The 57671-nt window shown below is 70.7% G+C and carries 53 protein-coding genes (2 of these 53 running past the window's edge); 31 read left to right on the top strand and 22 right to left on the bottom strand.

From position 1 onward, the window contains the following. The 10 genes from ACGH48_RS10605 to ACGH48_RS10560 form a co-directional block, all read left to right on the top strand. Positions 1–137, top strand: partial view of an SDR family NAD(P)-dependent oxidoreductase gene (locus ACGH48_RS10605; RefSeq protein WP_396288521.1) — the end only. Its footprint begins 781 nt before the window's first position; the window shows 137 of its 918 coding nt (coding positions 782–918); the start codon falls outside the window, past its left edge; its stop codon occupies positions 135–137. Positions 138–186: 49 nt separating this feature from the next. Then, entirely contained in the window at positions 187–3213 is a 3027-nt protein-coding gene (gene uvrA / locus ACGH48_RS10600) for an excinuclease ABC subunit UvrA (RefSeq protein WP_340197657.1), read from the top strand. After that, the gene (uvrC, locus tag ACGH48_RS10595; protein WP_396288519.1) at positions 3214–5238 is read left to right on the top strand and encodes an excinuclease ABC subunit UvrC; all 2025 of its coding nucleotides are present in this window, start codon (positions 3214–3216) and stop codon (positions 5236–5238) included. Between the two features lie 103 nt (positions 5239–5341). Next, positions 5342–6241, top strand: coding sequence for an RNase adapter RapZ (gene rapZ, locus ACGH48_RS10590; protein ID WP_123312530.1), 900 nt, complete (start codon positions 5342–5344; stop codon positions 6239–6241). Between the two features lie 75 nt (positions 6242–6316). Then, positions 6317–7297 (top strand): DNA-binding protein WhiA, encoded by a 981-nt coding sequence (gene whiA, locus ACGH48_RS10585; protein WP_111083957.1) that lies wholly within the window; start codon positions 6317–6319, stop codon positions 7295–7297. Positions 7298–7566: 269 nt separating this feature from the next. Beyond that, the gene (gene gap / locus ACGH48_RS10580) at positions 7567–8571 is read left to right on the top strand and encodes a type I glyceraldehyde-3-phosphate dehydrogenase (RefSeq protein WP_123312532.1); all 1005 of its coding nucleotides are present in this window, start codon (positions 7567–7569) and stop codon (positions 8569–8571) included. Between the two features lie 3 nt (positions 8572–8574). Then, positions 8575–9792, top strand: coding sequence for a phosphoglycerate kinase (locus ACGH48_RS10575; RefSeq protein WP_396288516.1), 1218 nt, complete (start codon positions 8575–8577; stop codon positions 9790–9792). Next, complete coding sequence (gene tpiA, locus ACGH48_RS10570; RefSeq protein ID WP_396288514.1) at positions 9789–10568, top strand: triose-phosphate isomerase; 780 nt, start codon at positions 9789–9791, stop codon at positions 10566–10568. The genes ACGH48_RS10575 and tpiA overlap by 4 nt, the downstream gene beginning before the upstream one ends. A 114-nt stretch (positions 10569–10682) precedes the next feature. Continuing rightward, complete coding sequence (secG, locus tag ACGH48_RS10565) at positions 10683–10934, top strand: preprotein translocase subunit SecG (protein WP_017887256.1); 252 nt, start codon at positions 10683–10685, stop codon at positions 10932–10934. Between the two features lie 3 nt (positions 10935–10937). After that, a complete protein-coding gene (locus ACGH48_RS10560) occupies positions 10938–11306 on the top strand; it encodes an RNA polymerase-binding protein RbpA (protein ID WP_027465686.1) in 369 nt (122 codons plus the stop codon). Positions 11307–11592: 286 nt separating this feature from the next. On the opposite strand, the gene pgl is transcribed toward ACGH48_RS10560, so the two are convergent. The 6 genes from pgl to tkt all read right to left on the bottom strand — a co-directional run bounded on the left by pgl (position 11593) and on the right by tkt (position 19863). After that, positions 11593–12363 carry a 6-phosphogluconolactonase gene (gene pgl / locus ACGH48_RS10555; RefSeq protein WP_396288511.1) on the bottom strand — a complete coding sequence of 257 codons (771 nt, stop codon included), beginning with the start codon at positions 12361–12363 and terminating at the stop codon, positions 11593–11595. A 66-nt stretch (positions 12364–12429) separates the two neighbouring features. Then, positions 12430–13374 carry a glucose-6-phosphate dehydrogenase assembly protein OpcA gene (locus tag ACGH48_RS10550; RefSeq protein WP_123312539.1) on the bottom strand — a complete coding sequence of 315 codons (945 nt, stop codon included), beginning with the start codon at positions 13372–13374 and terminating at the stop codon, positions 12430–12432. Then, positions 13371–14909 carry a glucose-6-phosphate dehydrogenase gene (gene zwf, locus ACGH48_RS10545; RefSeq protein WP_123312542.1) on the bottom strand — a complete coding sequence of 513 codons (1539 nt, stop codon included), beginning with the start codon at positions 14907–14909 and terminating at the stop codon, positions 13371–13373. The genes ACGH48_RS10550 and zwf overlap by 4 nt, the downstream gene beginning before the upstream one ends. A gap of 22 nt (positions 14910–14931) precedes the next feature. Continuing rightward, complete coding sequence (locus tag ACGH48_RS10540) at positions 14932–16530, bottom strand: glucose-6-phosphate isomerase (protein ID WP_396288509.1); 1599 nt, start codon at positions 16528–16530, stop codon at positions 14932–14934. Then, on the bottom strand, positions 16530–17642 hold the full coding sequence (gene tal, locus ACGH48_RS10535; protein ID WP_123312546.1) for a transaldolase: 1113 nt from the start codon (positions 17640–17642) through the stop codon (positions 16530–16532). Before tal ends, ACGH48_RS10540 begins: the two co-directional genes overlap by 1 nt. Before the next feature lie 127 nt (positions 17643–17769). Then, the gene (gene tkt / locus ACGH48_RS10530) at positions 17770–19863 is read right to left on the bottom strand and encodes a transketolase (RefSeq protein WP_396288506.1); all 2094 of its coding nucleotides are present in this window, start codon (positions 19861–19863) and stop codon (positions 17770–17772) included. A gap of 432 nt (positions 19864–20295) precedes the next feature. Between tkt and ACGH48_RS10525 the strand changes: the two genes are divergently transcribed. After that, complete coding sequence (locus ACGH48_RS10525) at positions 20296–21222, top strand: heme o synthase (protein WP_123312549.1); 927 nt, start codon at positions 20296–20298, stop codon at positions 21220–21222. Positions 21223–21526: 304 nt separating this feature from the next. Here ACGH48_RS10525 and ACGH48_RS10520 read toward each other — a convergent pair whose 3' ends face one another. Beyond that, a complete protein-coding gene (locus ACGH48_RS10520; protein WP_123312550.1) occupies positions 21527–22501 on the bottom strand; it encodes a heme A synthase in 975 nt (324 codons plus the stop codon). A 252-nt stretch (positions 22502–22753) separates the two neighbouring features. Here ACGH48_RS10520 and sufB point away from each other — a divergent pair, with 252 nt between their 5' ends. From sufB to ACGH48_RS10495, 5 genes are all read left to right on the top strand, one after another. Then, positions 22754–24172: a Fe-S cluster assembly protein SufB gene (sufB, locus tag ACGH48_RS10515; RefSeq protein WP_111083968.1), complete on the top strand. Its 1419-nt coding sequence runs from the start codon at positions 22754–22756 to the stop codon at positions 24170–24172. Beyond that, positions 24173–25438, top strand: a complete 1266-nt coding sequence (gene sufD / locus ACGH48_RS10510) for a Fe-S cluster assembly protein SufD (protein WP_123312552.1) — start codon at positions 24173–24175, stop codon at positions 25436–25438. Beyond that, positions 25438–25764: a non-heme iron oxygenase ferredoxin subunit gene (locus tag ACGH48_RS10505; protein ID WP_111083970.1), complete on the top strand. Its 327-nt coding sequence runs from the start codon at positions 25438–25440 to the stop codon at positions 25762–25764. Before sufD ends, ACGH48_RS10505 begins: the two co-directional genes overlap by 1 nt. 71 nt (positions 25765–25835) lie before the next feature. Further along, positions 25836–26618, top strand: a complete 783-nt coding sequence (gene sufC, locus ACGH48_RS10500; protein ID WP_111083971.1) for a Fe-S cluster assembly ATPase SufC — start codon at positions 25836–25838, stop codon at positions 26616–26618. Beyond that, positions 26618–26947, top strand: coding sequence for a metal-sulfur cluster assembly factor (locus ACGH48_RS10495; RefSeq protein WP_123312556.1), 330 nt, complete (start codon positions 26618–26620; stop codon positions 26945–26947). Before sufC ends, ACGH48_RS10495 begins: the two co-directional genes overlap by 1 nt. 204 nt (positions 26948–27151) lie before the next feature. Here ACGH48_RS10495 and ACGH48_RS10490 read toward each other — a convergent pair whose 3' ends face one another. Continuing rightward, positions 27152–27751, bottom strand: a complete 600-nt coding sequence (locus ACGH48_RS10490; protein WP_123312557.1) for a biotin transporter BioY — start codon at positions 27749–27751, stop codon at positions 27152–27154. A gap of 115 nt (positions 27752–27866) precedes the next feature. Here ACGH48_RS10490 and ACGH48_RS10485 point away from each other — a divergent pair, with 115 nt between their 5' ends. After that, the gene (locus tag ACGH48_RS10485; protein WP_396288503.1) at positions 27867–29465 is read left to right on the top strand and encodes an ABC-F family ATP-binding cassette domain-containing protein; all 1599 of its coding nucleotides are present in this window, start codon (positions 27867–27869) and stop codon (positions 29463–29465) included. A 469-nt stretch (positions 29466–29934) separates the two neighbouring features. Here the strand turns inward: ACGH48_RS10485 and ACGH48_RS10480 are convergent, their stop codons facing one another. The 3 genes from ACGH48_RS10480 to ACGH48_RS10470 are packed head-to-tail and all read right to left on the bottom strand — an operon-like array spanning position 29935 to position 31642. Beyond that, a complete protein-coding gene (locus ACGH48_RS10480) occupies positions 29935–30915 on the bottom strand; it encodes an SURF1 family protein (protein WP_396288501.1) in 981 nt (326 codons plus the stop codon). Next, on the bottom strand, positions 30912–31220 hold the full coding sequence (locus tag ACGH48_RS10475) for a hypothetical protein (RefSeq protein WP_374114431.1): 309 nt from the start codon (positions 31218–31220) through the stop codon (positions 30912–30914). The genes ACGH48_RS10480 and ACGH48_RS10475 overlap by 4 nt, the downstream gene beginning before the upstream one ends. Continuing rightward, positions 31220–31642 carry a DUF3099 domain-containing protein gene (locus ACGH48_RS10470; RefSeq protein ID WP_123312561.1) on the bottom strand — a complete coding sequence of 141 codons (423 nt, stop codon included), beginning with the start codon at positions 31640–31642 and terminating at the stop codon, positions 31220–31222. Before ACGH48_RS10470 ends, ACGH48_RS10475 begins: the two co-directional genes overlap by 1 nt. A 165-nt stretch (positions 31643–31807) precedes the next feature. Here ACGH48_RS10470 and fabG point away from each other — a divergent pair, with 165 nt between their 5' ends. Then, complete coding sequence (gene fabG, locus ACGH48_RS10465) at positions 31808–32521, top strand: 3-oxoacyl-ACP reductase FabG (protein ID WP_027465673.1); 714 nt, start codon at positions 31808–31810, stop codon at positions 32519–32521. Positions 32522–32534: 13 nt separating this feature from the next. Here fabG and serB read toward each other — a convergent pair whose 3' ends face one another. Then, entirely contained in the window at positions 32535–33173 is a 639-nt protein-coding gene (gene serB, locus ACGH48_RS10460) for a phosphoserine phosphatase SerB (protein WP_340197671.1), read from the bottom strand. A 99-nt stretch (positions 33174–33272) separates the two neighbouring features. Continuing rightward, complete coding sequence (glgC, locus tag ACGH48_RS10455; protein ID WP_222657766.1) at positions 33273–34514, bottom strand: glucose-1-phosphate adenylyltransferase; 1242 nt, start codon at positions 34512–34514, stop codon at positions 33273–33275. A gap of 47 nt (positions 34515–34561) precedes the next feature. Here glgC and glgA point away from each other — a divergent pair, with 47 nt between their 5' ends. The 3 genes from glgA to ACGH48_RS10440 all read left to right on the top strand — a co-directional run bounded on the left by glgA (position 34562) and on the right by ACGH48_RS10440 (position 36910). Next, positions 34562–35761, top strand: a complete 1200-nt coding sequence (gene glgA, locus ACGH48_RS10450) for a glycogen synthase (RefSeq protein WP_123312565.1) — start codon at positions 34562–34564, stop codon at positions 35759–35761. Between the two features lie 9 nt (positions 35762–35770). Further along, positions 35771–36553 (top strand): ABC transporter ATP-binding protein, encoded by a 783-nt coding sequence (locus tag ACGH48_RS10445; protein WP_396288497.1) that lies wholly within the window; start codon positions 35771–35773, stop codon positions 36551–36553. Between the two features lie 108 nt (positions 36554–36661). After that, positions 36662–36910, top strand: a complete 249-nt coding sequence (locus ACGH48_RS10440) for a type B 50S ribosomal protein L31 (protein WP_017887280.1) — start codon at positions 36662–36664, stop codon at positions 36908–36910. A gap of 64 nt (positions 36911–36974) precedes the next feature. Here the strand turns inward: ACGH48_RS10440 and ACGH48_RS10435 are convergent, their stop codons facing one another. Then, on the bottom strand, positions 36975–37718 hold the full coding sequence (locus ACGH48_RS10435) for a 3'-5' exonuclease (protein ID WP_396288494.1): 744 nt from the start codon (positions 37716–37718) through the stop codon (positions 36975–36977). Positions 37719–37755: 37 nt separating this feature from the next. Then, a complete protein-coding gene (gene treS / locus ACGH48_RS10430) occupies positions 37756–39465 on the bottom strand; it encodes a maltose alpha-D-glucosyltransferase (RefSeq protein ID WP_123312572.1) in 1710 nt (569 codons plus the stop codon). 115 nt (positions 39466–39580) lie between these two features. Between treS and ACGH48_RS10425 the strand changes: the two genes are divergently transcribed. Both ACGH48_RS10425 and ACGH48_RS10420 read left to right on the top strand, forming a co-directional pair. Continuing rightward, entirely contained in the window at positions 39581–40582 is a 1002-nt protein-coding gene (locus ACGH48_RS10425; protein ID WP_396288492.1) for an alpha/beta fold hydrolase, read from the top strand. Positions 40583–40587: 5 nt separating this feature from the next. Then, positions 40588–41661, top strand: a complete 1074-nt coding sequence (locus ACGH48_RS10420) for a glycosyltransferase family 4 protein (RefSeq protein WP_396291119.1) — start codon at positions 40588–40590, stop codon at positions 41659–41661. A 134-nt stretch (positions 41662–41795) separates the two neighbouring features. On the opposite strand, the gene ACGH48_RS10415 is transcribed toward ACGH48_RS10420, so the two are convergent. The 3 genes from ACGH48_RS10415 to ACGH48_RS10405 are packed head-to-tail and all read right to left on the bottom strand — an operon-like array spanning position 41796 to position 44167. Continuing rightward, on the bottom strand, positions 41796–42536 hold the full coding sequence (locus ACGH48_RS10415; protein ID WP_396288490.1) for a hypothetical protein: 741 nt from the start codon (positions 42534–42536) through the stop codon (positions 41796–41798). 57 nt (positions 42537–42593) lie between these two features. After that, a complete protein-coding gene (locus tag ACGH48_RS10410) occupies positions 42594–43232 on the bottom strand; it encodes a histidine phosphatase family protein (RefSeq protein WP_396288488.1) in 639 nt (212 codons plus the stop codon). Continuing rightward, positions 43229–44167, bottom strand: coding sequence for a Sir2 family NAD-dependent protein deacetylase (locus ACGH48_RS10405; protein ID WP_396288486.1), 939 nt, complete (start codon positions 44165–44167; stop codon positions 43229–43231). Before ACGH48_RS10405 ends, ACGH48_RS10410 begins: the two co-directional genes overlap by 4 nt. A 154-nt stretch (positions 44168–44321) precedes the next feature. Between ACGH48_RS10405 and ACGH48_RS10400 the strand changes: the two genes are divergently transcribed. Beyond that, positions 44322–45140 carry a TrmH family RNA methyltransferase gene (locus ACGH48_RS10400; protein ID WP_396288484.1) on the top strand — a complete coding sequence of 273 codons (819 nt, stop codon included), beginning with the start codon at positions 44322–44324 and terminating at the stop codon, positions 45138–45140. Positions 45141–45175: 35 nt separating this feature from the next. On the opposite strand, the gene ACGH48_RS10395 is transcribed toward ACGH48_RS10400, so the two are convergent. Genes ACGH48_RS10395 through ACGH48_RS10385 form a run of 3 tightly spaced genes read right to left on the bottom strand, consistent with a single transcriptional unit; the run spans position 45176 to position 48527 of the window. Next, positions 45176–46738 carry an AtzH-like domain-containing protein gene (locus ACGH48_RS10395; protein ID WP_396288482.1) on the bottom strand — a complete coding sequence of 521 codons (1563 nt, stop codon included), beginning with the start codon at positions 46736–46738 and terminating at the stop codon, positions 45176–45178. Beyond that, the gene (locus tag ACGH48_RS10390; protein ID WP_396288480.1) at positions 46735–47838 is read right to left on the bottom strand and encodes an acetamidase/formamidase family protein; all 1104 of its coding nucleotides are present in this window, start codon (positions 47836–47838) and stop codon (positions 46735–46737) included. Before ACGH48_RS10390 ends, ACGH48_RS10395 begins: the two co-directional genes overlap by 4 nt. Next, positions 47835–48527: a FadR/GntR family transcriptional regulator gene (locus ACGH48_RS10385; RefSeq protein WP_396291118.1), complete on the bottom strand. Its 693-nt coding sequence runs from the start codon at positions 48525–48527 to the stop codon at positions 47835–47837. Before ACGH48_RS10385 ends, ACGH48_RS10390 begins: the two co-directional genes overlap by 4 nt. Before the next feature lie 146 nt (positions 48528–48673). Here ACGH48_RS10385 and ACGH48_RS10380 point away from each other — a divergent pair, with 146 nt between their 5' ends. From ACGH48_RS10380 to ACGH48_RS10365, 4 genes are read left to right on the top strand one after another with little or no spacing between them, the layout of a single operon-like run. After that, the gene (locus ACGH48_RS10380) at positions 48674–49963 is read left to right on the top strand and encodes an amidohydrolase family protein (protein ID WP_396288478.1); all 1290 of its coding nucleotides are present in this window, start codon (positions 48674–48676) and stop codon (positions 49961–49963) included. Beyond that, positions 49956–50522 (top strand): DUF1097 domain-containing protein, encoded by a 567-nt coding sequence (locus ACGH48_RS10375; protein ID WP_396288476.1) that lies wholly within the window; start codon positions 49956–49958, stop codon positions 50520–50522. The genes ACGH48_RS10380 and ACGH48_RS10375 overlap by 8 nt, the downstream gene beginning before the upstream one ends. Before the next feature lie 25 nt (positions 50523–50547). Continuing rightward, the gene (locus ACGH48_RS10370; protein WP_123312583.1) at positions 50548–51777 is read left to right on the top strand and encodes a D-alanyl-D-alanine carboxypeptidase family protein; all 1230 of its coding nucleotides are present in this window, start codon (positions 50548–50550) and stop codon (positions 51775–51777) included. A 50-nt stretch (positions 51778–51827) separates the two neighbouring features. Further along, positions 51828–53210 (top strand): serine hydrolase domain-containing protein, encoded by a 1383-nt coding sequence (locus tag ACGH48_RS10365; RefSeq protein WP_396288474.1) that lies wholly within the window; start codon positions 51828–51830, stop codon positions 53208–53210. Positions 53211–53342: 132 nt separating this feature from the next. Here the strand turns inward: ACGH48_RS10365 and ACGH48_RS10360 are convergent, their stop codons facing one another. Beyond that, positions 53343–54137, bottom strand: coding sequence for an SGNH/GDSL hydrolase family protein (locus ACGH48_RS10360; protein ID WP_123312585.1), 795 nt, complete (start codon positions 54135–54137; stop codon positions 53343–53345). Between the two features lie 23 nt (positions 54138–54160). Between ACGH48_RS10360 and ACGH48_RS10355 the strand changes: the two genes are divergently transcribed. The 3 genes from ACGH48_RS10355 to ACGH48_RS10345 all read left to right on the top strand — a co-directional run. Then, entirely contained in the window at positions 54161–55348 is a 1188-nt protein-coding gene (locus ACGH48_RS10355) for an acyl-CoA dehydrogenase family protein (protein WP_396288471.1), read from the top strand. A gap of 214 nt (positions 55349–55562) precedes the next feature. Continuing rightward, positions 55563–56807: a DNA polymerase IV gene (gene dinB / locus ACGH48_RS10350; RefSeq protein WP_396288469.1), complete on the top strand. Its 1245-nt coding sequence runs from the start codon at positions 55563–55565 to the stop codon at positions 56805–56807. Positions 56808–56995: 188 nt separating this feature from the next. Beyond that, positions 56996–57671 carry the beginning of a DEAD/DEAH box helicase gene (locus ACGH48_RS10345; protein ID WP_123313104.1) on the top strand. It continues 1118 nt past the right edge of the window, so only the first 676 of its 1794 coding nucleotides appear in the window; it begins with the start codon at positions 56996–56998; its stop codon lies off the right edge, out of view.

Here is a 57671-nt window from a genome sequence, read left to right as displayed (position 1 = left end):
GGTGGATGCAGCTGCGCGGATCCGCAGCCGTGGTCCGTGCCGAGCCGCGCGCGCACGACCGGACCGCTGCAGCGCGGCTCTGGACGGCCAGCGAGCGTCGTTCCGGGGTCGCGTTCGCTCTCGACGCACTCGTCTGACCACCGACTCGCGGGCGGATGTCGGACCCCTTTCGTAGAATCGACGGCGATGACAATCACCTCTGACCGCGGCACCGCGACCTCGGGCCGGAACGCCTTCGGCGAGCCGACCGACCCCCACCTCCCCGGCGTGACCGTCCCGACCGGCTCCTCGACGCTCAGCGTCCGCGGGGCCAGGGTGCACAACCTCCGGAACGTCGACCTCGAGATCCCCCGTGACTCCCTCGTGGTGTTCACCGGCCTGTCCGGATCCGGCAAGTCGTCGCTGGCCTTCGACACGATCTTCGCCGAGGGGCAACGACGCTACGTCGAGTCCCTGTCCGCGTACGCGCGACAGTTCCTCGGCCAGGTCGACCGCCCCGACGTCGACTTCATCGAGGGGCTGTCGCCCGCGGTGTCGATCGACCAGAAGTCGACCAACCGCAACCCGCGGTCGACGGTGGGCACGATCACCGAGGTCTACGACTACATGCGTCTGCTCTGGGCGCGCATCGGGGTGCCGCACTGCCCGACGTGCGGCGAGGTCATCAGCAAGCAGACCGTGCAGCAGATCGCCGACCAGCTCATGGAGTTCGAGTCCGGCACGCGCTTCCAGGTGCTCGCCCCCGTCATCTCCAAGAAGAAGGGCGAGTTCGTCGACCTCTTCCAGGAACTCGCGGCCTCCGGCTACGCCCGCGCGATCGTCGACGGGGAGCGGATCCAGCTCAGCGACCCGCCGAAGCTCAAGAAGCAGGTCAAGCACGACATCTCGGTGATCGTCGACCGTCTGGTGTCGAACGACGACATCCTCGGTCGACTCACCGACTCGCTCGAGACGGCGCTGCGCCTGACCGGTGGCACCGTCGGCATCGACCTGGTCGACCACGACGGCCCCGGCGCCGTCCGCACCTACTCCGAGAACCTGTCGTGCCCGAACAACCACCCGCTGGCGCTGACCGAGATCGAGCCCCGCACGTTCTCGTTCAACGCACCGTTCGGCGCCTGCCCGGAGTGCTCCGGGCTCGGCACGCGGATGTCGGTCGACCCGGACCTCGTGCTCGGCGACCCCGATGCCTCTCTGCGCGACGGCGTCCTGCTGCCCTGGACCGGAGCGAGCGGGCTGTACTCGTACTTCGAGAAGCTCCTCGCCGGCCTCGGCAAGGACCTCGGGTTCACGCTCGACACCCCGTGGAGCCAGCTCGACGCCTCGGTGCAGGCCGCGATCCTGACGGGCAAGGACTTCCAGGTGTCGGTGTCCTGGCGCAACCGGTTCGGCCGCGAGATGCGCTACACCAGCGGGTTCGAGGGCGTCATGCCGTACATCGAGCGGAAGTTCGCCGAGGCCGAGTCGGACTCGCAGCGCCAGCGGTTCCAGGGCTACCTGCGCGAGGTCCCGTGCCCGGTGTGCGAGGGCACGCGCCTCAAGCCCGAGGTCCTGGCGGTCACCGTCGACGGCCGCAGCATCGCCGACGTCACCGACATGTCGCTCGACAACGCGTACTCGTTCATGGACACCCTGACGCTCACCGACCGCGAAGCGCACATCGCCGCAGCGGTCCTGCGTGAGATCCGGGCGCGCCTCGAGTTCCTGCTCGAGGTCGGCCTGAACTACCTCACGCTCGCGCGCGGTGCCGGCGGGCTCTCCGGCGGCGAGGCACAGCGCATCCGTCTGGCGACCCAGATCGGCTCCGGTCTGACCGGCGTGCTGTACGTGCTGGACGAGCCGAGCATCGGTCTGCACCAGCGCGACAACCGTCGCCTCATCGACACCCTGGTCAAGCTCAAGGACCTCGGCAACACGCTGATCGTCGTGGAGCACGACGAGGACACCATCCGCACCGCGGACTGGGTCGTCGACATCGGTCCCGGAGCCGGCGTGAACGGCGGCAACGTCGTGCACTCGGGTTCGTACGAGGGCATCATCGCGAACCGCGAGTCGGTGACGGGGGACTACCTCGCCGGCCGTCGTGCGATCGAGGTCCCCGCCGAGCGACGCAAGGTCAACCTGAAGCGCGCCATCAGCGTGCAGGGCGCTCGGGCGAACAACCTCAAGACGATCGACGCGGACTTCCCGCTCGGGGTGTTCACCGCGGTCACGGGCGTGAGCGGGTCGGGCAAGTCGACCCTGGTCAACGACATCCTGTACAAGGTGCTCGCCAACCAGCTCAACGGTGCCCGGCACATCGCCGGCAAGCACACCCGCGTCAAGGGCCTCGACCAGCTGGACAAGGTCGTGCACGTCGACCAGGCGCCGATCGGCCGCACGCCGCGGTCCAACCCGGCGACCTACACGGGCGTGTTCGACCGGATCCGTCAGCTGTTCGCCGAGACGCCCGAGGCGAAGACCCGCGGCTACCAGCCCGGTCGGTTCAGCTTCAACGTCAAGGGCGGTCGGTGCGAGAACTGCTCCGGCGACGGCACGATCAAGATCGAGATGAACTTCCTGCCCGACGTCTACGTCGCGTGCGAGGTCTGCGGCGGCGCGCGCTACAACCGCGAGACCCTGCAGGTCCACTACAAGGGCAAGAGCATCTCCGAGGTCCTGGACATGCCGATCAGCGAGGCGGCCGAGTTCTTCGAGCCGATCTCCGCGATCCACCGCTACATGGCGACGCTCGTCGACGTGGGCCTCGGCTACGTCCGTCTCGGCCAGAGCGCGACCACGCTCTCCGGCGGCGAAGCGCAGCGCGTCAAGCTCGCGACCGAGCTGCAGCGACGCTCGAACGGCCGGACCGTGTACGTGCTCGACGAGCCGACGACGGGTCTGCACTTCGAGGACGTCCGCAAGCTGCTCCTGGTGCTGCAGAGCCTGGTCGACAAGGGCAACACCGTCATCACGATCGAGCACAACCTCGACGTGATCAAGTCGGCCGACTGGGTCATCGACATGGGGCCGGAGGGCGGCGCCGGGGGCGGGACGGTCCTCGCCACCGGCACCCCGGAGCACGTCGCCGACGTCCCGGAGAGCCACACCGGTGTCTTCCTGCGCGAGATCTTCGACGCCCAGGACGCCCGCGTCGGCAAGCAGCAGGCTGTGGAGGCCCGCACGGCGAGCCGGCCGAAGAAGTCGACCAAGCAGAAGGCGGGTGCACGGTAGGTGGCGGACACCGTTCCGTGGCGTCCGAAGGCGGGGGAGATCCCGACCGACCCGGGCGTCTACCGATGGCGTGACGAATCCGGGCGGGTGCTCTACGTCGGCAAGGCGAAGAACCTCCGCGCGCGGCTGAGCAACTACTTCGCGCCGCTGCCGACGCTGCACGAACGCACCCGTCGGATGGTGCTGACGGCCCGCAGCGTCGAGTGGACGACGGTCGGCTCCGAGATCGAGGCACTGCAGCTCGAGTACACCTGGATCAAGGAGTTCGACCCGCCGTTCAACGTCAAGTTCCGCGACGACAAGTCGTACCCGTACATGGCGATCACCATGGCCGACGAAGCGCCTCGGGTGATGGTCACGCGGAACCGGAAGATCAAGGGCGCGAAGTACTTCGGGCCGTACCCGAAGATCTGGGCGGTGCACGACACCATCGACCTGATGATCAAGGTGTTCCCGATCCGCACCTGTTCGGACTCGTCGTACAAACGCGCGATGCAGACGGGCAAGCCCTGCTTCCCCGGGCAGATCGGGAAGTGCGGTGGGCCGTGCTCGCAGCGCGTCACCATCGAGGAGCACCGGGCGCTCGTCGAGGAGTTCGTGCGGTTCATGAACAGCTACGACCGCCGGGTGATCACCGAACTGCGCCAGCGCATGGGGGCCTCGGCCGACGCCATGCAGTACGAACAGGCCGCGAAGTTCCGCGACCAGGTCGAGGCGCTCGAGGCCGTGCTCGAGAAGTCCGCCGTGGTGCTCCGCGACTCGGTGGACCTCGACCTGTTCGGCATCGCCGAGGACGAGCTCGCCGCCGCCGTGCAGCTGTTCTCGGTGCGTGGCGGACGCATCCGCGGTGTCCGCGGGTGGGTGGTCGACAAGGAGCTCGACATCTCGACGGGTGACCTGGTCGAGCAGATCGTGCAGGGCGTGTACGCCGACAACGAGCTCACCCCGGCCGCCGTCGCCGAGGAGCCCCCGCGCGAGGTCGTCGTGCCGACCCTGCCCGAGGACGCCGAGGCGCTGCAGCAGTGGCTCAGCGAACGGCGGGGTGGCCGCGGCACGAAGCTCAGCACCGCGCAGCGCGGCGACCGGGCCGGTCTGGCCCGGACGGCGGCGCAGAACGCGGCCCAGGCGCTGATGCTCTACAAGACGAAGCGCTCCGCCGACTACACGACGCGCTCGGCGGCCCTCGCCGACATCCAGGACGCCCTCGGCATGACCGAGGCCCCGCTCCGCATGGAGTGCTACGACATCTCGCACCTGCAGGGCACGAACGTCGTGGCGTCGATGGTGGTGTTCGAGGACGGTCTGCCCCGCAAAGACCAGTACCGCCGCTACACGATCGCCGAGACCACGGACGACACCGACAGCATGTACCAGGTCCTCACCCGGCGTCTGGCGCGCCTCGACGAGGACGCCGACCTGCCGGACGTCCCCGACGTCACGAGCGACGAGGTGGTCGAGGGCTCGAAACCCTCGAAGCGGTTCGCGTACCGCCCGCAGCTGCTCATCGTCGACGGTGGACAGCCGCAGGTGCAGGCGGCGAAGCGCGCGTTGGACGAAGCCGGCGTGCGGGACATCGCGTTGGTCGGCATCGCGAAGCGGCTCGAGGAGCTCTGGCTGCCCGACGACGACTTCCCGGTGATCATGCCGCGCAACTCCGAGGCACTCTTCCTGATCCAGCGGATCCGCGACGAGGCACACCGCTTCGCGATCACGCACCAGCGCACGCGGCGCAAGCGCGACGTGCGGTCCCGGCTGTCCGAGATCCCCGGGCTCGGGCCGAGCCGTGTGAACGCGCTGCTGAAGCACTTCGGTTCCGTCGCCCGTCTGCGTGAGGCCACCGCCGAGGAGATCAGCGAGGTCAACGGCGTCGGGCCGGCGACCGCTGCGGCGGTCGTCACGAAGCTCCAGCAGACCCCGACCAGCGCGCCGGACGCCGAGCCGGACGCTGCGGACGCCGAGCCGGTCCCAGCAGGCGCGGTGCGGGTCCCGGAAGTGACCCACGACGGTCCGCAGCTGCCGTCGTGACGCATCCCGTGCCTCCCGACACGTGTCGGGCGATACCCTGGACCCGCAGCCGAGACCTCCCCGGGCGACGCGCCCGGGCCGCCACGACGGAGCCCACTCCCAGATGACCGACAGCGCCACGGCGACCCCGCACGGGTCGCAGCACGACATCCTCATCGTCACCGGCATGTCCGGGGCCGGGCGCTCGACGGTCGGCAAGGCCCTCGAGGACCTCGGCTGGTACGTCGTCGACAACCTGCCGACGCAGATGCTGGCCCCGCTCACCGAGCTGGCCGACCGCGCCGGCGAGAAGATCCCGAAGATCGCCACGGTCGTCGACGTCCGCGGCGGACGGTTCTTCACCGACCCGGAGCACGCGGTCGAACAGGTGCGGTCGACCACGTCAGCGCGGGTCCGGGTGCTGTTCCTCGAGGCCACCGACGCCGTCCTGGTCCGGCGCTTCGAGCAGGTCCGGCGACCCCACCCGCTGCAGGGTGAGGACACCCTGCTCGACGGCATCGCGCGCGAGCGGACCCGGTTGGCCGGACTGCGCGAGGCGTCCGACATGGTGATCGACACCTCGGACCTCAACATCCACCAGCTCGCCAACACCGTCACCGAACAGTTCGCCGACGATCACTTCGTGGGTGTTCAGGTGACGCTCATGAGCTTCGGGTTCAAGTACGGACTGCCTGCTGACGCCGACATGGTCGCCGACGTCCGGTTCCTCCCGAACCCCTACTGGGTCCCGGAACTCCGGGCCCACACGGGCCTCGACCAGCCCGTCTCGGACTACGTCCTGGCCCAGGCCGGAGCCCGTCCGTTCGTCGACCGGTACGTCTCCGTGCTGGAGCCGGTGCTCGAGGGGTACCAGCGCGAGAACAAAAGACACGCTACGATCGCCATCGGCTGTACCGGCGGGAAGCACCGCTCGGTCGCCATCGTCGCCGAGTTGGCGAACCTCCTCCGCGGGATGCCTGGCGTCGCCGTGCGTGTGAAGAACCGAGATCTCGGCCGGGAGTGACCGTCCCTCCGGCCGCTCCCCACGCACGTGCCGCCGGAATCGCGGGACCACCAGATGAACGTTAGGAATGATGCTGTGCCGTTGACTGCCGAGGTCAAGGACGAACTGGCCAGGGTCGCCGTGAACCGCAACACGGTCCGCGCCGCCGAACTGGCCACGATCCTCCGGTTCGCTGGTGGCCTGCACGTCATCTCGGGCCGCATCGCGGTCGAGGTGGAGCTCGACACCCGGATCATCGTGCACCGGGTCCGCAAGGACCTCGCCGAGCTGTACGGCGTCCGCAGCGAGGCGTCGGTGGGGTCGTCCGCGTCGTCCCGTCGCGGCACCCGCTACCTGGTCCGCGTGCTCGAGGCGGGGGAGACCCTCGCGCGCCAGACCGGTCTGATGGACGCCCGTCGTCGCCCCGTCCGCGGCCTGCCGAACCGGCTCACCACCGGCAACCGCGAGGACCTCGCCGCGATCTGGCGCGGTGCGTTCCTCGCCTCCGGCACCCTGACCGACCCGGGCCGGGCCGCCGCGCTCGAGGTCACCTGCCCCGGCAACGAGGCCGCCATGGCGCTCGTCGGGGCCGCGTCCCGCCTCGGCGTCGCCGCGAAGGGCCGCGAGGTCCGTGGCGTGCACCGCGTCGTCATCCGCGACGGCGAGGCCATCGGCCAGATGCTCACGGTGATGGGTGCCGCCCGCACCACCGCCGACTGGGAGGAGATGCGGCAGCGTCGCGAGGTCCGTGCGACCGCGAACCGCCTCGTCAACTTCGACGACGCCAACCTCCGCCGTTCGGCGCAGGCCGCCGTCGCCGCCTGCGCCCGGGTCGAGCGCGCGCTCGAGATCCTCGGCGACGAGGTCCCCGACCACCTGCAGTACGCCGGCGCGCTGCGCCTGCAGCACCGCGACGCGTCCCTCGACGAGCTCGGCCAGCACGCGGACCCGCCCATGACGAAGGACGCCATCGCCGGTCGCATCCGCCGACTGCTCGCGATGGCCGACAAGCGGGCGTCGGACCTCGGGATCCCCGGGACGGAAGCGAGTGTCCCCGAGGAGCTCGAGGGCGTCTGAGACGGGTCGTCCGACCTGCCTGACGGGAGGCGCGGTGCCAGCTGGCACCGCGCCTCCCGTCCGTTTCCGGACCCGTTCTCGGACCCGTCCCCGGCCTGGTCGGTGACCGTCCGGACGGACCGTCATCCCGCGCGGTCTGGCAGTGTCCGACTGCTAGGGTCGTTACGGCGACGTTACGGGGCGTATCGTCCACCACACGCGGGCCCGCCAGGGTGCGCGACTCCCGAAAGCAGCGCCCCCTGGGCGCTCCACACTCACCAGGAGATCCATTGACCGTCAAGATCGGTATCAACGGCTTCGGCCGTATCGGCCGCAACTTCTTCCGGGCCGCCCTCGCGAAGGGCTCGGACCTCGAGATCGTGGCGGTGAACGACCTCACCGACAACGCCGCACTGGCGAACCTGCTGAAGTTCGACTCCATCACGGGTCGTCTCGGCGTCTCCGTCGAGCTCGACGGTGACAACATCGTCGTCGACGGCAAGGCGATCAAGGTCCTGGCGGAGCGCGACCCCGCCAACCTCCCCTGGGGCGAGCTGGGCGTCGACATCGTCATCGAGTCGACCGGGTTCTTCACCAAGGCCGCCGACGCGCAGAAGCACATCGACGCGGGCGCCAAGAAGGTCATCATCTCCGCCCCGGCCACCGGTGACGACGTCACCATCGTGCTCGGCGTGAACGAGGACCAGTACGACCCGGCGAACCACAACATCATCTCGAACGCGTCGTGCACCACGAACAGCCTCGCGCCGCTCGCCAAGGTCTTCCACGACAAGTTCGGCATCGAGCGTGGCCTCATGACCACGGTCCACGCCTACACCGCCGACCAGAACCTGCAGGACGGCCCGCACAAGGACCCCCGTCGTGCCCGCGCGGCCGCGCTGAACATCGTCCCGACCTCGACCGGTGCAGCCAAGGCCATCGGCCAGGTCATGCCGGAGCTCGCCGGCAAGCTCGACGGCTTCGCGCTCCGCGTCCCGGTGCCGACCGGCTCGATCACCGACCTCACCCTCGAGACCAAGTCCGAGGTCACCGTCGACGAGATCAACGCCGCCTACAAGGAGGCCGCAGAGGGCCCGCTCAAGGGCATCCTGCTCTACAGCGAGGACCCGCTGGTGTCGACCGACATCACGACGGACCCGCACTCCTCGATCTACGACTCCGGCCTGACCAAGGTCATCGGCGGCCTCGTGAAGATCACCTCGTGGTACGACAACGAGTGGGGCTACTCGAACCGTCTGGTCGACCTGACCGAGTACGTCGGCGAGCGTCTGTAGCACATGGCTCTCCGCACCCTCGAGGACCTCGGCGACCTCGCCGGCAAGCGCGTCATCGTCCGTTGTGACCTGAACGTCCCGCTCAAGGACGGCACCATCACGGACGACGGCCGCGTGCGGGCGTCGCTGACGACCCTGAACACCCTCATCACCGCCGGCGCGCGCGTCATCGTGATCTCCCACCTGGGCCGCCCCGACGGGGAACCCAAGCCGGAGTTCTCGCTCGCGCCGGTCGGCCAGCGGCTCTCCGAGCTGCTCGGCAAGGAGGTCACGTTCGTCGGCGAGACCGTCGGCGACGAGGCGACCGCAGCCGCTGAGGCCCTCGAGGACGGCGACGTCCTGCTGCTCGAGAACCTCCGGTTCAACCCGGAGGAGACCTCGAAGGACGCCGCCGCGCGCAGCGCCTTCGCGGACCGCATCGCGGCACTCGGCGACGCCTTCGTCTCCGACGGCTTCGGTGTCGTGCACCGCAAGCAGGCCTCGGTCTACGAACTCGCGTCCGCGCTGCCCAGTGCAGCCGGTTCGCTGATCGAGACCGAGCTGCGTGTGCTCGAGCGTCTGACCACCTCGCCGGAACGGCCGTACACGGTCGTGCTCGGCGGGTCCAAGGTCAGCGACAAGCTCGGTGTCATCGACCACATCCTGCCGAAGGTCGACACCCTCTGCATCGGTGGCGGCATGCTCTTCACGTTCCTCGCGGCCCAGGGCCAAGGGGTCGCGAAGTCCCTGCTCGAAGCCGACCAGCTCGACGTCGTCCGCGAGTACCTCTCGCGGGCGAAGGAGCTCGGCGTGACGATCGACCTGCCGACCGACGTCGTGGTGGCCTCCGGGTTCTCCGCCGACGCTGCACACGAGACGGTCGCGGCCGACGCGATCGAGTCGTCGTCGTTCGGCGCGGACGGCATCGGCCTCGACATCGGCCCGGAGACGGCTGCGCGGTTCGCGTCGGCGGTGTCCGGCTCGAAGACGGTGTTCTGGAACGGTCCGATGGGCGTGTTCGAGTTCCCGGCGTTCGCTGCCGGCACGAAGACCGTCGCGAAGGCCCTGACCGAGGTCGACGGCCTCGGTGTGGTCGGCGGTGGCGACTCCGCCGCTGCGGTCCGGTCGCTCGGGTTCTCGGACGACCAGTTCGGACACATCTCGACCGGCGGTGGTGCGAGCCTCGAGTTCCTCGAGGGCAAGTCGCTCCCCGGTCTCGAAGCACTGGGGTGGTCCGCATGATCCGCACGCCGTTGATCGCCGGCAACTGGAAGATGAATCTCGATCATCTCCAAGCCATCGCCACCGTGCAGAAGCTCGCGTGGACCCTGAAGGACGCCCGCCACGACTTCGACGACGTCGAGGTCGCGGTGTTCCCGCCCTTCACCGACCTGCGGAGCGTGCAGACGCTCATCTCGGCCGACAAGCTGCCGATCCACTTCGGCGCGCAGGACCTGTCGCAGTACGACTCCGGTGCCTACACCGGCGACGTCTCCGGCGCGTTCCTGTCCGCGCTCGACGCGCAGTACGTCATCGTCGGCCACTCCGAGCGGCGCACGCTGCACGGTGAGACCGACGAGGTCGTCGCCGCGAAGACCGCAGCGGCCGTCAAGCACGGTCTCGTTCCCGTGGTCTGCGTCGGCGAGACCGGTGCGCAGCGCGAGGAGCGCGGTGCCGGCGTCGTGCCGGTCGAGCAGCTCCGCGTCGTGCTCGACGCGGTCAAGCCCGCCGACATCGTCGTGGCGTACGAGCCCGTCTGGGCCATCGGCTCCGGCCAGGCAGCCACGGCCGAGCAGGCACAGGACGAGTGCGCGGCCATCCGACGTGGCATCGCCGCAGCCTGGGGCGACCAGGCCGCTGCCGACACGCGCCTCCTGTACGGCGGCTCGGTCAAGTCCGGCAACATCGCTGGGTTCCTCCGCGAGCCCGACATCGACGGCGCCCTCGTGGGTGGCGCATCCCTCGACGTGCAGGAGTTCGCGGCGATCGCCCGGTTCCGCCAGCACGTCGGGCTGTAGCCGTCACACGCTGCCGTCGACGCGGGCTCTCGTCCGCACCACTCCCGTCCAGGTACCGGCCGTGCTCCGCGCGGCCGGTACACTGGTACGGCTGACTGACACGAAAGGTACGTCGTGGCGATACTCTCCGTCGTGCTGCAGGTCCTGCTCGCAATCACGAGCCTCCTGCTCACGCTCCTCATCCTCCTGCACAAGGGCCGCGGTGGCGGCCTCTCCGACATGTTCGGTGGCGGCGTGACGAGCAACCTCGGGGCGTCCGGCGTCGCCGAGCGCAACCTCAACCGCATCACGGTGATCCTCGGTCTGGTCTGGATCGTCTCCATCATCGTGCTCGGTCTCATCAACAAGTTCACGGCGGGGGTCTGATCCATGGCTAGCGGAGGCAGTGCAATCCGAGGGTCTCGCGTCGGCGCGGGACCGATGGGCGAACAGGACCGTGGGGTCCAGGCCGAGCGTGTGGCGATCTCCTACTGGGACGCCCTCGGCAACGAGGTCGTGCGGTACTTCGCCGCGAACCTCCCGGACGAAGAGATCCCCGAGACGGTCGATTCGCCGTCGAGCGGTCTCCCCGCCGGGCGCGACAAGGAGAACCCGCCCGTGGTCTCCAAAACGGAGCCCTACAAGACGCACCTGGCGTACGTGAAGGAACGTCGCACCGAGGAAGAGGCAGCGCAGCTCCTCGAGGACGCGCTCCAGCAGCTTCGCGAGCGTCGCGGAACCGCCGCCAAGAAGGCGTAACGCACGCACGCTGACGAAGGCCCCCGCACCGAGATGGTGTGGGGGCCTTCGTGTGTCGCGGAGGACGTGCGTCCCGCCGAGGTTCCACGACACGCCACGTGCGGTTCGCCGAGGTTCCACGACATGCCGCGTGCGGTTCGCCGAGGTTCCACGGACGGCCGACGCGCGCGCTCAGATGCCGAGATTTCGGAACCTGGAGCGGGGTGGGGCGGGGCGGTGGGCGAGGGGGAAGACAGACGGGAGGCCCGGTGCCAACCGGCACCGGGCCTCCCGTCAGGACGCGCGTCTAGTACGTCGACGCGATGAGGTTCTCGGGGACGTCGCGCGCGGCGTCCTGGTCCACGAAGAACACGGTGCGCTTGCGGCCCTGCACGCCACCGACGGGGACGTCCTCGACGGAGGCGCCGGCCAGGGCGAGCCCGAGGACCGACGCCTTCTCCGCACCGGACAGGATGACCCACACGCGCTGCGAGGCGTTGATCACCGGGTAGGTGACCGTCAGACGCTGCGGCGGCGGCTTGGGGGAGTCGTCGACGGACACGACGGCGCGGTCGGTGACCGTGAGCTGCGGGAACTCCGGGAAGAGCGAGGCGGTGTGCCCGTCGGGGCCGACACCGAGCAGCGTGATGTCGAAGCGGGGAGCGACGGCGCCTTCGTACGCGGCGTCCTGCAGCTCGCGCTCGTACTGCAGCGCGGCTTCCTCGATGTCGATGCCGGCGTCGGACGCGGGCATCGGGTGGATGTTCGACTCCGGGATGTCGACGTGGTCGAAGAAGTCGGTCTGCGTCCCCGTGGTGTTGCGGTCGGCGTCACCGGCCGGCACCCAACGCTCGTCGACCCACCAGACGTGGACCTTCGACCAGTCGACGCTCTCGCGCGCCGGGGACTGGCCGATCGCGGCGAGGACGAGGGACGACACCGAGCCACCGCTGATCGCGATGTCGGCACGCTCCTGCTCGTCGAGCACGTCGATGATCTTCGTGATGAAGCGTGCGGCGACCGAAGCGCCGAGGGCCTGCTTGTCCGGGTGCACGAGCACCCGCCGTTCGTTGGTCACGTGACTCCCGTGTTCGTGGCGGCCGACCGGTCGTACGACCGCCTTCGGCCCGACCGTTGTGGGTGCTCAGCGGGCGATGGTCTCGCGCAGCTGGGGTACCCCGTGCTTGACGACGTCTCCGAAGAGGACGTCCGGGTCGAGTCTACGGAGTTCCTCGGCCAGGCAGTCACGCAGGTTGCGGCGTGGCAGCGACAGGTCGTGCGTGGGCTGACCGGGCATCGAGAGGGTCGCGACGTCCACCAGGGAACGCTCGAGGTCGATGGTGCCCGACTCTCGCACGAGCTTGACGCCGTGGATGCCGCTCGACCCGGTCGCACGCGGCGACGTGGTGACCGTGACCGGCACCTCGAGCTGGAGCTGCAGCCAGGCGGCGAGCAGGATCGTCGACGGGCTGTCCGACGCGCCCGTCACCTCGACGCTGGTGATGGGCTCGTACGGCGGCTGGTCGAGTGCCGCGGCGAGCTGGTTCCGCCACAGGGTCAGGCGCGTCCACGCGAAGTCGGTGTCGCCCGGCACGTACGAGGCACCGAGGGCCTCGATCGCGCCGTTCGGGTCCTTCTGCGCGGCGGCGTCGGTGATCCGGCGCTGGGCGATGCGGCCCAGTGCCGAGGCCGACGGCTGCGACGGCGCGGTCTGCGGCCACCAGGCCACGACGGGGGCGTCCGGCAGGAGCAGGCCCGTGACCAGGCTCTCCTCGTCGGTCGCGGTCTCGCCGTAGGCGCGGAGGACGATGACCTCGCTCGCACCCGCGTCGCTGCCCACGCGGATCTGCGCGTCGAGACGACCCGGCGACTTCGTGTCACCGTCGTTCTTCGACACGATGATCACGCGCATCGGGTGCTCGCGGGACGCCTCGTTCGCCGCCTCGATCGCTTCTTCCTCGTGGCCGAGGGCCGTCGAGATGATCAGCGTCAGGACGCGTCCGAGGGCGACGGCGCCGCCCTCTTCTCGGATGTGGACGAGCTTCTTCTGGATCTTCGAGACCGTGGTGTTCGGCATGTCGATCTTCATGGACGCCTCCAGGTCCGGCCGTCGCGGGCGAGCAGGGCATCGGCGGACGCCGGGCCCCACGTGCCGGGACGGTACTGCTCGGGCTGGCCCTGCGTGGCCCAGAACTCCTCGATCGGGTCGAGGATCTTCCAGGACAGCTCGACCTCCTGGTGCCGCGGGAACAGCGGCGGGTCACCGAGGAGCACGTCGAGGATGAGTCGCTCGTACGCCTCGGGGGACGCCTCGGTGAAGGCGTGGCCGTAGCCGAAGTCCATCGTCACGTCGCGCACCTGGGTGCCGACGCCGGGGACCTTCGAGCCGAACCGGAGCGTGACGCCCTCGTCCGGCTGCACACGGATGACGAGCGCGTTCTGGCCGAGGGGCGACTGCGAGTTGCCGTAGACGTCCTCGGGGACACGCTTGAAGACGATCGCGATCTCGGTGACGCGACGGCCGAGCCGCTTGCCGGCACGCAGGTAGAACGGGACGCCCTGCCAGCGACGGGTCGCGATGTCGAGCTTGATCGCCGCGTACGTCTCGGTGCCGGACTCGGGGTTCATCCCGGCCTCGTCGAGGAACCCGAGCACCTTCTCGCCGCCCTGCCAGCCGCCGGCGTACTGTCCGCGCGCGGTGGCGGTCGACAGGTCCTCGGGCAGGCGCACGGCGGAGAGCACCTTCTCCTTCTCGGCACGCAGGTCTGCGGCCTTGAACGAGACGGGTTCCTCCATCGCGGTGAGCGCGAGGAGCTGCAGCAGGTGGTTCTGGATGACGTCGCGCGCCGCGCCGATGCCGTCGTAGTACGCAGCACGTCCGGCGACGCCGATGTCCTCGGCCATCGTGATCTGCACGTGGTCGACGTAGTTCGAGTTCCAGATGGGTTCGTACATCTGGTTCGCGAACCGGAGCGTCAGCAGGTTCTGGACGGTCTCCTTGCCGAGGTAGTGGTCGATGCGGAACACGTCGTCGGGCGCGAAGACGCTCTCGACGATCGCGTTGAGCTCGCGTGCCGTGCGGAGGTCGGAACCGAACGGCTTCTCGACGACCACGCGGCTCCACGAGCCCTCACGCTTCTCGGTGAGCCCGGACAGCTTCAGCTGCTCGGTCACCACCGGGAACATCTTCGGCGGGATGGACAGGTAGAACGCGTGGTTGCCGAGCGTCCCGCGCTCGGCGTCCAGCTCGTCGACGGTCTGCTTGAGCTGCAGGAACGCCTCGGGGTCGTCGAACGAGCCCTGGACGAAGCGGATGCCCTGTTCGAGCTGACGCCAGACGTCCTCGTCGAACGGGGTGCGGGAGTGTTCCTTGACCGCGTCGTGCACGAGCTGGGAGAAGTCTTGGTCCTCCCAGTCGCGCCGGGCGAAGCCGACGAGCGCGAACCCCGGGGGCAGCAGCCCCCGGTTGGCCAGGTCGTAGACCGCCGGCATCAGCTTCTTGCGTGACAGGTCGCCCGTCACGCCGAAGATGATGAGCGTGCTCGGTCCCGCGATCCGGTTCAGTCGACGATCCGTCGGCAGCCGGAGCGGGTTGTGCTCCGGGGTGATTGCCACCGGTGACATGAGTCGGTGAACTCCTTACGAGTCAGTGGGAGACGGCGGAGGCGATGGCCGCGGTGGCGGCGCGCACGTCCGACGTCGTGAGGGTGAGGACCGGGCGGCCGTGCTGCGCGAGGACACTCGCGTCACCGGCTGCCTGGGCCCGGAGGAGCTGCCCGAACGTGAACGGCCGGCCCGGGATCGCCAGGTCGTCCGGTTCGTCGGCCACGATCTGGAGGAACACTCCGGTGGCGGGGCCGCCCTTGTGGTACTGCCCGGTCGAGTGCAGGAACCGCGGGCCGTACCCGAAGGTGACCGGACGGCGCGTGCGCGCCGCCAGGGCGTCGCGGAGCGTCTCGAGGTCACGGTTCGTGGTGCGGTCGACGTACGCCTGCACCGCCACGTAGCCGGTGGCGCCCAGTTCGGACAGGAGGCCCGTCACGGCTTCTGCGAGCGTCGTCCCGACCGGCAGTCCCGGCGTCGCGGAGACGGCGATGCCGTCCTCGGTGAACGCGGGTACGGCGGCCGTGGGACGGTCGTCGAGCAGCGCACGGGTCGCGACCTTGGCGGCCTCGACGTCGGGCTGGTCGAACGGGTCGATGCCGAGCAGGCGCCCGGCGACCGCGACGGCGTACTCCCAGACGAGGATCTGGCCACCGAGCGTCCCGGTGATCTCGACCTCGCCCTCGGCGACGTGGCGCTCGTCCTCGCGCGAACCGACCAGGCGGATGACCTGGACGTCGGGCAGCGCTGCGGAGACCTCGGGGGAGTCGGCGTGCAGCACGACGGGCAGCAGGCCACGTCCGCTCTTGCCCGTCGACTCCGCGATCAGCTGCTCCACCCAGTCGCCGAACCCGACGATGTGGGTGCCGTCCGGGACGATCGCGATCTTGTCGCGCAGCGGGTCGGTCCCCGCGAGCACCGCGCCGAGCACGAGCCCGGGGTTCTCGTCGAGGTCGACCGACAGCAGCGCGGAGATGGCGTCGGCCTCGTCCAGCAGTTCGGCGATGTCCGCCCCGGCGAGACCGGAGGGGACGAGCCCGAACGCGGTGAGGGCCGAGTAGCGGCCGCCGACGGTCGGGTCGGCGGTGAAGACACGGTAGCCGGCGTCGGTCGCGGCGGCCTCGAGCGCGGAGCCCGGGTCGGTGACGACGACGATGCGGCGGGCGGGGTCGATGCCGGCGTCGCGGAACGCCTGCTCGTAGACCCGACGCTGCGAGTCGGTCTCGAGCGTGGAACCGGACTTCGACGAGACGACGAGCACGGTGCGCTCGAGGTCGGTCGAGACGGCGGCGCGGACCTGCGCGGGGTCGGTCGAGTCGAGGACCGTCAGCGGCACACCGGCGGTGCGCGTGATCACCTCGGGAGCGAGCGACGAGCCGCCCATGCCGGCGAGGACGACGTGGTCGACCCCTTCGGCACGGAGCGACTCGCGCAGCGCGGTGATCTGGGCGACGAGCGGGCGGGAGACCGAGACGGCCTCCACCCAGCCGAGGCGCTTCGACGCCTCGGCCTCGGCGTCCGGTCCCCACAGCTCGGGGTCCTGGGCGGTGATGCCCGAGGCCACCAGGTCAGCGACGAGCCGCGGGACCACCGAGTCGATGGCCCGCGCGGCACCGCCGCTGGCAGCGATGGAAACCGTCACTACTTGGCGCCCTCGAGCGCGGTCTTCACGGTGTCGACGAGCTCGCCCCACGAGACGTTGAACTTGTCCACGCCCTCCTTCTCGAGCAGCGCCACGACGTCGTCGTAGTCGATGCCCTGCGCTGCGAGCTGGTCGAGGACCTGCTGTGCGGCGTCGAAGGTGCCGGCGATGGCGTCGCCGTGGATCTCACCGTGGTCGAACGTGGCGTCGAGCGTCTTGCCCGGCATCGTGTTGACGGTGTTCGGGGCGGCGAGCTCGGTCACGTAGAGCGTGTCCGGCAGCGACGGGTCCTTGACGCCGGTCGAGGCCCAGAGCGGACGCTGCGTGTTCGCGCCGGCCTCGAGCAGGCCGAGGGCGCGCTCGGACGCGAACGCCTCGGTCCAGACCTGGTAGGCGAGCTGCGCGTTGGCGATGCCGGCCTTCGACTTCAGGGCCTTGGCCTCGTCGGTGCCGACGGCGTCCAGGCGCTTGTCGATCTCGGAGTCGACGCGCGACACGAAGAACGAGGCGACCGAGTGGATCTTCGACAGGTCGTGCCCGGCGGCCTTGGCCTTCTCGAGCCCACCGAGGTAGGCGTCGATGACGGCGCGGTAGCGCTCGAGCGAGAAGATCAGGGTGACGTTCACCGAGATGCCGGCGCCGATGACCTCGGTGATGGCCTCGAGGCCCTCGACCGTCGCCGGGATCTTGATGAGGACGTTCTCGCGCCCGACCTTCTCGAACAGGAACTTGGCCTGCTCGATGGTCTTCGCGGTCTCGTGTGCCAGGCCCGGCTCGACCTCGATCGACACGCGGCCGTCGAAGCCCTTCGTCGAGTCGTAGATCGGCTTGAACAGGTCGGACGCGTTGGCGACGTCCTGCGTGGTGATCTCGAAGATCGCGTCGGTGAGCTCGGTGCCGGCGGCGGCCAGCTCCTTGACCTGGGCGTCGTAGCGCTCGCCCTTGGCGAGGGCCGAGGCGAAGATGGTCGGGTTCGTGGTCACGCCGACGACGTTCTTCTGCTCGATGAGCTCGGTGAGCTTGCCGGTCTCGAGGAGCTCGCGGGACAGGTCGTCGAGCCAGATGCTCACGCCGACCGCGGAGAGGGCGGCAGTGGGGGTGTTCTCAGCCATGTGTTTCTCTTCTTTCCTTCATCGGCCTGGTGGCCGGGGTCTGGGGGACCGGGGGCGCGTGGCGGGGCCGAGCCGCGCCTCCCGGCAGAAGGGCCGGATCCGGCGAACCGGACCCGGCCCCTGCGGGTCAGGAAGCCGCGATCGATTCCTTCGCGGCGGCCACGACGTGCTCCGTCGTGAAGCCGAACTCCTTGAAGAGCGTCTGGTAGTCGGCCGAGGCACCGAAGTGCTCGATCGAGACGCTGCGGCCCTTGTCGCCGATGATGTCGCGCCAGCTCATCGCGATGCCGGCCTCGACCGACACGCGAGCGGTGACGTCCTTCGGGAGCACCTGGTCCTGGTAGTTCTCGGACTGGGCGCGGAACCACTCGATGGACGGGGCGCTGACGACGCGGGCGTTGATGCCCTCGCCCTTGAGCTGCTCGCGGGCCTCGACGGCGATCTGGACCTCGGAACCGGTCGCGATGAGGATCACGTCCGGGGTGCCGTTCGGCGCCTCGGCCAGGATGTACGCGCCCTTGGCGACGTTCTTCGCCGAGGCGAAGACCTCACCCGAGGCGTCGCCCTCGCCACGCTCGAAGACCGGCAGGTTCTGACGGCTCAGTGCGATGCCGGCCGGACGGTCGGTGTGCTTGAGCATCTCGAGCCAGGCGTACGCGACCTCGTTGGCGTCGGCGGGGCGGACCACGTCGAGACCCGGGATCGCACGGAGCGACGAGACCTGCTCGATCGGCTGGTGCGTCGGGCCGTCCTCACCGAGGGCGATGGAGTCGTGGGTCCAGACGTAGATCGCCGGTGCGCCCATGAGCGCGGCGAGACGGACCGCCGGACGCATGTAGTCGCTGAAGATCAGGAACGTGCCACCGAAGGGGCGGGTGTTCCCGTGCAGGACGATGCCGTTGAGGATCGAGCCCATCGCGTGCTCGCGGATGCCGAAGTGCAGCACGCGGCCGTACGGGTCGGTGCTCCACGTCGACGTCGAGGCCTCGGCCGGACCGAAGGACTTGGCGCCCTCGATCGTGGTGAGGTTCGACTCGGCGAGGTCGGCCGAGCCACCCCAGAACTCGGGCATCAGCGGCGCGATGGCGTTGATGACCTTGCCGGAGGCGGCACGGGTCGAGACGGCCTTGTCGGTCGGGAAGACCGGCAGTGCTGCCTCGAGGCCCTCGGGGAGCTCCTTGGCGTTGACGCGGTCGAACAGCGCCTTCTTGTCGGCGTTGGCGGCGGCCCACGCGTCGAAGGCCTTCTGCCACTCGGCGTGCTGCGCCTGGCCCTTGGCGACGGCGCCGCGGGTGTACTCGAGGACCTCGGGGGCGACCTCGAAGGTCTTCGCGGTGTCGAAGCCGAGGACCTCCTTGAGGCCCTTGATCTCGTCGGCGCCGAGCGCCGAACCGTGGATCTTGCCGGAGTTCTGCTTGGTCGGCGACGGCCAGCCGATGATCGTCTTGAGGACGATGAGCGACGGCTTGTCGGTGACCTGCTGGGCGGCCTCGATCGCGGCGTGGAGCTCCACGGCGTCCTCGGAGTACTCGCCGGTCTTCTTCCAGTCGACGATCTGGACGTGCCAGCCGAGTGCCTCGTAGCGCTCGGGGACGCTCTCCGAGAAGGCGATGTCGGTGTTGTCCTCGATCGAGATCTGGTTCGAGTCGTAGAACGCGATCAGGTTGCCGAGCTGCTGACGACCGGCGAGCGAGCCCGCCTCGTTCGTCACGCCCTCCTGCATGTCGCCGTCACCGGCGATCACGTAGGTGAAGTGGTCGAAGGGCGACTGGCCGGCCGGGGTCTCCGGGTCGAACAGGCCGCGCTCGAAGCGCTGGGCGTAGGCGAAGCCGACCGAGGACGCGAGGCCCTGGCCGAGCGGACCGGTGGTGATCTCGACACCGTCGGTGTGGCCGTACTCCGGGTGACCCGGGGTCTTCGAGCCCCACTTGCGCAGGTGCTGGAGGTCTTCGAGCTCGAGGCCGTAGCCGTGCAGGTAGAACTGCACGTACTGCAGGATCGAGGCGTGACCGGCGGACAGGATGAAGCGGTCGCGGCCGATCCAGGTGGAGTCGCTCGGGTCGCGACGCATCACCTTCTGGAAGAGCAGGTGTGCGAGCGGCGCGAGGCTCATCGCGGTGCCGGGGTGACCGTTGCCGGCGGCCTCGACCGAGTCGGCGGCGAGAACGCGGGCCGTGTCGACGGCCTTCCGGTCGATGGCGTCCCAGGTGAATTCAGCCACTTGGATGTTGACCCTTCTTGATGCGACATGTGCGAGGGCTCGTGCCATCGCACGGACATGTGGCCATCCCGGGGCCGAGTCGTGTCGCCGTCTAGCGGCGGCCGACCGGCTCATCGCGGCCGACGTCATCGGGGCGCGCACTGCGGGAGGGCAGGTCCAGCATAGTGACCAGCCACTCAGAAGGGGTTCAGGTGACGCCCGATGTTCATGACTCGAGTCGGTCGAGGCCCCGTCTGCCGGGCGTGTCGTGCTCCGTGGCCCGTCGTTCCGCGCGGGATGGGCGAGCGGGGCATCGTCGCGGCGCTTCCATCCCGTAAACTGATCGAGACCCGTGGACATTCCGGGTCAGCGCATGCCCGGACGCCGCCGCAGTCGTCCACCGAGTGTGCGAGCTGATGCGAACAGACTGAGGTTCCCTTGCCGACTGCCACCGTGACCAGGCCCGACACCGATCGACCCCGATCGCCGCTGTCCCGCAAGGTCCGTGCGTACGTCTCGTTGACCAAGCCGCGGGTCATGGAGCTGCTGCTCGTGACCACGGCGCCGACCATGTTCCTGGCCGAGCGCGGTGTGCCGGACCTGTGGCTCGTCTTCTGGACGATGCTGGGCGGCGCGATGTCCGCCGGTTCGGCGTCGGCGTTCAACTGCTACATCGACCGCGACATCGACCGCCTGATGAAGCGGACGAGCACGCGCCCGCTGGTGACCGGCGAGCTCTCCGACCGCGAAGCCCTGGTGTTCTCGTGGATCCTGGGCGTCCTGTCGACGGCGGTCCTCGGGTTCCTGGTGAACTGGCTCGCGGCCGCCCTGAGCGTCATCGCCATCCTCATCTACGTGTTCGTCTACACGCTCTGGCTCAAGCGCCGCACCCCGCAGAACATCGTGTGGGGCGGCTCGGCCGGCTGCATGCCCGTGCTCATCGGCTGGGCGGGCGTCACCGGGTCGCTCACCTGGGCCCCGGTCATCCTGTTCATGGTCATCTTCCTCTGGACGCCGCCGCACTACTGGCCGCTGTCGATGAAGTACCGCGACGACTACGACGCCGCCGACGTCCCGATGCTCGCCGTGGTCCGCGGTCGCACCGTCGTCGGCCTGCAGGTCGTGCTGTACGCGTGGGCCACCCTCGTCTGCTCGCTCCTGCTCATCCCCGTTGCGCACATGGGACCGCTCTACACGGTGGTCGCGCTGGCCGGCGGCATCTGGTTCGTCGTCGAGTCGCACCGGCTGTACTCGCGGGCGATCCAGCACGTCGAGCACGTGCAGCCGATGCGCGTCTTCCACAGCTCGATCACGTACCTGACGCTGCTCTTCATCGCCGTGGGCATCGACCCTTTGCTGCCGCAGGTCTTCACCTTCTAGGCACTGCGCGCCGCCGCTGGGCGACGTCGTACGACGAACTCGATGTCGTGCGACGTCGCCTTCGTCGTTCTGGGTCGCCGTCGGGTGCGCGACCGGGTGGGGCTCTCGACGTGCGCACGGGACGGCCGGGAGGCGCGGGGCGGGGCCGCCACGGGCCTCCCGTCGGCCGTGTGCGTGCGCTGGGCGCAGGGCGCACGCGTGGTGCGATGCGTCTGCGACGAACGACACCCCACGAGTCGATCGACTCGTGGGGTGTCGCAGAACGGGTGTCGGACGGGCGGCGAGGGCGCGACGCGCCCGGGCGTCAGGCGTCGAGTGGTTCGCGCACGGCCGCGCGACCGGCGCTGGCCCGGGTCGCGAGCACGACCGCCGTGGTGGCGCCGACGAGCAGCCCGGCGAGCACCATGTGCGTGCCGACCAGCCCGACCGGCAGCCCCGTGCGCGCCTGCGTCAGGCCGACGGCGATCTGCAGGAACTCGACGACGAGCAGCAGGAGCGCCCATTTGCTCGAGATCCGGAGGCGGACGGCACCGACCACGAGGACGAGCGTCAGCGCGAACAGCGTGTAGGCGGGCCAGGCGTGCAGGTGTTCCATGACCGCGGGGTCGAAGCCCGTTCGGTGCAGCATGCCGCCGTCCACGGCCTCGTCGGCGCCGGCGTGCGGACCGCTGCCGGTGGTGAGGATGCCGACCAGGACGGTGACCACGACCGCGGCGACCGTGCCGCGGACGACACCGGTGTACCAGCCGGGCACCACGCGACGGCTGGTGCGGGGTCCGTGCATCGTCCGGTAGACCAGGGCCGCGGTGACCGAGGTCAGGGCGGCGGACACGACGAAGTGCAGCCCGACGACGAAGGGGTTGAGGTTCGTGAGCACGCTGAGCCCGCCGATGACGGCCTGCACCGGGATCGCGACGCCCTGAGCGAACGCGAGCCAGAACAGTTCGGGGCGCGTGCGGAGCATCCGGACGACCGCCAGGAACATCGCGATCGCCACGATCACGAGCACGAAGGTGAGCAGTCGGTTGCCGAACTCGATGATCCCGTGGACGCCCATCTCGGGCGTCGACACGAGCGAATCCGCCGTGCACTTGGGCCAGGTGGGGCATCCGAGGCCCGACGCGGTCAGCCGGACGAGGCCGCCGGTGCCGATCAACACGACCTCGACCACGAACGAGGCCCACGCCAGCGCGATGACCCGACGGTCGACGACCCGGGGGAGCGACCACCACCGTGCGGTCCGGAGATCCTGGTCGACGGGGGGTCCGACGCGAGTCACGAGGGTGGTGCCTTCCTGTTGTTCCGTGCAGCGAACCTGTAGGATTCGAGGGTTCAGCAGCAGTCAAGTCTAGGCAGGCGCCGGCTCCGAATGGGCCGAGATCGCCGATCACTCCACGGACTGCGTGGAACCATTGTCGTTGCGAGGGAGCAGCACCGTGACCGCTTGTCAGCGGTCTGCGGTGGAATGGCGTCCAGACGCCACGGGTTCACACCTGAAGACGCTGTCCCGCGAGAAGGAAACGAGGAGACCATGTCCGACGTGCTCATCGACCGTCCCGAGCTCGAAGGGCTCGGGCAATACGAGTTCGGCTGGTCCGACTCCGACTCCGCCGGGGCCTCGGCCCGCCGTGGGGTCTCGGACGAGGTCGTCACCGACATCTCGAACCTCAAGCACGAGCCCGAGTGGATGCTCAAGAACCGGCTCAAGGGCCTGCAGCTCTTCGGCCGCAAGCCGATGCCGACGTGGGGTGCCGACCTGACGGGCATCGACTTCGACAACATCAAGTACTTCGTGCGCTCCACCGAGAAGCAGGCGCAGTCGTGGGAGGACCTCCCCGAGGACATCCGCGCGACCTACGAGAAGCTCGGCATCCCCGAGGCAGAGCGCCAGCGCCTCGTCGCCGGCGTCGCCGCGCAGTACGAGTCCGAGGTCGTGTACCACCAGATCCGCGAGGACCTGGAGCAGCAGGGCGTCATCTTCATGGACACCGACACGGCGCTCCGTGAGCACCCCGAGCTCTTCCAGGAGTACTTCGGCACCGTGATCCCGGCCGGCGACAACAAGTTCGCCGCACTGAACACGGCCGTCTGGTCCGGCGGCTCGTTCGTCTACGTCCCCAAGGGCGTCCACGTCGAGATCCCGCTGCAGGCCTACTTCCGGATCAACACCGAGAACATGGGCCAGTTCGAGCGGACGCTGATCATCGCGGACGAGGACTCCTACGTCCACTACATCGAGGGCTGCACCGCCCCGATCTACAAGTCGGACTCGCTGCACTCGGCCGTCGTCGAGATCATCGTGAAGAAGAACGCCCGCGTGCGCTACACGACGATCCAGAACTGGTCGAACAACGTCTACAACCTCGTGACCAAGCGTGCGATCGCGCACGAGGGCGCCACGATGGAGTGGATCGACGGCAACATCGGCTCCAAGGTGACGATGAAGTACCCGTCGATCTACCTCGCCGGTGAGCACGCCAAGGGCGAGACCCTGTCCGTCGCCTTCGCCGGCCCCGGCCAGCACCAGGACGCCGGCGCGAAGATGATCCACATGGCGCCGTACACGACGTCGTCGATCGTCTCGAAGTCGATCGCCCGCGGTGGCGGTCGTGCGGGCTACCGCGGCGAGGTCCGGGTCGACCCGGCCGCGCACCACGCGGCGAACACCGTCCGCTGCGACGCGTTGCTCGTCGACACGATCAGCCGGAGCGACACGTACCCGGCGATCGACATCCGCGTCGACGACGTCCAGCTCGGGCACGAGGCAACGGTCTCGCGCGTGAGCGAGGAGCAGCTCTTCTACCTGATGTCCCGCGGCATGGCCGAGGACGAAGCGATGGCGATGATCGTCCGTGGCTTCATCGAGCCGATCGCCCGCGAGCTCCCGATGGAGTACGCGCTCGAACTCAACAAGCTCATCGAGATGAGCATGGAAGGATCCGTCGGCTAGATGTCCAGCACCACCCCTCCCCACATCGACCAGCCGATCGAGCCCGCGGCAGCCGCCCAGGGTGCCGACCAGCACGGCGCCGGAGCCCACTCCGACGGCGGCTGGGACGCCCCCGACAAGAAGATCCCGGTCCAGACCCGCTCCGAGCGGTTCCAGTCCGGCGACCTCGGGGCGTTCCCGACCGTCACCGGGCGCGAGGTGAACTGGAAGTTCGCGCCCCTGGCGAAGCTCCAGCCGCTGCTCGACGGCGGCCTCGACGGATCCGCCTACCGGTTCCTCGCCCGGCAGTCCGACGGTGCCGACGTCGAGTGGGGTCGCAGCGACGACCCCCGCGTCGGCACCGCCGGGCTGCCGGAGGACCGCGCGGCAGCCGCGGCCTGGACCGCGCGTGACGCGGTCCTCGCCGTCACCGTGAAGGCGACCGAGGCGCACGAGTTCATCACCATCACGCGCTCCGACTTCGGGACGCAGCCCCGCGCGGCGCACACGGTCATCACCGCTGAGCCGCACGCCCAGGGCATCGTCGTGCTCGACAACCGCGGCAGCGCACTGCTCAGCGAGAACATCGAGATCGTCGTGCAGGACGGCGCACGCCTGACGGTCGTCAGCCTGCAGGACTGGGACGACGACGCGGTGCACGTCTCGACGCACTTCGCCGAGGTCGGCCGCGACGCCTTCCTGAAGCACGTCGTGGTCTCGCTCGGCGGCGACGTCATCCGGGTCAACCCCTCGACGCACCTCGGTGCGCAGGGCGCCGACACCGAGATGTACGGCGTGTACTTCGCCGACGCCGGCCAGTACATCGAGCAGCAGGTCTACGTGAACCACGACGCGCCGAACACGCGCGGTCGGGTCAACTACAAGGGCGCGCTGCAGGGCAAGGGCGCGCACACCGTGTGGATCGGTGACGTGCTCATCGGCCGCGCCGGTGACGGGACCGACTCGTACGAGCAGAACCGCAACCTCGTGCTGACCGACGGCACCCGCGCGGACAGCATCCCGAACCTCGAGATCGAGACGGGCAACATCGAGGGCGCCGGCCACGCGAGCGCGACCGGTCGCTTCGACGACGAGCAGCTGTTCTACCTGCAGGCCCGCGGCATCCCCGAAGAGGAAGCGCGCCGTCTCGTCGTGCTCGGCTTCCTGGTCGAGGTCATCCAGAAGATCGGTGCGCCCGAGCTCGAGGAACGACTCATCGCCGCAGTCGAGCAGGAGCTCGCCGAGGGGCGTTCGGTGACCGTCGCCCCGGCGGAGGCCGACGCCTGATGCCCACGAAGGTCTGCGCGGAGTCCGAGATCGCGGTGGACAGCCCGATGCGTGCCGTCGTCGACGGCACCGCGGTGGCCATCGTGAAGGACTCGTCCGGCACCGTGCACGCCATCGGCGACACCTGCACCCACGGGGACATCTCGCTGGCCGAGGGGTTCATCGAGGGCGACACGCTCGAGTGCTGGGCGCACGGCTCCCGCTTCTCGCTCGCCACGGGGAAGCCGCAGAACTTCCCGGCGTACGAGCCCGTCCCGGTGTTCCGGGTCGAGGTGCGCGAGGGCGACGTCTACGTCGACGTGCACGATCCCGTCCCGGTCGACTGACACCGCCTCCCGGCCCCCACACTTTCCGCGGCCCGTCCGCGACACGACAGAAAACCGAAGGAACCCACGCAATGTCCACTCTGGAAATCCGCGACCTCCAGGTCTCGATCGACACCGATCAGGGCACCAAGGAGATCCTCAAGGGTGTCGACCTCACGATCAACGAGGGCGAGATCCACGCGATCATGGGGCCGAACGGCTCCGGCAAGTCCACGCTGGCGTACACGATCGCCGGGCACCCCCGGTACAACGTCGTCGGCGGCTCGATCACCCTCGACGGCGAGGACGTCCTCGCGATGAGCGTCGACGAGCGCGCCCGTGCCGGCATGTTCCTGGCGATGCAGTACCCGGTCGAGATCCCCGGCGTGACGGTGTCGAACTTCCTCCGCACCGCCAAGACGGCGATCGACGGCGAGGCCCCGGCCCTGCGCGGCTGGATCAAGGAGCTCCGCCAGTCGATGGCCGACCTCAAGATGGACTCGTCGTTCGCCGAGCGCAACGTCAACGAGGGCTTCTCCGGTGGCGAGAAGAAGCGCCACGAGATCATGCAGCTCGAGCTCCTCAAGCCCCGCTTCGCCGTGCTCGACGAGACCGACTCCGGCCTCGACGTCGACGCGCTGAAGATCGTGTCCGAGGGCGTGAACCGCGCCAAGGCCGCGACCGGTCTCGGTGTGCTGCTCATCACGCACTACACGCGCATCCTGCGGTACATCAAGCCGGACTTCGTGCACGTGTTCGTCGCGGGCAAGGTCGCCGAGCAGGGTGGCCCCGAGCTCGCCGACCGCCTCGAGAACGAGGGCTACGACCGCTACGTGCAGGCCGCCGCGGCGTCCGCCGCAGAGGCGCAGGCCTGATGATCGCGGCACTCGCCCCGGACAAGTTCGACGAGGTCGTCGAGGGCCTGAAGGAGGTCCAGGACCCGGAGCTCGGCGTCAACATCGTCGACCTCGGTCTGATCTACGACCTCGCCTGGGACGACGAGGCCTCGGCGCTCGTGATCAGCATGACGCTGACCAGTGCCGGCTGCCCGCTCACCGACGTCATCGAGGGCGACACCGCGAACGCCCTCGACGGCATCGTGGACGCCTTCCGCATCAACTGGGTCTGGATGCCGCCGTGGGGTCCGGAGCGGATCACCGACGACGGACGCGAGATGATGCGCGCGCTCGGGTTCGCGATCTAGTCGCGACCCCCTGACGGACGGGAGGCCCGGTGCCAGCTGGCACCGGGCCTCCCGTCCGTCTGTACGCAGGAAGCGCGCGGGGCGCGACACGCCGCTCACGTTCGCCGGGGTTCCACGAACGGACGCAGAAACGGCCGGGGTTCCGAGATCTCGGAACCCCGGCCGCAGGAGCCGGGCGTGCCGATCGCAGCCGATGGGCGTGCGTCAGCGGCGGCCGACGGCCTTCCACGCGAGCGGCAGGATGCCCGCGGCGATGAGCGCCTTCGCGATCCCACCGACGACGAACGGGTACAGGCCGGCGGCGAGCACCGACTGCAGGTCGTTCGGGGCACCGAGCTGACCGAGCACGATCGCCAGGTAGGGCAGACCGGTCACGAACGGGATGGCGCTCGCGAGCAGCATCGCCACCGCGGCGCGTCCGACGTGACGGTCCCAGTTGCGGCGCGCCAGCCAGCCGACGACACCCGCGGCGGGGATGAACCCGATGACGTACCCGAAGCTCGGCACGGCCAGGGCCTGCAGGCCACCGGTCATGTCGGCGAAGAACGGTGCGCCCGCCAGGCCGGCGACGGCGTAGACGAGCAGCGCGAGCATGCCGCGGCGGGCACCCAGCGTCGCGCCGACGAGCACGACGGCGAGCGTCTGACCCGTGATCGGGACCGGCCACATCGGGACCTCGAGCTGTGCCATCGCAGCGGTGAACAGGGCTCCGCCGGCGACGAGGGCGGCGTTCGTGGCCAGCCCGTGCGTCCGCAGACGGTCGGCGAGGACTGCGCGGGGAGCGAACCCGGTGGCGTTCGTCATGGATTCTCCTAGAATGGACTGCTGGTCCCGTTCGGAACCATCGGTCCCGTCAGCGTAGCGGTGCACCTCACGCACACGTCGTTGTGCAAACCCACCAACTGATTGGACGTCCACTGTGCTTGCCGTGCACGAACTCGAGATCCGCGTCGGAGCTCGTCTCCTCATGGAGGACGTGTCCTTCCGTGTCGAGAAGGGTGACAAGATCGGACTCGTCGGCCGCAACGGCGCGGGGAAGACGACGATGACCAAGGCCCTCGCGGGCGAGACGCAGCCCACGGGCGGCAAGATCGACCGCGGTGGGGAGATCGGCTACCTGCCGCAGGACCCACGCTCGGGCGACCCGGAGGAGACGGCGCGGAAGCGCATCCTCGACGCCCGCGGGCTCGGCGAGCTGGTGGAGGGCATCCGCCTCGCCACGCTCGACATGGCGAGTGACGACCAGGCCGTCGCCGAGAAGGCGATGCGCCGGTACAGCCGGCTCGACGACCAGTTCAACGCGCTCGGCGGCTACGCGGCCGAGGCCGAGGCAGCCTCGATCGCGTCGAACCTCAAGCTGCCGGACCGCATCCTCGACCAGCAGCTGAAGACCCTGTCCGGTGGGCAGCGGCGGCGCATCGAGCTCGCCCGGATCCTGTTCTCGGACGCCGAGACGATGATCCTCGACGAGCCCACGAACCACCTCGACGCCGACTCGGTCGTGTGGCTGCGCGAGCACCTGAAGACCTACCCCGGCGGCGTCATCATCATCTCCCACGACGTGGAGCTCGTCGACGAGGTCGTCAACCGCGTGTTCTACCTCGACGCGAACCGCCAGACCATCGACATCTACAACATGGGCTGGAAGCTGTACCAGCGCCAGCGCGTCGCCGACGAGGAGCGTCGCCGCAAGGAGCGCGCGGGCGCCGAGAAGAAGGCCGCGACGCTCAAGGACCAGGCCGCTCGCTTCGGTGCGAAGGCCTCGAAGGCCGCGGCTGCGCACCAGATGGTCGCGCGGGCGGACAAGCTGCTCGCCGGACTCGAGGACGAGCGCGTCGCCGACCGGGTCGCCAAGATCCGCTTCCCCACGCCGGCCCCGTGCGGCCGCACCCCGCTCATGGCGGAGGGGCTGTCGAAGTCCTACGGCTCGCTCGAGATCTTCGCGGGCGTCGACCTCGCGATCGACCGCGGTTCGCGCGTCGTGATCCTCGGGTTCAACGGTGCCGGCAAGACGACGCTGCTCCGGATCCTCGTGGGTGCCGACCTGCCCGACACGGGCGAGATCCAGCCAGGCCACGGTCTGCGCATCGGGTACTACGCGCAGGAGCACGAGAACATCGACATCAACCGCACGGTGATCGAGAACATGGTGTCGGCGTCGACCGACCTCAACGAGACCGAGGCCCGTCGGGTGCTCGGGTCGTTCCTGTTCACCGGCGACGACGGCTACAAGAAGGCCGGGGTCCTGTCCGGCGGTGAGAAGACGCGTCTGTCGCTCGCGATGATCGTCGTCTCGGGCGCGAACGTCCTGCTGCTCGACGAACCGACGAACAACCTGGACCCGGCGTCGCGCGAGGAGATCCTGAACGCGTTGGCCGGCTTCGAGGGTGCCGTCGTCCTGGTGTCCCACGACGCCGGCGCGGTCGAGGCGCTCAACCCGGAGCGCGTCCTGCTGCTGCCGGACGGCACCGAGGACCACTGGAACAAGGACTACGCGGAGCTCATCGAGCTCGCCTGACGCCGGCCAGCCGGGCGGGCGGAGCCCGTCCGCACGGTGCCGGGTTCGCGGTCCGGTGCGGCGAAACGTGCTGGGTGCGCGCTTGTAGCGGGGCACGGTGTGCGGAAGTTCGCACGGGGTTGCGAGGTGCGCACGGTGCGGCCTGGAGGCGCGGTGCCGGTCGTGCACCGCGCCTCCCGTCCGCACGGTGCCGGGTTCGCGGTCCGGTGCGGCGAAACGTGCTGGGTGCGCGCTTGTAGCGGGGCACGATGTGCGGAAGCCCGCACGGGGTCGCGAGGTGCGCACGGTGCGGCCCGGAGGCGCGGTGCCGGTCGTGCACCGCGCCTCCCGTCCGCACGGTGCCGGGTTCGCGGTCCGGTGCGGCGAAACGTGCTGGGTGCGCGCTTGTAGCGGGGCACGGTGCGCGGAAGCCCGCACGGGGTTGCGAGGTGCGCACGGTGCGGCCGCGCACGCGCACGCGCGCCGGCCGTCAGCGACGGGACGCGATCAGGTCGTCCTCGATCTCGGCGTCGGTCTTCGGCTTGGCGTCCTTGCGGCGCTGCCGCTCCTGGGCGCGCTCGCGTTCCTCCGGGTCGTCCTGGTTGAGGTTCCGGTACTCCTGCACCATCACGTACGCCAGGAACCCGAAGCCGCCGGCCGCGAACAGGAACCACTGGATGAAGTAGCTCAGGTGCAGGCCGGTGTCGGCGGTGGGGCGTTCCCAGCCGAGCGGGCGGGCTTCGGTCGGGGCGGGGGACTCGGACGCGAGTTCGCCGTACGCGCCCGTCCAGATCGGGGTGTCCACCTTCTTCGCGACGTCCGCCAGGGTGACCGACTGCACCTGGTCGGTGTGCGCGGGGTCGGTGCGGCCGGGGATGCGGGGCTCGCTCTGCTGCAGGCGGACGATCGCCGTCACCTCACCCGACGGGGGAGCGGGTACGTGGTCGGGGGCGTCCTGCGCGTTGCCGGTGGGGACCCAGCCGCGGTCCACGATGAACGCCTGGCCGTCGTCGGTGACCAGCGGGGTGAGGACCTCGAAGCCGGGTTGGCCGTTGTGCACGCGGTTGCGGACGAGCAGCTGCGCGTCGACGTCGTACCGGCCGGTCACGGCGACCCGGAGCCACTCCTGCTCGTCCTGCCAGCTCGAGGCCGTCGGCAGCGCCTGGTCGAGGGGCACGGGGGTGTGGTCGTAGTTCTGGGCGACCTGCTCGTTCTGGCGGACGGCCTCGTTCCGGCGGTCCCACTGCCACATGCCGAACAGCGCGCAGACGATCGCGAACGCCACGGCGATCGCGAAGTACCCGAGCCAGCGGCGACTGCGGACGAAGTGCCAGCCGACGAAGGGCTCGTCCGGGTCCTGGGCGGGACGGTCGTCGGCCGGCACGGACCGACGGGCGTGGTCGGCGGCGCGCTGCAGCTTGGCTGCGTGCTTCCGGCCGTACCGGGAGTGCGGGTCGAAGTCGTCGGTCATCGACCGGTGCCGGTGGAGCGCACCCCGACGTCGTTCTTCGGCGACGATGCCGGGTCGCGTTCGTCGTCGAGCCGGTCGACGTCCTCGTGCATGCCGGTGACGCGCACCGGGAAAGTACGGGACCGCAGGTAGTCGGCGAGGAAGTCGCGGTGCTCCTCGCACGCCGCCCAGATCTTCACGCGGTCGGCGGAGTGGATCCGGGGGTTGCGCCAGTTGACCCGCCACGCAGCGGTGTTCGAGCAGCCGGCACGCGAGCACACGGGGGTCGAGCCCGGCTCGGTGTGCAGGTCGAAGGTGGCCCCCATCAGCGGTGCCCCCACATCTTCGAGCGGTCGCCGTTGCGCTGCCACTCGTCCTGCGCGTGCTGCGCCTGCTGCCGGAGGCGGTCCTGCTCGTCGCGGTAGGCCTGGGCGCGGTCCTCTTCCTGCTGCTCCCGGAGGCCGGGGTCGACCGCGTCGTAGAGCTGCATCGCACCGGCGGGGGAGATCATGTCGCTCTCGGTCCGGCTACCGGCGTTCGCGACGATGACGGCGACCCAGGGGATCACGGCGGCGAGGACGATCGGCACGACGGCGATCCAGGAGTGCCAGATGGAGTAGACGAGCACGGCCACGACGAACAGGACGACGCGGATCGCCATCTGCCACACGTAGCGGGACAGGCGGTGCGCCCGGTCCAGCTCCGGCGAGTCCGGGAGCGTGGTGATGCTGGTGTGCGTGCTCTTCATACAGATGGTCTCCGTCTACCCGTGGTCAAGCCTAAGCCTCCGGGACCGATCGTGGGTGCGCCGCGCGCGAACGGGCTGTCGTGGTGGCTCCGGTACGCTCGTCCGGGCGTGTCCGCCGACCCGTCGGCACGACACGACCGCACACCACCACCGAACGGAGCGACCATGAGCACCCCCCGTACCGTCCTGATCACCGGCGGCAACCGCGGCATCGGCCACGCCCTCGCCGAGCGCTTCGTCGCCGCAGGGCACCGCGTCGCGGTCACGTCGCGGAGCGGACAGGGCGGACCCGAGGGTGCGCTCACCGTGCAGGCCGACATCACCGACACGGCGTCGGTGGACGCCGCCTTCACGCAGGTCGAGGCCGAGCTCGGCCCGATCGAGGTGCTCGTCGCGAACGCCGGCATCACGAACGACCAGCTGCTGCTCCGCATGTCCGAGGACGACTTCACGAGCGTCGTCGACACCAACCTGACCGGCACGTTCCGCGTCGTCAAGCGCGCCACCAAGGGCATGATGAAGGCGAAGTTCGGCCGCATCGTGCTCATGTCGAGCGTCGTCGGCGCCTACGGCCAGATCGGCCAGGTCAACTACGCGTCGTCGAAGGCCGCCCTGGTCGGCATGGCCCGCTCGATCACCCGCGAGCTCGGCTCGCGCGGCATCACCGCCAACGTCGTCGCGCCCGGGTTCATCCAGACCGACATGACGGCCGCGCTGTCCGACGAGCTGCAGGCCGAGTTCAAGAAGGCGATCCCAGCCGCCCGCTACGGCACGGTCGACGACGTCGCCGACGCCACGCTGTTCCTGGCGAGCGACGGGGCCGGGTACGTCTCCGGCGCGATCATCCCGGTCGACGGCGGCCTCGGGATGGGCCACTAGCCGCCCGTCCGGGTCAGCCGCGCAGGCCGAGCGTCGCGAGAACGGCGGACAGGTCGCGGTCCACGACCGCGACGTCCGCCTGCTCCCGCACGCGCGGCTTCGCGTCGAACGCCACCGACAGGGCGGCGACGCGCATCATCTCGAGGTCGTTCGCGCCGTCGCCGACCGCGACCGTGCGGACCGCGTCCACGCCGTCGGCCTCGGCCCACTCGCGCAGGGCGACGGCCTTCGCGTGCGCGTCCACGACGTCGCCGAGGACGCGTCCGGTCAGTACGCCGTCGGTCACCTCGAGCCGGTTCGCCCGGCAGTGGTCGAGACCGAGTTGCTCGGCGAACGGGTCCAGGACCTCGTGGAACCCGCCCGACACGACACCGACGGTCCCGCCCGCGGCGTGCACGCCGCGGACGAGCTGGTCGGCCCCCCGCGTCACGCGGACCGCCTGCTGTGCGCGTCGGAAGACGTCGACCGGGAGGCCCGTCAGGGTCGCGACACGCTCCCGGAGGCTCTCGGCGAAGTCGATCTCCCCGCGCATGGCGCGCTCCGTGATCGCCGCGACCTGTGGCCGGGTCCCGGCGGTGTCCGCCAGGAGTTCGATCACCTCGTCCTCGAGGAGGGTGGAATCGGCATCGAGGACGACGAGGAAGCGGGGCACGCACCAACGGTACCGACAAGAGGAGGCACGGCCCGCGTCCGTGACGCGAGCCGTGCCTCCTGACCGTCCGTTCGTCGGTGTCGACGTGACCGGCCGACGCTACGCGTCGACGCGGACGCCCTTGCCGACCACCGTGATGCCCGACTCGGTCACCGTGAAGCCGCGGGCCTCGTCGGCCTCACGGTCGACGCCGACCTGCGCGCCCGGTGCGATGACGACGTCCTTGTCCAGGATCGCCCGGTTCACGACCGACCCCGCACCGATCGTCGCCCGCTCGAACACGATCGAGTCGAGGACCTTCGCACCGGAGTCGATCCCGCACCACGGGCCGATCATGCTGCGCTCGACCTGCGCGCCCGACACGAGGCAGCCGAGCGACACGAGCGAGTCGACCGTGGAGCCGGTGTTGCCGTTCGCGTCCCGCACGAACTTCGCCGGCGGCAGGTTCGTCTGCTGGTTGAAGATCGGCCAGTCCTGGTTGTAGAGGTTGAACACCGGGACCGGCGCGATGAGGTCCATGTGGGCGTCGAAGAACGAGTCGATCGTTCCCACGTCGCGCCAGTAGTACTTGTCACGGTCGGTGGAACCGGGGACCTCGTTCCGCTGCAGGTCGTAGACGCCGGCGTCGCCGCGGTTCACGAAGTCGGGGACGATGTCGCCGCCCATGTCGTGCGCTGAGGTCTCGAGCTGGCCGTCGCGGAGCACCGCGTCGACGAGGGCGTCCGCGTTGAACACGTAGTTGCCCATCGACGCGAGGACCTCGCCGGGGGAGTCGGCGAGTCCGACGGGATCCTTCGGCTTCTCGAGGAAGGCGTCGATCTTCGTCGGGTCGTCGGGGTCCACCTGGATGACGCCGAACTGGTCGGCCAGTTCGATGGGCTGCCGGATCGCCGCGACCGTGGCGCTGCGGCCCGAGGCGATGTGCGCCTCGACCATCTGGTGGAAGTCCATCCGGTACACGTGGTCGGCGCCGACCACGACGACGATGTCGGGGCGCTCGTCGCGGAGCAGGTTGAGCGACTGCAGGATCGCGTCGGCCGACCCGGCGAACCAGCGCTTGCCGAGCCGCTGCTGCGCGGGGACCGACGCCACGTAGGACCCGAGCAGGCCCTCCATGCGCCAGGTCTCGGCGACGTGCCGGTCCAGACTGTGCGACTTGTACTGGGTGAGGACGACGATCTTCTGCAGACCGGAGTTCACCAGGTTCGAGAGCGCGAAGTCGATGAGACGGAAGTTCCCGCCGAACGGGACTGCGGGCTTCGCCCGGTCGGCCGTGAGCGGCATGAGCCGTTTCCCCTCGCCGCCAGCGAGCACGATGCCGAAGACCTTCTTTGGAGCCATGCCGCTCACAGTAGGCGTCAGCACTGGGAACCGGTTACGTTGATCCAGTGCGAGTCGATCTGCTGACCAGGGAGTATCCGCCGGAGGTCTACGGCGGTGCGGGTGTCCACGTGTCCGAACTCACCGCTGCGCTGCGGTCGGGGACGGACACCGACGTCCGTGTCCGGGCGTTCGGGGCCTTCCGCGACGAAGCCGACGTCTGGGGGTACCGGACGCCGGCCGGGCTCGAGCAGGCGAACGGCGCGCTGCAGGCGCTCGGCACCGACGTGGCCATCGCTGCCGACGTCGAGGGTGCCGACCTCGTGCACTCGCACACCTGGTACGCGAACTCGGCGGGCCGGATCGCGCAGTTGACGTACGGCATCCCCCACGTCGTCACCGCGCACAGCCTCGAGCCGCTCCGTCCGTGGAAGGCCGAGCAGCTCGGCGGCGGCTACCGCCTGTCGAGCTGGATGGAACGCGAGGCGTTCGAGAACGCCGACGGTGTCATCGCGGTGTCGAAGGCCATGCGCGCCGACATCCTGCGCTCGTACCCGTCGATCGACCCGTCGAAGGTGCACGTCGTCTACAACGGCATCGACATCGACGCCTGGAAGCCGCAGGTCGACGAGGACGCCGTCCGCGCCCTCGGGATCGACCCGTCGCGTCCCAGCGTGGTGTTCGTCGGCCGGATCACCCGTCAGAAGGGGCTGCCCTACCTGCTCCGCGCCGTGGCCTCGCTCCCCGAGGACGTCCAGATCGTGCTCTGCGCCGGCGCGCCGGACACCCCCGAGATCCTCGCCGAGGTCACCGGGCTGGTCGAGGGCCTCCGCGAGCAGCGCGAGGGCGTCGTCTGGATCGACCGGATGCTCGCGCACCAGGAGATCGTCAACGTGCTGTCCTCGGGCACCGTGTTCGTGTGCCCGTCGATCTACGAGCCGCTCGGCATCGTGAACCTCGAGGCCATGGCGTGCGGGATCCCCGTCGTGGGCACCGGCACCGGGGGCATCCCCGAGGTCGTCGCGGACGGGTTCACCGGCCGCATCGTCCCGATCGACCAGGCGCAGGACGGCACGGGCACCCCGACCGACCCGGACAAGTACGTGGCGGACCTGGCGGCGACCCTCAACGAGGTGCTGGCCGACGAGGGGCTCGCGAAGCTCATGGGCCGCGCCGGACGCCTGCGCGTCGAGTCGGAGTTCACCTGGGACGCGATCGCCACCAGGACACGGCAGGTCTACGACGAGGTGCTCGGCCGGAACCCGTAGGCTGGTCGCATGCCCTCGGTCGTGCGCTTGTCAGACGTCTCCGTGGTCCGCAACGGGGCCACCATCCTCGACTCGATCTCGTGGGAGGTGCAGGACGACGAACGCTGGGTCGTGCTCGGCGCGAACGGTGCTGGCAAGACCACGCTGCTGCAGATCGCCGGCGCGCAGACGTTCCCGACCTCCGGTGACGTCGAGGTGCTGGGCACCGAGCTGGGCGGCGCCGACCTGTTCGAGCTCCGCCCGCGCATCGGCTTCGCGTCGACCGCCCTCGCCCGTCGCATCCCGGTGACCGAGAAGGTCATCGACGTCGTGCTGACGGCCGCGTACTCGGTCACGGGTCGCTGGAACGAGGAGTACGAGGAACTCGACGTCCGCCGTGCCCAGCGCGTGCTCGAGGAGTGGGGCCTGGGGTCCTTCACCGACCGCACCTTCGGCGAGCTGAGCGACGGCGAGCAGAAGCGCGTCCAGATCGCCCGCGCCGTCATGACCGACCCCGAGATCCTGTTCCTGGACGAGCCGGCTGCCTCGCTCGACCTCGGCGCCCGCGAGAGCCTCGTCCGCACCCTCGGCGGCTACGCCCAGAGCGCCGATTCGCCGGCGATCGTGATCGTCACCCACCACGTCGAGGAGATCCCCGCCGGGTTCACCCACGCCCTGGTGCTCGCCGACGGCCACGTGCAGGCCGCCGGACCGATCGACGAGGTCCTGACCGACGAGACCCTGACCGAGGCGTTCGGCATCGCGTTGTCCGTCACGAAGGACACCGGCCGCTACACGGCGCGCGCGTCGTAGCGCTGCGATCGTGCCGTCCGTCTGGTAACGTTGACGGCTGGCGCAAGCCGATGACTTCCCGCGCATCTCGCGCAATCCCACCACCGCTACCGCTATCGAGGAAACTCCATGAAGACCGACACCCACCCCGAGTACCGCGCCATCGTCTTCCGTGACCTGGCCTCCGGTGAGACCTTCCTGACGCGTTCGACCGCGAACAGCGACAAGACGATCGAGCTCGACGGTGCCACCTACCCGGTGATCGACGTCGAGATCTCGTCCGCTTCGCACCCGTTCTACACGGGCAAGCAGCGCATCCTCGACTCGGCCGGTCGCGTCGAGAAGTTCAACCAGCGCTTCAAGGGCTTCTCCAAGTAAGCAGCCCCACAGCACGTCGGAACGGGCGGTCCTCCTTCGGGAGGGCCGCCCGTTCCGCGTTGCGTCAGCCGTTGCGGTGCGGCCACCGGCCGTCCGCGGTGAACGACGGATCGCGCTTCTTGCGCATGTAGTCCTGGAACGAGGTCGCCTGCTCGGCGCACCACCCCACCTGCTTGCGGTGGAGCTCTTCGGCCGAGATGCCGAGTTCGTCCTGGTACTTGCCGGCGATGGCCTGGGCGACCCGACCGGCCGCGATCGCGTCCGCACCCGCGTCGTGCGCGTCGTCGAGGGTGACGCCGTACAGTTCGGACGCCGCCTCGAGCGTGCGCTTGCCCTTGCGGAACGTGTCGAGGGCCTTGTCGATGACGAGCGGGTCGACGACGTTGCCGATGACGGGGGAGGCGAAGCCGTGCCGTTTCGCCTCGCGGTCGAGGACCGTCAGGTCGTACGGCGCGTTGTAGATCACCAGCGGGATCCCGCGGGCGAACACGGCCTCGATCGCAGCGATGATCTCGGCCACGACCTCGGCGGCGGGACGCCCCTCGGCCTGGGCCCGCTCCGTGGTGTAGCCGTGCACGGCCGCGGCGCCCTCGGGGATCGCGATGCCCGGGTCGGCGATCCACGCGCCCTCGGCGATGGAGGCTCCGGTCATGTCGATGAGGCCGACGTGCGCCGTGACGATCCGCGCCGTCTCGACGTCGACACCGGTGGTCTCGAGGTCGAAGACGCCGAGGGCGTGCCACCAGGGGCGTCCGGAGAGGTCCTGCGCCGGGGCGGGCGTTTCGAGCTGTGCTGTGGGGAACGTCACGCGGTCAGGCTAACGGGACGCACCGACACCACCCGCGCTACCCGACCGGCGCGCCGACGTGCAGCCAGTAGAACGACTGCGTCCCGAGGGTCAGGGTGACGGTGCCGTCCTCGTCGAACGCGGGGAACGAGCCGCCGCCGAACAGGTCGTAGAGCGGGCGACCGGCGAACTCCGGGGCCGACACCGTGACGGACGTCGGGTTCGTGGCGAACGAGAACACGCACAGGACGTCCTCTGCCGACGGTCCGAACTGCTGCCCGGAGCCCTCCCACGAGCGCACGAACGCGAGCACCGACTCGTTCGAGGTCTCCTGCACGTGCAGCGTGCCCAGTCCGAACACCGGGTGGGCCTTCCGCACGTGGATGACGTTGCGGACCCAGTGCAGCAGGGAGCGCGACTGCGCGAGCTGCGCCTCGACGTTGACCTGCGCGTAGTTGTAGACGAGGGACTGCACGACGGGCAAGTAGAGCTTGCCCGGGTCCGCGGTCGAGAACCCGGCGTTGCGGTCGGGGGTCCACTGCATCGGCGTGCGGGACGAGTCGCGGTCGGGCAGCCAGATGTTGTCGCCCATGCCGATCTCGTCGCCGTAGTACAGGAAGGGCGACCCCGGCAGCGAGAACAGCAGCGCGTGGATGAGCTCGAGCTCGGCGCGCGAGTTGTCGAGCAGGGGAGCGAGGCGGCGCCGGATGCCGATGTTGGACCGCATCCGGGGGTCGTAGCCGTACCAGCCGTACATCGCCTGCCGGTACTCCTCGCTGACCATCTCGAGCGTGAGCTCGTCGTGGTTGCGCAGGAACACGCCCCACGCGGCCGCGGAGGGCACGTCGAGGGTCTCGGACAGGATCGCGGCGAGCTCCTTCGCGTGCTGCGCCCGGAGCGAGTAGAAGATGCGTGGCATGACCGGGAAGTCGAACGCCATGTGGCACTCGGGCTCCTCGTCGGTACCGAAGAAGGCGGCGGTCTCGCGCGGCCACTGGTTCGCCTCGGCGAGCAGGACGCGGCCGGGGTACTCGTCGTCGACCATCGCGCGCATCTTCTTGATGAACTCGTGGGTCTCCGGCTCGCCCTCGCCGTTGCCGTCCTCGGACTCGAACAGGTACGGGATCGCGTCGAGCCGCAGCCCGTCGACGCCCAGGTCGAGCCAGTGCCGGACGACGTCGTACACGGCCTCGACGACCGCGGGGTTCTCGAAGTTCAGGTCGGGCTGGTGCGAGAAGAACCGGTGGAAGAAGAACTGACGGCGGACCGGGTCGAACGTCCAGTTCGACTCCTCGGTGTCGACGAAGATGATCCGGATGTTCGGGTACTCCTCGTCGGTGTCCCGCCAGACGTAGAAGTCGCCGAAGGGGCCGTCGGGGTCTTCGCGCGACTGCTGGAACCACTCGTGCTGGTCGCTCGTGTGGTTGATCACCATGTCGATCACGATGCGCATGTTGCGCTCGTGCGACTTCGTGACGAGCTCGCGGAAGTCGTCGAGGGTGCCGAACTCCGGCAGGATCGCCTTGTAGTCGGCGATGTCGTAGCCGCCGTCGCGCATCGGGGACTGGAAGAACGGCGGCAGCCAGAGCGCGTCGACACCGAGCCACTGCAGGTAGTCGAGCTTGCCGATCACGCCCTGCAGGTCACCGATGCCGTCGCCGTTCGAATCGACGAACGAGCGGATCATGCACTCGTAGAAGACCGAGCGCTTGTACCACTGCGGGTCGAGCGTCAGGCCGGGCAGCTGGATCGGGGCTGTGAAGGTCACCGTGCTCCTCGTCGAAGGTCCACGGGCCGCATCGAGAGCCCGCCCCGGACACGATAGGCGCGCGATGCTGCGGGTGTCCGGGGTTTCGTGCGGATGTCTTCGTAGACTGGCGCCGATGCAACCGCCCGTGCTCTCCCCGTACCAGTCGCTCATGGCCGCCACGCCGGTGGTCCACCGGTCCGTGCAGGTCGACGGCCGCACCACGCACTACTGGGAGTACGGGCCGTCCGACGCGACGCAGACCGTCCTGGCGGTGCACGGCTTCCGAGGCGACCACCACGGCCTCGAGACCATCGCCGCGCACCTGACGGGCGTGCGCGTGATCGTGCCCGACCTGCCCGGCTTCGGCGTGTCCGACCCGCTGCCGGTGTCCGACATCGAGTCGTACGTCGCCTGGCTGACCGCGTTCCACGCCACGCTCGGACTCGGGCGCGACGCCGTCGTGCTCGGTCACTCGTTCGGTTCGATCGTGGTGTCGGCCAGCGTCGCCGCGGGGCTCGACACGCGGCTGCTCGTCCTCGTGAACCCGATCGCCGCTCCCGCGCTGCAGGGACCCCGGGCGGTCGGCACCGGGATCGCGATCGGCTACTACCGGGCCGGCGCGGTGCTGCCGAAGCCGATCGGACTCGGCATCCTGCGGAACGCCGCCATCGTGCGGGTGATGAGCATCGCGATGCTCAAGTCCCACGACCGCGGGATGCGCCGCTGGGTGCACGACCAGCACGACCGCTACTTCTCGGCCTTCGCGAACCGCACGAGCGTGCTCGAGGCGTTCCGCACCTCGGTCACCAACGACGTGTCCGAGTACGCGGACCGCATCGACGTGCCGGTCCTGATGATCGCCGCCGAGCACGACGACATCACGGCGGTGCCGGAGCAGCGCGCACTGGCCGCACGCCTGCACGATGCCGAGCTCGTGGTCATCCCCGGGGTCGGGCACCTGGTCCACTACGAGACACCGGCACCGGCCGCCGCCGCCGTGCTGCGCCGGATGGCGGACACACCCGCGCGCCCTGGACGCGGCCGCGCCGCCAAGGCGGGCCGACCGGCGGGCGCGGGCCGGGCCTCCAGGGCGACGGCGACGACGGCCAGCGCGACCGAGGAGACCGACGCGTGACGCGCCTGCGCATCGGCGTCGACTGCCGCTACGTCCGCATCGGCCGCCACGACGGCATCAGCCGGTTCACCGCCGGGGTTGTCGCGAATCTGCCCGACCGGCACGACTTCGTGCTGCTCGTCCACGACGAGCGCCAGCTCGAGTCCCTGCCGCGCGACCTGCCGTGGGAGCTGCTGCCGGCGCCGACCGACGCGGGGGAGCCGCTCGTCGCGCGACGGGTGAACCGGCTCGGCCTCGACGCGGTGTTCTCGCCGATGCAGACGATGGGCTCGCGGGGGCGCGACTACACGCTCGTGCTGACGCTGCACGACCTGATCTACTACCGGAACCGCACGCCGCCGCGGGAGTTCTCGTGGCCGCTCCGGCTCGGGTGGCGCGCGTTCCACCTGTCCTGGGCGCCGCAGCGGTTCCTGCTGAACGGTGCCGACGGAGTCGTCACCGTGTCGGAGACGACCGCCGGGCTCATCGCCGAGCACCGGCTGACGAAGCGTCCCGTGACGGTGGCGTACAACGCCGCCGACCCGGCGACACCGCGAGTGGCCGGCGCGCCGCGCGACCGCTCGCTCGTCTACATGGGTTCGTTCATGCCCTACAAGAACGTCGAGACGCTGGCGGCCGCGCTGCCGCTGCTCGGGGCGGACTGGACCCTGCACTGCATGTCACGGGTGTCGGACGCCGACCGCGCACGGCTCGAGGCGCTCGCGCCGGCCGGCGCGATCGTGTTCCACGACGGTGCGACCGACGAGGAGTACCTGTCCGTGCTCCGGTCGGCGACCGCCCTGGCGACGGCGTCGTTCGACGAGGGCTTCGGCATCCCGCTCGTCGAGGCGATGGGCGTCGGCACCCCGGTCGTGGTGAGCGACATCCCGATCTTCCGCGAGATCGGCGGCGGTGCGGCCGAGTACTTCGACCCGGCGTCGCCGTCGGCGGTCGCTGCTGCGGTGCGGCGGGTCGAGGAACGGTGGGACGAGGCCTCGGTGCAGTCGGTCGAGCGGGCGGCGCGGTTCCGGTGGCAGGACTCGGCGGAGCAGGTGGTGCGGGCGGTCGAGCGGGCCGTGGCCGACCGGCGCGCGCGGTAGGCGGGGGCGGGGCGGGGCCGGGTGGGGCGCGGCGGGGTCGGGTCGGGCTGGGCGGGGACGCGCGACGCGATGCGACATGGTCGACGTCGTGCGACATCGGTTCCGTCGTTCCGCGTCGGCCAACCGCCCGGCACCTACTTCGCCGCGACCACCTCGACGCTCGCCCCGGGGAACACCTTGTGCGTCTCCTCGGTCACCCGCGCCACGATCGGTGGGACGGCAGCCCCTCGTCCCGGGGTCTCGACGGTGATCGACTGGTCGGCGGCGCGGTCCGACGGGGTGCCACCGCGTTCCCACGAGCAGCGGACGGCCGTGACCCCGCCGATGTGGTCGAGCGTGTCCGCCAGCACCAGGCGCTTCGCCGTGACCGCACGGGAGTCGGAGACGCCCACCTCGAGCGTGCCGAGGTCGGCGATCGCGACGACCCGGACGCCGTTGCCGCCAGCCGAGTCGGTCGCACGGCTCAGGGTGTCGACGAGGTCGGTCCGGGCAGCGGCGTCCAGCGACGGGTCGGCCGTGATCGTCGCGGTGGCGTCGTAGCTCGCGAAGCCGGTCTTCTCGGCCCGGTGGTGGCGGACCTCGGTGACGCCCGGCACGTCGGCGAGCCGGTCGTCGAGCCGGTCGAGGGCCATGTCCGGTCGGGGGAACACGCCGCCGATGCCGTTCTGCACGCTGCCGATGATGGTGCCGAGCACGAGGGCGATCACCCCGGCGACGAGGACGGTGCTGCCGCCGATGACGAGCCAGGTGCGGGCCCGTTGTCCCATCGTGCGGGTCTGCACGCTGGCGGTCTCGGGGCCGAAGGCACGGTCGAGGTCGTCGTCCTGCCGGTCGGTGGCTTGCCAGCCACCCGTGTCGGTTCCGTCGGTCACCATGTCGCCCCCTGGTTCGGGTGCGTCGGAGCCTAGTCGCAGGATGGCCGTGCCGTCCGCTCAGCCCCGGCGTTCCAGCGGGTTCTGGTAGTCGAACGCGTACCGCCCGGGCCCGTCCGAGACGTCGTCGATCGGGTCGTCGAACCGGACGAGCTCCGCGTGGAAACGCTCGGGGTCCCAGCGGAACGAGTGGATCGAGCCGTTGCGGATCGGGGTCGCGTGCCGATCGGCGGTGCCGGGCGCCGCCTCGTTCACCACGCTCCGGATCACCGCGCCGTGGGTGGCGACGACCACGACCCCGCCGTCGAAGCGCACCGCGACCTCGCCGAGCGTCTCGGTGATGCGGGCGAGCAGCGCCGACCGGGACTCGCGCCCGGGGATGTCGTCGTGCGGGTACCGGGCCGTGACCTCGGTGTCGGTGAGTCCCTCGGCCTCGCCGTAGGAGCGTTCCGCCAACCCGGGGTACGTGGTGGGCGCTGCCAGTCCGAGGCGGTCGGCGATGATCGCCCCGGTCTCGGCGGCGCGGGACAGCGGTGAGGCGACGACGGCGTCGAACCGCCGTCGGGCGAGGAGCTCGGCGGCTTCGGCGGCCTGTCGCCGTCCGGTGTCGTTGAGCGGGATGTCGGTGAAACCCTGGATGCGGCGCTGCGCGTTCCAGTCGGTCTCACCGTGCCGGACCAGGTACAGGAGCGTCGTCACCCGTCGATCATCCCAGACGGCTGAGCGGACCCCGCGGGCGCGGACCCCGCCGCCCCCAGCCGCTCGGCCAGGTGCACCAGCGTCTCGGTCGTCCCGCCGTCGAGCTTCACGGCTGCGCGGCGGTCGCTGCGGGTGGCACCGCGGTTCACGATGACCACGGGGTTCTTGCGGCGGGCAGCGTGGTCGACGAGCCGCACGCCGGAGTTCACCGTCAGCGACGACCCCACCACGAGCAGCGCTTCGGCGTCGGCGACGATCGACACGGCCTCGTGGAACTTCTCGGTCGGCACGAACTCGCCGAAGAACACGACGTCCGGTTTGAGCATCCCGCCGCACACCGAGCAGTCGGGCACCACGAAGCGTTCGACGTCGGTGATCTCGACGTCGCCGTCGGGCTGCAGCTGCACCGAGCCGGGCTCGTCGATCCACGGGTTGGCGCGGTCGATCGTCGTGGCGAGGTCGGCGCGCGAGAACACCTGCCCACACGTCAGGCAGAGGGCGCGGTCCATCGACCCGTGGATCTCGACGACGCGGCGCGATCCGGCGCGGAGGTGCAGTCCGTCGACGTTCTGGGTGATGACCCCGGTGACGACACCCGCCTGCTCGAGCGCGGCGAGTGCCCGGTGTCCCTCGTTCGGCCGGGCAGCGGCGAAGCTCCGCCAGCCGAGGTGCGACCCGGCCCAGTACCGCTGCCGCTTGGCGCCGTCCGATCGGAACTCCTGGAACGTCATCGGCTTGCGCACGACGCGTCCGGCGCCGCGGTAGTCGGGGATGCCGGAGTCGGTGCTCAGGCCGGCGCCGGAGAGCACGGCGAAGCGTTTGCCCGCGAGCACCTCGACCACGCGGTCGAGGTCCGCTGCGGTCGGCGGACCGGTCGGCGGACCGGTCGGCGCCCCGGTGGGCGGTCCGGTCGTCGACGCAGCATCATCCAGCACCCTGTTCACGGTACCCTCAACAGCCGACCGTCCCGGTCGCTTCCCGACCGGCACGCCAGCCGCGACGCCAGCCGCGCCACCGACCGGTACGCCATCCGCGACACCAGCGCGTCACCGGCCGGCCCACCACCTGCGCCACACCGAAACGAGCCCCGTGCACCCCGTCCGCATCGACTCCCTCGACGACCCCCGCCTCGACGACTTCGCCCGTCTGACCGACGTGGCGCTCCGCCGGGTGAGCGAACCGGAGGGCGGCCTGTACATCGCCGAGTCGAACACGGTCATCGAGCGCGCGGTCCGTGCCGGGCACGTCCCCCGGAGCATCCTGGTGCAGGAGAAGTGGCTCGACAGCGTCCTGCCGCTGGTAGCCGACCACGACGGTCCGGTCTTCGTCGGTCCCGATGCCCTGCTCGAGGAACTCACCGGCTTCCGCATGCACCGTGGCGCGATCGCCGCGGTGCAGCGCCCCGAGCTGCCGACGGTCGCCGAGGTGGTGCGGGACGCGAAGCTCGTCGTCGTGCTCGAGGACATCGTCGACCACACGAACGTCGGAGCCGTGTTCCGCAGCGTCGCCGGTCTGGGCGCCGACGCGGTCCTGGTCAGCCCGCGCTGCGCCGACCCGCTGTACCGCCGGAGCGTCCGGGTGAGCATGGGCACGGTCCTGCAGATCCCGTGGACCCGGATCGGCGAGTGGCCGGCGGCGGGCGAGGAACTGCGTGCGCAGGGTTTCCACCTCGCCGCGATGGCGCTCACCGACGAGTCCGTCGACCTCGCCCAGTTCGCCCGTGACGTCCCCGGCAAGGTCGCGCTCGTCATGGGTACCGAGGGGCAGGGGCTGACGCCCGCCGCGATCGCGTCGGCCGACACCACGGTGCGGATCCCGATGGCGCACGGGGTTGACTCGCTCAACATCGCCGCGGCGAGCGCCGTCGGACTGTGGGCGGTCACCCAGGCCCAGCGACTCGCCTCCTAGCGCCGCGACGAGCGGACCGGGAGGCGCGGCTCGCGTCAGTGCTGCAGCATCCGTCCGGCACGGATCACCAGGGCACGGTCGGTGCCCGGTCCGCCGACCAGGCAGACGCCGACGGGTGCGCCGTCCACGGTGAGGGCGGGAGCGCTGACCGCCGGCAGGCCGCCCACGCTCGCGAGGCTCGTCATCGCCGTCGTCGCGGTCCGGGTGCGTTCGAGCGCCGTGGTGTCGGCGGCGATGAGCGGTGCGGGCCCCGGGACGGTCGGGAAGAGCAGGGTCCGGTCGGCGAGCGCCGTGCGGATCGTGGCCCGGACGTCGTCGAGCCGCGCGACGGCGTCGGCGGTGGCGGCGGGGTCGTTCGCCCGGGCGGCGGCGAACCGGTCGCCGACGACGGCGCTCAGGGCGCCGGGGTGGGCGTCGATCCAGGCACCGTGGGCGGCGACGGCCTCGGCGGCCTGCACGAGGCGCAGGAGTTCGCGCAGGTCGTCGAGCGGCGGGACCCCGAGGTCGGCGAGCCGCACAGGATCGATCGGTGCGTCCTGTCCGGCGACGAACGCGGTGAAGGCCTCGGCCACGGCGGGCTCGACCAGGTCCAGCAGTTCGGTGGGCACGAGCAGTTCGGACGCGGCGGGCGTTCCCGGGTCCGACGGCACCGTGGCGTCGAGCGCCGCGAGCAGGACGTCGGCGCTCCGGGTGAGCCACCCCACCGTGTCGAAGGACGGCGCCAGCGGGAGCAGGCCCTGTCGGGACACCGCGCCGTGGGTCGTCCGGAGGCCCCACAGCCCCTGGTACGAGGCGGGGACCCGCACCGATCCCGCGGTGTCCGTGCCGATCCCGATCTCGGCCATCCCGAGGCGGACGGCCGATGCGGATCCGCTGGACGAGCCTCCCGGCAGTCGGGTCGGGACCGCCCCGTTGGGCGGGGTGCCGTGGTGTTCGTTGCGACCCGTCAGGTTGTACGCGAACTCGTCGGTGCGCGCGATGCCGCGGATCGACGCGCCGGCGTCGAGGAGCGCGGCGACGGCGGCGGCCGGCGAGGTCGCGACGGGGGACTCGCGCAGGTACGTGGGGTTGCCGGCGCCGACGGGCTGGCCGGGGACGGCGTAGAGGTCCTTCACCGCGACGGTGCGTCCGTCGAGCGGTCCGGACGCGGTGGGGGCGACCAGCGGGTCCCCGACGGCCCGCCAGACCGTGGTGTCGAACGCCTTGGGGCGGCCGGTGACGTGGGCGGCCTCGATGCGCCAGCGCGGACCGCCGGTGCCGGACCCCGTGTGGGTGCCCGTGTCGCCGTCGCGGCGCCACAGCTGGGTCTGGAGGCCCTGCCCACCCGCCGCGAACTCGGACACCGACACGACCAGGGCGAGTCCGTCGGCCAGGGGTCGGACCTCGACACGCGTCAGCGAGCGGGCCTGGACCCCACCCCGTGCCCCGCGGAACGCGCTGATCGCGTCGTGCCCGACGAGCAGGCCGCGGTCGTCCCCGCGCATCGTGCCGGGCACGTCGACGAACGCGGCGTCGAGGGCGTCGAGGTCGTTCGCGGCGAGGGCGGCCTCGTACGCGTCGAGGGCGTCGAGCAGGCCCTCCGGCGCTCCTGTGGTCATCGGGCGGGCTCCTCGAAGTCGGCCTTGCGGATGCGGGCGTGTGCGCCGGTGACCAGGTCGACCACCTGCGAGATGTTGAAGTCCGTCGCGGCGGACAGGTAGGCGTACGCCAGGTGCGGCTCCATGCCCCAGCGGGCACCGAGGATCGCGACCGCGTGCCGGACGCAGGCGCGGACGGCCTCGTCGAGGTCCGGGTCCATGCCGGTCGGCACGAGGAACTCGTGGGTCTCGACGAGCGGCCAGACCAGGTCACCGAACTGCTGCGCGGCCTCGGCGGCGGGCGTGACGTCGAACCGGACGGTCGCGCGGAGCGATGCCTCCATCGCGGTCAGGGCGACCTCGCCGTCACCCTGCGCGAAGTGCGGGTCGCCGACGTAGGCGAGCGCCCCGGGCACCAGGACCGGCAGGTGCAGCTGCGCGCCGACCTGCAGCAGGTTCACGTCGACGTTGCCGCCGTGCCGGCCCGGTGGCACCGAGTGCAACCGCTCGCCGGGCGTCGCGACGCCCATGATGCCGAGGAAGGGGGCGAGCGGGAAGTGCGCGAAGCGGTCGCGGGCACCGGTCAGGGGGATGCGGCCCCGCCGGCCCTCGGCCGTGTCGACCACGTCGGCGAAGACGCTGACCGTGGTGCCGTCGACCGGGTACTCGCCGTGCAGGGCACCACGGCCGTGCCGGTTCGAGACGACGCCGTAGTGCACGCGCGGCAGCGTCTCGAGCACCGTCATGGTCAGGACGTCGCCCGGTTCGGCACCCTCGACGGCGATCGGGCCGGAGACCACGTGCGGACCGTCGGTGGACGGGTCACGACGAGCGGCGCGGGCGATCGCGTCGGCGTCGTCCAGCACGTGCTCCGGGGCGACCCCGTGCGACCCGAAGTACGCGCGCGGGTCGCTGCCCTGGTCGGGCAGGATCCCCTCGTGGCTGACGGTGTCGACCGTCACGTCCTCGCCGGACGCGATCGTGATCGCCGGGCGGTCGTCGCCGTTCGGCAGTCGACCCCAGAGGACCGTGTCGGGGTCGACGGGCAGGTAGCGCGCTGAGCGGACGGGGCCGGCACCGGGCTGCAGGGTCGGGATCGCGGGAGTCGTCATCGTGGTCATCGGTCGGCCTTCCGTTCGACGAGGTGGGCGACGTCGGCGAGGTGGTCGGTCATCGCGTCACGGGCGCCGTCCTCGTCGTGACGTCGGATGCAGTCGAGGATCCGTTCGTGCCAGACGAACGACGAGCGGCGACCCTCGCTGGTGCTGTGCGACCGGGCACGGACGTCCTGCACCCACCCGCTGCTGAGCTCGCACAGGGACACCAGCAGCGGGTTGCCGGAGGCGCGCGCGACCTGCACGTGGAACGCGACGTCCTGGGCCAGGGACTCCTCGGGGCTGAGCCCCGCGTGCGTGGCGGCGAGGACGCGTTCGAGGGCGAGCAGGTCCGCTTCGCCGGCACGGACCGCGGCGAGGCCGGCGACCCTCGGCTCGACCACCGTGCGGAACTCGGCGACGTGCTCGGCTCGTCGCGCCAGGTCGTCGCCGTGGGCCGCGCCCGTCTGCTGCTCGAGCAGGGCGGTCGCCTCCTCGGAGCGCGGCAGCACGACGGTGCCACGGCCGGGTGTCCGGGAGACGAGCCGACGGCGCTCGAGCTCCTGCATGGCCTCACGCACCGTGGTGCGTGACACGGCGAGGTCCTCGGCCAGGGTCCGCTCCGGCGGGAGCTTGTCGCCGGGTGCCAGGTCCTCGAGCACCAGGCGGGCCAGGTGCGCGGCGGTCGCGGCGCTCAGTGTGCGGCCTCTCTGCATGAGCACGAGCCTACGGTCCGTTGGTCCGATTGGTTCATTGGTACGACCAACGTTTACACGCTCGTCACACGACGAAACGGAGCCGGAAACACGGCGGGCGAAGGGTGGGTCACGTCCGATCCATCCCGATGCGAGGAAGAACCACCATGGACCTGATCCTGCGCACGGCCCGCCTGACCGACGGCCGCCTGGTCGACGTCCACGTCGCCGACGGCACCATCGTCCGGGTCGCCGAGGCGGGCACGGAGGACGAGCCGACCGGCGCGGCGCACGTCGTGGACTGTGCCGGTCGCGTCGTGATCCCCGGGCTCATCGAGGCCCACCTGCACGTCGACAAGGCACTACTCGACCGCGAACGACCGAACCCCGACGGCACCCTCGCCGGCGCGATCGCGGTGACGGGGGAGCTCAAGCGCGGCTTCACCCACGACACCGTCCGTGACCGCGCCCGGAACCTGCTCGACCAGGCGATCACCAACGGCACGACACTCGTCCGGGCACACCCCGACGTCGACCCCGTCGTCGGACTGACCGGCGTCGAGGTGCTCCTCGCACTGCGCGACGAGTACCGCGACGCCCTGGACCTGCAGATCGTCGCGTTCCCGCAGGAGGGCATCGCGAAGGCGCCGGGCACGCTCGCACTGCTCCGCCGGGCGCTCGCCGCCGGGGCCGACGTGATCGGCGGCTGCACCTACAACGAGGCGACCCTGGCCGCGTGCCACGAGCACGTCGAGACCGTCCTCGACCTGGCCGAGGAGTTCGACGTGCCGGCCGACCTGCACGCTGACTTCGCCGACGACACGTCCGACCCGCGGTTCGCCCTCGCCGGGCACATCGCCGACCGCGTCGCCGCTCGCGGGCTGCAGGACCGGGTCGCCCTCGGACACGTGACCTCGCTCGCCAGCCTGCCGCCGGTCCCGCGCAGCGCCGTGCTCGCGAAGCTCGCCGCGGCCGGTGTCGCGGTGGTGCCGTTGCCCGCCACGGACCTGCACCTCGGCGGTCGCTCGGACGACCGTGACGTCCGCCGCGGGGTCGTCCCGGTGCGCGAGCTCTGGGACGCTGGCGTCACGAGCGCCTACTCGTCGAACAACGTCCGCAACGCGTTCACGCCGTTCGGCAACGCGGACCTGCTCGACATCGGGTTGCTGCTCGCGCAGGTGGGGCACCTGTCCGGCCCCGACGACCTCGGGCGCGTGCTCGAGATGGCCACGTCGTCCGCGGCCCGCGTCGTCGGCGTCGCCGAGACCCACGGCATCCGGCCGGGAGCCGCCGCCGACCTCGTCGTCCTGTCGACGACCGACCCGGCGGGGGTCCTGCTCGACCGTCCCGACCGGAACCTCGTGTTCAAGCGCGGCCGCGTCGTCGCGGAGACCACCAGGACCACCCGACTCACCACCGGGTCCACCACTCGATCGAAGGAGCTCACCCATGCGTGAACGGATCCCGCACGAGATCGTCGCCTCGGTCCTCGCCGGCACCACGGCGTTCATCGGCGGCAACGCGCTGCACCTGCCCACCTGGGCGATCTTCATCAGCTGGGCGGGGATGTTCCTGCTCGGGGCGAAGCCCACGCTCCGGAACGCCACCCGGCTCTGGGCGGCGATGCCGATCGGGTCCGCCTTCGGCCTCGTGATCGTGCTGCTCGACCAGCGCTTCGGCACGGTGCTCGGCGAGGGTCAGGCCGCGCGGAACACGGTGCTCGCGCTGCTCATCCTGGTCGTCAACTGCGCCCTGATGTACACGGGTCGGACGCGACTGTTCGGGCTCGTCCCCGGCATGTTCCTCGGGTTCGCCTCGTTCTTCGCGACGTGCTTCGGCGGCTTCGGCTTCGATCCGGGCAACGCCTGGGCGGCATGGGCCTCGGTCGTCGTGATGAACGCGCTCGGCCCGGTGTTCGCGTACCTGTCCCGACGGCTGACGTTCGCTCAGCCGACCCCGACCGGGGCGACGACGGACACGCCCGCCGCCGAGCAGCCGGTCGCAGCCCGGGTCTAGGGACCGACCGGTACGCTCGGTTCCCGTGTCACGAGTCGTCCGTCGCCCCCGCTCCGCCGTCCGGAGGCCCGTGACGATCTCCGTCGTGGCGGTCCTCGTGCTCGTCGCCGGGTACCTCGTGGCCGCGGCCGTCGTGCCGTTCGGCCCGGCGAGCGCCTCGACCACCACGTACTCGGCCCCGACGTCGAGCGTGCCGGCGCTGAGCTTCCCCGGCTACGGCGCCACCGCGGTCGAGGCCACCGACTTCCCGGAGAGCCTGCGCACCAGCGGCGACACGAAGCCGCGCTCGATCGCGAGCATCACCAAGATCGTCACCGCGCTCGTGGTGCTCGACGAGAAGCCGATGGCTGCGGGGGAGTCCGGTCCCGCGATCACCTTCACACCGAAGATGGAGTCGCTGTACGCCAAGTACGCGGCGATGAACGGCGAGGTCGCGCCGATGCCGGCCGGCCTGAAGCTCACCGAGCACCAGGCGTTCCAGGTGATGCTCATGAAGTCGGCGAACAACTACGCCGGCGCTCTCGCCATCTGGGCGTTCGGGTCGATCGCCGAGTACGAGCAGGCGGCGACGAAGTGGCTCGAGGAGCACGACCTCGACGACACCACGATCCACGAGCCGACCGGTCTCGACCCGCAGAACACGTCGACCGCCACCGACCTGGTCGACCTCGGCCAGCTCGCGCTCGCGGATCCGGTCGTCAAGGAGATCGTCGGCACGAAGGACGTCACGATCCCGACGGTCGGTGAGATCGAGAACTCGAACAAGCTCCTCGGCCTGGACGGCATCGAGGGCATCAAGACCGGCACCCTCGACGAAGCGGGCGCCTGCCTGCTGTTCGCGGCGACCTACGAGCGCGGCGGCCGCGACGTCACCGTCATCGGCGTGATGCTCGGCGGGGTCGACCACGACTCGCTCGACGTCGACGTGCAGCGGCTGCTCCGGTCGGTCGCCGACAACTTCCAGGTCGTGCCCCTCACGCACGCCGGGCAGACCTTCGGCACGTTCTCCACCCCCTGGCAGGACGAGGCCGACGCCGTCACCGCGAAGGCAGCCGAGGTCCTGGTCTGGGGGAAGACGAAGGTCCGCGCCACGGCACACCTCGACGAGGTCACCCTCGGGACGAAGGGCGAGCGGGTCGGGACGGTCCGCTTCACGGTCACGGACCACGACCCGGTGACGGTGCCGCTCGTGCTCGAGCGGACGATCGACGACCCCGGCGTCTGGTGGCGCTGGACGAACCCGTTCCAGGGCTGACGGTGCTCGCGCGCTGACGCGCACCACCCGGAGTCCGTACTGTCGGACGGGTGACGACGACGAAGACGTTCCCCCGGACCACCCCCTCCGCCCGCGACATCGACGCCCGCGGTGTGCTCGCGTTCGTCGACGCCCTCGAGTCGACCCCCGGCGTCGAGCCGCACAGCCTGATGCTGCTCCGCCACGGCCAGGTCGTCGCCCAGGGGTGGTGGCAGCCGTACGCGGCCGACCGGGTGCACCTGCTCTACTCGCTGAGCAAGAGCTTCACCGCGGCTGCGGTCGGCATCGCCGTGCGCGAGAACCTCATCGACCTCGACGCCACCGCCCTGTCGTACTTCCCCGAGCTCGACGCCGAGATCACGGACGAACGCAGCCGCCGCATCCGGGTCCGGCACCTGCTCGCGATGGCGAGCGGCCACCGCGAGGAGACCCTCGACCGCGCTCGCGCCGCCGACCCGACGAACACCGTCCGGGGCTTCCTGCTCACCCCGCCGGACGAGGAGCCCGGCTCCGTCTTCGCCTACAACCAGCCGTGCACGTACACGCTCGCGAGCATCGTCCGACGGGTCAGCGGCGGGTCCCTCGTCGAGTACCTGCGGCCGCGGCTGCTCGACCCGCTCGGCATCGACGACCTCGCCTGGCGACGCGACGAGACGGGCGCCGAACTCGGGTACAGCGGGTGCTACGCCCCGACCTCGGCGATCGCAGCGCTCGGCCAGCTCTACCTGGAGCGCGGGGTGTGGGACGGCGAGCGGATCCTCGACGAGGACTGGGTCGCCGCCGCCACGAGGACCCAGGTCGAGAACCCGGGCGAGGAGAACCCGGACTGGTCCCAGGGCTACGGCTTCCAGTTCTGGATGGCCCGCCACGGCTTCCGCGGCGACGGCGCCTACGGCCAGTTCTGCGTCGTCCTGCCCGAGCAGGACGTCGTCCTCGCGATCACGGGACAGAGCCTCGACATGCAGGCGGTCCTCGATGCGGCCTGGCAGCACCTGCTGCCCGCCGTCGACCGTCCGTCCGACGCCGACGCGGACACCGCCCTGGAGGCCCGACTCGCTTCCCTGGGACTGCCCGCGGTGCGCGGCGGCTCGCTCCCCGAGCACGTGGCCGGTCGTGCACTCCGGCTGCTGCCCGGTGCGGCGCTCGACGCCGTGGGCTTCGACCGTGGGGCCCATGGGATCCGACTGACCGTGTCAGCCGATGGAGCTTCGGCGTCGGTGCCGGTCGGAGAGGGGAAGTGGGCCGTCGAGGGTGCCCTCGCAGCGAGCGCCGCGACCCGGTCGGACGGCGCCGTGCTCGTCGCGCTCCGTTTCGTGGAGACGCCGCACCTGCTGTGGCTCCGCGTCGACCTCGCTGCCGGCACGGTCGGCACGACGTGGGAGACCGAACCGCTGCACGACGGCGCGCTGACGCTGCACCGGCCCGCCGACTGACCTGCGCCCACCACAGGGTGCACGACCCGGTTCGCGCCCCCGCACGGTCATCGCGCCCTGGGGAGTCGGGGCGCGATGACCGTGGTGGGGCGCGGCTGGAGAGGCGTGCGGACTCGGATGCCCCTCGTTCCGCTACGGGGTGTCGGACCGGTGCTCGACGACGTCCTGCAGCTCGGGGCGCTTGGCCGAGACGCCGTCGCCCGACGACGTGTGCTTGATGCGCCGGACGACCCACGGCACCAGGTACTCCTTCGCCCAGCCGAGGTCCTCGGCACGGGCTTCGCGCCAGGGCCGTGCCTCGAGCGGATCGGGGTTGAACGGCTCAAGCCCGTGCGGCACCCCGAGGGCGTCGAGCACCGCCGCGGCGATCGTCGAGTGGCCCATCGGGGAGTGGTGCAGCCGGTCCGGCGCCCACATGCGCGGGTCGCGGAGCACCCGCAGCGCCCACATGTTCGCCACCAGGGCGCCGTGCTTCAGGGCGATGGCGTGCAGGTTCTCGTTGTAGATCGCCGTCTTGCCGCGCACCATGCCGAGCACCGGCGTCATGCCGACGTCGGGGCCGGTGAAGAGCACCACGGTGGCGCCGTCGCTCCGCAGTCGCGACACCATGGCGTCCACCCGTTCGGCGAGTTCGTCCGGATCGGAGCCCGGCCGGATGATGTCGTTGCCACCGGCGGACACCGTGACCAGGTCCGGGCGGAGCGCGAGCGCCGGTTCGACCTGCTCGTCGATGATCTGCTGCAGGAGCCGCCCGCGGATCGCCAGGTTGGCGTACGCGAAGTCGTCGGACCCGTGCGCGAGCACCTCGGCGACACGGTCCGCCCACCCCCGGTTGCCCCCGGGGACCGTGGGGTCGGGGTCGCCGATCCCCTCGGTGAACGAGTCACCGATCGCGACGTACCTGGACCAAGGATGACGATCTGACACGCTCCGGACCCTAGTCTCGTGCCATGACGAAGGCCAACACGGACGCAGGCACGGACGCCGGCACGGACGCGGCACCCTGGACCGTGCCGGACGACCTGCTCGCCCGCATCGCCGACCGTGCCCCCGGGTACGACGCCGCGAACGCCTTCTGCGCCGAGGACCTCGACGAGCTCCGCTCCGCCGGCTACCTGCGCATCGGGGTCCCGGTTGCCCAGGGCGGTTCCGGACTCGGCCTCCGCGCCACGGCCGCCGTCCAGCGGACCCTCGCCCAGGCCGCGCCGGCGACGGCACTCGGCCTCGGCATGCACCAGGTGTGGGTGCAGGCGGCGCGCGCCGTGCGTGCGCGAGGCGAGTCGTTCCTCCAGGCCGTCACCGACCACGCTGCGGACGACCAGCTCCTCGCGTTCGGGGTGAGCGAACCCGGCAACGACGCCGTCCTGTTCGACTCGTCGACGACGGCGGAGCCGGACGGCGACGGCGGGTACCGCTTCACCGGCACCAAGGTGTTCACGTCCCTCGCGCCGGCGTGGGACGTGCTGAGCGTGTTCGGCAAGGACGAGACGGGGCCGGAACCGCGGCTCGTGCACGGCTTCGTGCTCCGGTCCGACGGCGACGTCGAGCACCTGGACGACTGGGACACCCTCGGCATGCGGGCGACGCAGAGCCGCACGACGAAACTGCACGGCGTGCTCGTGCCCGCCGACCGCATCGTCCGGTCGCTGCCCGTCGGACCGAACCAGGACCCGCTCGTGTTCGGGGTCTTCGCGGCGTTCGAGCTGCTCATCGCGTCGGTGTACGTCGGCGTCGCCGAGCGGGCCATCGCGCTGGCGGTCGACGCCGTCGGGCGACGCGTGGCGGCCGACGGCTCGCCCCGGTCGCAGGACCCCGACGTCCGTCGTGCGCTCGCGGACCTGCGCGGTGCCGTCGACGCGATCACCCTGCAGGTCGACGCCCTCGCCCGCTCGGTGGACGAATGCGACGAGCTCGGCGCCCGGTGGTTCCCGCTGCTCGTCGGCACGAAGGCGCGGGCGGTGGACACGGCGCAGCACGTGGTGGACGAGGCGATGCGGGTCGTCGGGGGCTCGGCGTTCCGGTCGTCGAGCGAGCTCGCCCGCCTGGCGCGCGACGTCCGGGCCGGCCAGTACCACCCGTCGTCGCGGGACTCGGCGGCGCGCACCCTCGCGACGTCGGTGCTCGGCCCGCCCGCCTGACGCGGCACCCGCGCGCGCCGGGCGCCGGGCGCGCGAGCACGGTGCGGGACTTGTGGGCTGGTGCGAGGTTGCCCGCTCCGTGCGGCCTTGTAGCGCCGCACCGAGCGATCAACCCGGCACGGATCGGGGAAGGTCGCACGGTGCTCTCGGCGCATAGCGACCTCCGCACGCCGAGCCCGTCGGCGATGTCGGTGGTGCCTGGCATCATCTCCGTGTGAGCAAGCAGGACGGTAGCAACCGGCTCGTCTCCGACGCCCCGGTGGACGACGTCTCGGCGACGGTGCTGCACGTCGACATGGACGCCTTCTTCGCGTCCGTCGAGCTGCTCGACCGGCCCGACCTGGTGGGGCTGCCGGTCATCGTCGGCCACGACTCCGACCGGTCCGTGGTCACCGCGGCGACGTACGAGGCTCGCAAGTACGGGGTGAACTCCGCGATGCCGATGGCCATCGCGAAGCGCCGCTGCCCGAACGCGATCATCGTCGAGCCGCACTTCGAGAAGTACCGCGACAAGTCCGCCGCGGTGATGGCGATCTTCGACCGGTTCACCCCGCGGGTCGAGCGGCTCGGCATCGACGAGGCGTTGCTCGACGTCGCCGGGGCGCTCCGGCTCTACGGCACGCCGTGGGAGATCGGTCGGGCCATCCGACGCACGGTCCACGCCGAGACGGGCCTGCACTGTTCGGTCGGCGCCGCATCGACCAAGTTCGTGGCGAAGCTCGCGTCGAGCCGGTCCAAGCCGGACGGGCTGCTCGTCGTCCCCGGAGCCGACACCATCGCGTTCCTGCACCCGCAGCCGGTCTCGGCGCTCTGGGGCGTCGGCGGCAAGACGCAGGAGACCCTCGAGCGCCGTGGCATCCGGACCGTCGGCGACCTGGCGAACACGCCCCTCGGGTCGCTCGTGTCCGCCCTCGGGCCCGCCGGTGGCCAGCGCCTGCACGACCTGTCGTGGGGGCGCGATCCCCGCGTCGTCGACACCGGCGTCGGCGAGAAGTCCATCGGGCACGAGGTCACGTTCGGCCACGACCTGACCGAGCGGGACGACGTCGCGCGTGAACTCCTGCGTCTCGCCGACAAGGTCGCCGTCCGCCTGCGTCACGCCGACGTGCAGGCCCGCACCGTCGCGCTCAAGGTCCGCTACACCGACTTCACCACTCTGACCCGCTCGCGGACCCTCGCCGAGCCCACCGACGTCGCCAAGCGGCTGCACCGTGAAGCCGTCGAGCTGTACGACGTGCTGCACCGGCCGGGCAACCGGATCCGGCTCATCGGGGTCCGCGGCGAGAACCTCGTGCCGGCCGCGGCGAGCAACGCGCTCTGGGACGACGACGCGCCGTGGCGCGAGACCGAGACCACGGTGGACGCGGTCGCCGCGCGGTTCGGCGCAGGCGTGCTGCGACCGGCATCTCTGGTCCGCCGGACCCCCGACGGCCACGTCCCGCACGCCAGGCAGGACTGACGGTGGCGGTAGAATCAGGTCCAGTGAGCGCAGCGGAGTACGAACAGCAGCAGCCCGCCACGCTGTGGGCCGAGTCGGGGGACGACCGGGCCGGAGACGGCGCCGCGGGGTCGACCGACACGTCGTCGGGCCCATCGTCGTCCGCGCACGCCGACGCGGTGGCGCGCGACGAGGCCGACGCGGCCGCCCTGGCCGAGGCAGCCGGCAACTCGGCCGTCCAACACCTGTCGCCGGCGTTCCCGGACCGCGCTGCGTGGGGGACCGCGTCGAAGCTCCGCGCCTGGCAGGTCGAAGCCCTCACGAAGTACTTCGAATCCGAGCCGCGCGACTTCCTCACGGCAGCGACGCCCGGCGCCGGCAAGACGACGTTCGCGCTGCGTCTGGCCACCGAGCTGCTCGCGCGCGGCACCGTCGACCGCATCGTGGTCGTCGCCCCCACCGAGCACCTCAAGCGGCAGTGGGCTGACTCCGCCGACCGCGTGGGCATCCGGATCGACCCGATGTTCAAGAACGGCGACGGCATGTTCGGCCGGCACTACCAGGGCGTCGCGATCACGTACGCCCAGGTCGGCATGAACCCCGAGGTGCACAAGAAGATCACCGAGGGCGGGCGCACCCTGGTCGTCCTCGACGAGGTCCACCACGGCGGCGACGCACTCACCTGGGGCGACGGCATCAGAGAAGCGTTCTCCGGCGCCACCCGACGACTCTCGCTGTCCGGCACGCCGTTCCGCTCCGACACCGCGCCGATCCCGTTCGTCCAGTACGCACCCGACGAGCAGGGCATCCGCACCTCGATCTCCGACTACAACTACGGCTACGGCCGCGCGCTGAAGGACGGCGTCGTCCGACCCGTGCTGTTCA

The organism is Curtobacterium pomorum (assembly GCF_044497295.1).
GTDB lineage: Bacteria > Actinomycetota > Actinomycetes > Actinomycetales > Microbacteriaceae > Curtobacterium.
This window is presented reverse-complemented; position numbering and strand designations above follow the sequence as displayed.

What these genes read in the sequence shown, in the direction of transcription:
- uvrA (WP_340197657.1), top strand. Translation starts at nt 187, where the DNA reads ATGACAATCACCTCTGACCGCGGCACCGCGACCTCGGGCCGGAACGCC.
- rapZ (WP_123312530.1), top strand. Translation starts at nt 5,342, where the DNA reads ATGACCGACAGCGCCACGGCGACCCCGCACGGGTCGCAGCACGACATC.
- ACGH48_RS10575 (WP_396288516.1), top strand. Translation starts at nt 8,575, where the DNA reads ATGGCTCTCCGCACCCTCGAGGACCTCGGCGACCTCGCCGGCAAGCGC.
- tpiA (WP_396288514.1), top strand. Translation starts at nt 9,789, where the DNA reads ATGATCCGCACGCCGTTGATCGCCGGCAACTGGAAGATGAATCTCGAT.
- ACGH48_RS10560 (WP_027465686.1), top strand. Translation starts at nt 10,938, where the DNA reads ATGGCTAGCGGAGGCAGTGCAATCCGAGGGTCTCGCGTCGGCGCGGGA.
- ACGH48_RS10550 (WP_123312539.1), bottom strand. Translation starts at nt 13,374, where the DNA reads ATGAAGATCGACATGCCGAACACCACGGTCTCGAAGATCCAGAAGAAG.
- zwf (WP_123312542.1), bottom strand. Translation starts at nt 14,909, where the DNA reads ATGTCACCGGTGGCAATCACCCCGGAGCACAACCCGCTCCGGCTGCCG.
- tal (WP_123312546.1), bottom strand. Translation starts at nt 17,642, where the DNA reads ATGGCTGAGAACACCCCCACTGCCGCCCTCTCCGCGGTCGGCGTGAGC.
- sufB (WP_111083968.1), top strand. Translation starts at nt 22,754, where the DNA reads ATGTCCGACGTGCTCATCGACCGTCCCGAGCTCGAAGGGCTCGGGCAA.
- sufD (WP_123312552.1), top strand. Translation starts at nt 24,173, where the DNA reads ATGTCCAGCACCACCCCTCCCCACATCGACCAGCCGATCGAGCCCGCG.
- ACGH48_RS10505 (WP_111083970.1), top strand. Translation starts at nt 25,438, where the DNA reads ATGCCCACGAAGGTCTGCGCGGAGTCCGAGATCGCGGTGGACAGCCCG.
- sufC (WP_111083971.1), top strand. Translation starts at nt 25,836, where the DNA reads ATGTCCACTCTGGAAATCCGCGACCTCCAGGTCTCGATCGACACCGAT.
- ACGH48_RS10495 (WP_123312556.1), top strand. Translation starts at nt 26,618, where the DNA reads ATGATCGCGGCACTCGCCCCGGACAAGTTCGACGAGGTCGTCGAGGGC.
- ACGH48_RS10490 (WP_123312557.1), bottom strand. Translation starts at nt 27,751, where the DNA reads ATGACGAACGCCACCGGGTTCGCTCCCCGCGCAGTCCTCGCCGACCGT.
- ACGH48_RS10480 (WP_396288501.1), bottom strand. Translation starts at nt 30,915, where the DNA reads ATGACCGACGACTTCGACCCGCACTCCCGGTACGGCCGGAAGCACGCA.
- ACGH48_RS10475 (WP_374114431.1), bottom strand. Translation starts at nt 31,220, where the DNA reads ATGGGGGCCACCTTCGACCTGCACACCGAGCCGGGCTCGACCCCCGTG.
- ACGH48_RS10470 (WP_123312561.1), bottom strand. Translation starts at nt 31,642, where the DNA reads ATGAAGAGCACGCACACCAGCATCACCACGCTCCCGGACTCGCCGGAG.
- fabG (WP_027465673.1), top strand. Translation starts at nt 31,808, where the DNA reads ATGAGCACCCCCCGTACCGTCCTGATCACCGGCGGCAACCGCGGCATC.
- glgC (WP_222657766.1), bottom strand. Translation starts at nt 34,514, where the DNA reads ATGGCTCCAAAGAAGGTCTTCGGCATCGTGCTCGCTGGCGGCGAGGGG.
- ACGH48_RS10445 (WP_396288497.1), top strand. Translation starts at nt 35,771, where the DNA reads ATGCCCTCGGTCGTGCGCTTGTCAGACGTCTCCGTGGTCCGCAACGGG.
- ACGH48_RS10440 (WP_017887280.1), top strand. Translation starts at nt 36,662, where the DNA reads ATGAAGACCGACACCCACCCCGAGTACCGCGCCATCGTCTTCCGTGAC.
- ACGH48_RS10425 (WP_396288492.1), top strand. Translation starts at nt 39,581, where the DNA reads ATGCAACCGCCCGTGCTCTCCCCGTACCAGTCGCTCATGGCCGCCACG.
- ACGH48_RS10415 (WP_396288490.1), bottom strand. Translation starts at nt 42,536, where the DNA reads ATGGTGACCGACGGAACCGACACGGGTGGCTGGCAAGCCACCGACCGG.
- ACGH48_RS10395 (WP_396288482.1), bottom strand. Translation starts at nt 46,738, where the DNA reads ATGACCACAGGAGCGCCGGAGGGCCTGCTCGACGCCCTCGACGCGTAC.
- ACGH48_RS10390 (WP_396288480.1), bottom strand. Translation starts at nt 47,838, where the DNA reads ATGACCACGATGACGACTCCCGCGATCCCGACCCTGCAGCCCGGTGCC.
- ACGH48_RS10385 (WP_396291118.1), bottom strand. Translation starts at nt 48,527, where the DNA reads ATGCAGAGAGGCCGCACACTGAGCGCCGCGACCGCCGCGCACCTGGCC.
- ACGH48_RS10380 (WP_396288478.1), top strand. Translation starts at nt 48,674, where the DNA reads ATGGACCTGATCCTGCGCACGGCCCGCCTGACCGACGGCCGCCTGGTC.
- ACGH48_RS10375 (WP_396288476.1), top strand. Translation starts at nt 49,956, where the DNA reads ATGCGTGAACGGATCCCGCACGAGATCGTCGCCTCGGTCCTCGCCGGC.
- ACGH48_RS10355 (WP_396288471.1), top strand. Translation starts at nt 54,161, where the DNA reads ATGACGAAGGCCAACACGGACGCAGGCACGGACGCCGGCACGGACGCG.